Annotated in this window: 43 protein-coding genes; 18 read left to right on the forward strand and 25 right to left on the reverse strand. The window is 70.2% G+C overall.

Annotated features, from left to right (window positions below):
• The 13 genes from HV824_RS12615 to HV824_RS12675 form a co-directional block, all read right to left on the reverse strand.
• Positions 1 to 962: YscQ/HrcQ family type III secretion apparatus protein (locus HV824_RS12615; RefSeq protein ID WP_176423373.1), on the reverse strand; the 962-nt coding region annotated here is incomplete at its 3' end.
• Entirely contained in the window at positions 959 to 1,873 is a 915-nt protein-coding gene (locus HV824_RS12620; protein ID WP_176423374.1) for a flagellar hook-length control protein FliK, read from the reverse strand. The genes HV824_RS12620 and HV824_RS12615, both read right to left, overlap by 4 nt.
• Before the next feature lie 33 nt (positions 1,874 to 1,906).
• The gene (locus HV824_RS12625; protein ID WP_176418349.1) at positions 1,907 to 2,395 is read right to left on the reverse strand and encodes a flagellar assembly protein FliH; all 489 of its coding nucleotides are present in this window, start codon (positions 2,393 to 2,395) and stop codon (positions 1,907 to 1,909) included.
• Between the two features lie 51 nt (positions 2,396 to 2,446).
• A complete protein-coding gene (gene sctN, locus HV824_RS12630) occupies positions 2,447 to 3,760 on the reverse strand; it encodes a type III secretion system ATPase SctN (protein WP_176418348.1) in 1,314 nt (437 codons plus the stop codon).
• 24 nt (positions 3,761 to 3,784) lie between these two features.
• Positions 3,785 to 4,456: a FliH/SctL family protein gene (locus HV824_RS12635; protein ID WP_176423375.1), complete on the reverse strand. Its 672-nt coding sequence runs from the start codon at positions 4,454 to 4,456 to the stop codon at positions 3,785 to 3,787.
• 24 nt (positions 4,457 to 4,480) lie between these two features.
• The gene (locus tag HV824_RS12640; RefSeq protein ID WP_176423376.1) at positions 4,481 to 6,682 is read right to left on the reverse strand and encodes a hypothetical protein; all 2,202 of its coding nucleotides are present in this window, start codon (positions 6,680 to 6,682) and stop codon (positions 4,481 to 4,483) included.
• Between the two features lie 71 nt (positions 6,683 to 6,753).
• Complete coding sequence (locus HV824_RS12645) at positions 6,754 to 7,572, reverse strand: type III secretion protein (RefSeq protein WP_176418346.1); 819 nt, start codon at positions 7,570 to 7,572, stop codon at positions 6,754 to 6,756.
• A gap of 115 nt (positions 7,573 to 7,687) precedes the next feature.
• Complete coding sequence (locus HV824_RS12650; RefSeq protein WP_255207991.1) at positions 7,688 to 8,233, reverse strand: ATP-dependent helicase HrpB; 546 nt, start codon at positions 8,231 to 8,233, stop codon at positions 7,688 to 7,690.
• Positions 8,127 to 8,963 carry a sigma-70 family RNA polymerase sigma factor gene (locus tag HV824_RS12655; protein ID WP_176418345.1) on the reverse strand — a complete coding sequence of 279 codons (837 nt, stop codon included), beginning with the start codon at positions 8,961 to 8,963 and terminating at the stop codon, positions 8,127 to 8,129. The genes HV824_RS12650 and HV824_RS12655 overlap by 107 nt, the downstream gene beginning before the upstream one ends.
• A gap of 7 nt (positions 8,964 to 8,970) precedes the next feature.
• Complete coding sequence (locus HV824_RS12660; RefSeq protein ID WP_176418344.1) at positions 8,971 to 9,366, reverse strand: hypothetical protein; 396 nt, start codon at positions 9,364 to 9,366, stop codon at positions 8,971 to 8,973.
• A gap of 16 nt (positions 9,367 to 9,382) precedes the next feature.
• Positions 9,383 to 9,814 carry a tetratricopeptide repeat protein gene (locus tag HV824_RS12665; RefSeq protein ID WP_013939015.1) on the reverse strand — a complete coding sequence of 144 codons (432 nt, stop codon included), beginning with the start codon at positions 9,812 to 9,814 and terminating at the stop codon, positions 9,383 to 9,385.
• 30 nt (positions 9,815 to 9,844) lie between these two features.
• A complete protein-coding gene (locus HV824_RS12670; protein WP_163779344.1) occupies positions 9,845 to 10,414 on the reverse strand; it encodes a hypothetical protein in 570 nt (189 codons plus the stop codon).
• A 137-nt stretch (positions 10,415 to 10,551) separates the two neighbouring features.
• Positions 10,552 to 10,827, reverse strand: a complete 276-nt coding sequence (locus HV824_RS12675; RefSeq protein ID WP_013939013.1) for a hypothetical protein — start codon at positions 10,825 to 10,827, stop codon at positions 10,552 to 10,554.
• 264 nt (positions 10,828 to 11,091) lie between these two features.
• Here HV824_RS12675 and HV824_RS12680 point away from each other — a divergent pair, with 264 nt between their 5' ends.
• The 8 genes from HV824_RS12680 (at position 11,092) to HV824_RS12715 (ending at position 20,733) form a co-directional block, all read left to right on the forward strand.
• Positions 11,092 to 11,712: an RNA-binding protein gene (locus tag HV824_RS12680; protein WP_176418343.1), complete on the forward strand. Its 621-nt coding sequence runs from the start codon at positions 11,092 to 11,094 to the stop codon at positions 11,710 to 11,712.
• A gap of 246 nt (positions 11,713 to 11,958) precedes the next feature.
• Positions 11,959 to 12,456 carry a GbsR/MarR family transcriptional regulator gene (locus HV824_RS12685; RefSeq protein WP_176418342.1) on the forward strand — a complete coding sequence of 166 codons (498 nt, stop codon included), beginning with the start codon at positions 11,959 to 11,961 and terminating at the stop codon, positions 12,454 to 12,456.
• A complete protein-coding gene (locus tag HV824_RS12690; RefSeq protein WP_176418341.1) occupies positions 12,453 to 13,196 on the forward strand; it encodes an ABC transporter ATP-binding protein in 744 nt (247 codons plus the stop codon). Before HV824_RS12685 ends, HV824_RS12690 begins: the two co-directional genes overlap by 4 nt.
• 2 nt (positions 13,197 to 13,198) lie before the next feature.
• Entirely contained in the window at positions 13,199 to 15,307 is a 2,109-nt protein-coding gene (locus tag HV824_RS12695; RefSeq protein ID WP_176418340.1) for an ABC transporter permease, read from the forward strand.
• 4 nt (positions 15,308 to 15,311) lie between these two features.
• Positions 15,312 to 16,613 carry an ABC transporter permease gene (locus HV824_RS12700; protein WP_176418339.1) on the forward strand — a complete coding sequence of 434 codons (1,302 nt, stop codon included), beginning with the start codon at positions 15,312 to 15,314 and terminating at the stop codon, positions 16,611 to 16,613.
• A gap of 4 nt (positions 16,614 to 16,617) precedes the next feature.
• Entirely contained in the window at positions 16,618 to 17,400 is a 783-nt protein-coding gene (locus HV824_RS12705; RefSeq protein ID WP_176418338.1) for an outer membrane lipoprotein-sorting protein, read from the forward strand.
• Positions 17,397 to 19,001, forward strand: a complete 1,605-nt coding sequence (locus HV824_RS12710) for a hypothetical protein (protein ID WP_176423377.1) — start codon at positions 17,397 to 17,399, stop codon at positions 18,999 to 19,001. Before HV824_RS12705 ends, HV824_RS12710 begins: the two co-directional genes overlap by 4 nt.
• Positions 19,002 to 19,182: 181 nt before the next feature.
• Positions 19,183 to 20,733, forward strand: a complete 1,551-nt coding sequence (locus tag HV824_RS12715; protein WP_176423378.1) for a hypothetical protein — start codon at positions 19,183 to 19,185, stop codon at positions 20,731 to 20,733.
• Here the strand turns inward: HV824_RS12715 and HV824_RS12720 are convergent.
• Both HV824_RS12720 and HV824_RS12725 read right to left on the reverse strand, forming a co-directional pair.
• Entirely contained in the window at positions 20,723 to 21,817 is a 1,095-nt protein-coding gene (locus HV824_RS12720; RefSeq protein ID WP_176423379.1) for an EAL domain-containing protein, read from the reverse strand. The genes HV824_RS12715 and HV824_RS12720 overlap by 11 nt on opposite strands.
• Before the next feature lie 9 nt (positions 21,818 to 21,826).
• On the reverse strand, positions 21,827 to 23,278 hold the full coding sequence (locus tag HV824_RS12725; RefSeq protein WP_255207992.1) for an LVIVD repeat-containing protein: 1,452 nt from the start codon (positions 23,276 to 23,278) through the stop codon (positions 21,827 to 21,829).
• 193 nt (positions 23,279 to 23,471) lie between these two features.
• Here HV824_RS12725 and HV824_RS12730 point away from each other — a divergent pair, with 193 nt between their 5' ends.
• Positions 23,472 to 27,176 carry a tolB protein precursor protein gene (locus HV824_RS12730; protein WP_368738051.1) on the forward strand — a complete coding sequence of 1,235 codons (3,705 nt, stop codon included), beginning with the start codon at positions 23,472 to 23,474 and terminating at the stop codon, positions 27,174 to 27,176.
• Between the two features lie 7 nt (positions 27,177 to 27,183).
• Here HV824_RS12730 and HV824_RS12735 read toward each other — a convergent pair whose 3' ends face one another.
• The gene (locus HV824_RS12735; protein WP_217917345.1) at positions 27,184 to 27,654 is read right to left on the reverse strand and encodes a hypothetical protein; all 471 of its coding nucleotides are present in this window, start codon (positions 27,652 to 27,654) and stop codon (positions 27,184 to 27,186) included.
• A 291-nt stretch (positions 27,655 to 27,945) separates the two neighbouring features.
• On the opposite strand from HV824_RS12735, the gene HV824_RS12740 reads away from it, so the two are divergent.
• Positions 27,946 to 29,751 (forward strand): CotH kinase family protein, encoded by a 1,806-nt coding sequence (locus HV824_RS12740; protein ID WP_217917346.1) that lies wholly within the window; start codon positions 27,946 to 27,948, stop codon positions 29,749 to 29,751.
• Between the two features lie 16 nt (positions 29,752 to 29,767).
• Here HV824_RS12740 and pbpC read toward each other — a convergent pair whose 3' ends face one another.
• Positions 29,768 to 32,137: a penicillin-binding protein 1C gene (pbpC, locus tag HV824_RS12745; protein WP_176423382.1), complete on the reverse strand. Its 2,370-nt coding sequence runs from the start codon at positions 32,135 to 32,137 to the stop codon at positions 29,768 to 29,770.
• A gap of 34 nt (positions 32,138 to 32,171) precedes the next feature.
• On the opposite strand from pbpC, the gene HV824_RS12750 reads away from it, so the two are divergent.
• Positions 32,172 to 32,855, forward strand: a complete 684-nt coding sequence (locus HV824_RS12750) for a phospholipase D-like domain-containing protein (RefSeq protein ID WP_176418330.1) — start codon at positions 32,172 to 32,174, stop codon at positions 32,853 to 32,855.
• A 22-nt stretch (positions 32,856 to 32,877) separates the two neighbouring features.
• Here the strand turns inward: HV824_RS12750 and HV824_RS12755 are convergent, their stop codons facing one another.
• Positions 32,878 to 38,613 (reverse strand): alpha-2-macroglobulin, encoded by a 5,736-nt coding sequence (locus HV824_RS12755; RefSeq protein WP_176423383.1) that lies wholly within the window; start codon positions 38,611 to 38,613, stop codon positions 32,878 to 32,880.
• A gap of 267 nt (positions 38,614 to 38,880) precedes the next feature.
• On the opposite strand from HV824_RS12755, the gene HV824_RS12760 reads away from it, so the two are divergent.
• Positions 38,881 to 39,603 carry an RNA methyltransferase gene (locus tag HV824_RS12760; protein WP_176418328.1) on the forward strand — a complete coding sequence of 241 codons (723 nt, stop codon included), beginning with the start codon at positions 38,881 to 38,883 and terminating at the stop codon, positions 39,601 to 39,603.
• Here the strand turns inward: HV824_RS12760 and HV824_RS12765 are convergent, their stop codons facing one another.
• Entirely contained in the window at positions 39,604 to 39,876 is a 273-nt protein-coding gene (locus HV824_RS12765) for a hypothetical protein (RefSeq protein ID WP_176418327.1), read from the reverse strand.
• A 182-nt stretch (positions 39,877 to 40,058) separates the two neighbouring features.
• Between HV824_RS12765 and HV824_RS12770 the strand changes: the two genes are divergently transcribed.
• Positions 40,059 to 40,868 (forward strand): pseudouridine synthase, encoded by an 810-nt coding sequence (locus HV824_RS12770; protein WP_176423384.1) that lies wholly within the window; start codon positions 40,059 to 40,061, stop codon positions 40,866 to 40,868.
• Positions 40,869 to 40,918: 50 nt separating this feature from the next.
• Positions 40,919 to 42,322, forward strand: coding sequence for a Si-specific NAD(P)(+) transhydrogenase (gene sthA / locus HV824_RS12775; protein WP_176418325.1), 1,404 nt, complete (start codon positions 40,919 to 40,921; stop codon positions 42,320 to 42,322).
• On the opposite strand, the gene HV824_RS12780 is transcribed toward sthA, so the two are convergent.
• On the reverse strand, positions 42,306 to 42,635 hold the full coding sequence (locus tag HV824_RS12780) for a hypothetical protein (protein WP_176418324.1): 330 nt from the start codon (positions 42,633 to 42,635) through the stop codon (positions 42,306 to 42,308). The two genes, sthA and HV824_RS12780, sit on opposite strands and share 17 nt — an antisense overlap.
• Positions 42,636 to 42,675: 40 nt before the next feature.
• Positions 42,676 to 43,038, reverse strand: coding sequence for a nuclear transport factor 2 family protein (locus HV824_RS12785; protein ID WP_176418323.1), 363 nt, complete (start codon positions 43,036 to 43,038; stop codon positions 42,676 to 42,678).
• A gap of 158 nt (positions 43,039 to 43,196) precedes the next feature.
• Between HV824_RS12785 and fusA the strand changes: the two genes are divergently transcribed.
• The 3 genes from fusA (at position 43,197) to HV824_RS12800 (ending at position 48,462) form a co-directional block, all read left to right on the forward strand.
• Positions 43,197 to 45,311 carry an elongation factor G gene (gene fusA, locus HV824_RS12790; protein WP_176418322.1) on the forward strand — a complete coding sequence of 705 codons (2,115 nt, stop codon included), beginning with the start codon at positions 43,197 to 43,199 and terminating at the stop codon, positions 45,309 to 45,311.
• A gap of 85 nt (positions 45,312 to 45,396) precedes the next feature.
• On the forward strand, positions 45,397 to 47,325 hold the full coding sequence (locus HV824_RS12795) for an ABC-F family ATP-binding cassette domain-containing protein (RefSeq protein WP_176423385.1): 1,929 nt from the start codon (positions 45,397 to 45,399) through the stop codon (positions 47,323 to 47,325).
• Between the two features lie 228 nt (positions 47,326 to 47,553).
• Positions 47,554 to 48,462 carry a flagellar motor protein MotB gene (locus tag HV824_RS12800; protein WP_217917347.1) on the forward strand — a complete coding sequence of 303 codons (909 nt, stop codon included), beginning with the start codon at positions 47,554 to 47,556 and terminating at the stop codon, positions 48,460 to 48,462.
• Between the two features lie 24 nt (positions 48,463 to 48,486).
• Here the strand turns inward: HV824_RS12800 and HV824_RS12805 are convergent, their stop codons facing one another.
• The 3 genes from HV824_RS12805 to HV824_RS12815 form a co-directional block, all read right to left on the reverse strand.
• Positions 48,487 to 50,382, reverse strand: a complete 1,896-nt coding sequence (locus HV824_RS12805; protein ID WP_176423386.1) for an OPT family oligopeptide transporter — start codon at positions 50,380 to 50,382, stop codon at positions 48,487 to 48,489.
• A gap of 100 nt (positions 50,383 to 50,482) precedes the next feature.
• On the reverse strand, positions 50,483 to 50,968 hold the full coding sequence (locus tag HV824_RS12810; RefSeq protein WP_176423387.1) for a peptidylprolyl isomerase: 486 nt from the start codon (positions 50,966 to 50,968) through the stop codon (positions 50,483 to 50,485).
• A gap of 72 nt (positions 50,969 to 51,040) precedes the next feature.
• On the reverse strand, positions 51,041 to 52,318 hold the full coding sequence (locus HV824_RS12815) for a dicarboxylate/amino acid:cation symporter (protein ID WP_176423390.1): 1,278 nt from the start codon (positions 52,316 to 52,318) through the stop codon (positions 51,041 to 51,043).
• An 80-nt stretch (positions 52,319 to 52,398) separates the two neighbouring features.
• Between HV824_RS12815 and HV824_RS12820 the strand changes: the two genes are divergently transcribed.
• The gene (locus HV824_RS12820) at positions 52,399 to 53,037 is read left to right on the forward strand and encodes a 2OG-Fe(II) oxygenase (RefSeq protein ID WP_176423388.1); all 639 of its coding nucleotides are present in this window, start codon (positions 52,399 to 52,401) and stop codon (positions 53,035 to 53,037) included.
• Here HV824_RS12820 and HV824_RS12825 read toward each other — a convergent pair.
• Positions 53,016 to 53,781: DNA methyltransferase (locus HV824_RS12825; protein ID WP_176423389.1), on the reverse strand; the 766-nt coding region annotated here is incomplete at its 5' end. The genes HV824_RS12820 and HV824_RS12825 overlap by 22 nt on opposite strands.

The following is a 53,781-nucleotide window of genomic DNA, read 5'->3' on the forward strand; positions in this document are numbered from 1 at the left end:
GTCCCCTTCCCCACCCGCAGCCGCGCGGTGCCCGCCTCGCCCTTGTCCGGGCGCGCCGACAGCGCGTCCAACAGCAGCACGTCCTTCACCCGCAGGCTCGCCAGGTCCTGGCCGGAAATCTCCGCCGAGCCAATCTCCGCGCGCAGCCAGCTGCGCACCGCCGACAGACGGCTCGCGAAGGCCTCCAGGTCCGCCTTCCCCCGGGCCCGCCGCTGCGCGCTCTCCACCGCCGGCTCGGCCGCGTCCAGCACCGCCGCGGGCACCACCAGCCGCACCATGCCGCTGTGCGGCCCCAGCGTCGCGTGCAGGTGGACCGCCAGCATGGGGCCGTCATCCCCCAGCCGCGCGGAGACCTCGTCCACGCCCCGCGCCACGCCGTCCAGCCGGGGGCGCGGCACCGCCGCCTGCAGCCCCGGCACCAGCAGCTTGAGTCCCTCGAGGACGACGTAGGCCATCACGCCCTCTTCGATATCCGTCAGCGGCCTCAGGCCCACCGTCTCCCCGGCGCCGCCCAGCAGCAGGTCCACCGCCACGTGCGCCAGCGCCAGCTCCACCTCCAGCACGGCCCGGCCCTGGAGCGCCCCGGGCGCGAGCACCGCCAGGAAGGTGGGGTCACCCAGGAAGCGCCGCAGCTCCGCCATGGGCCGCACCTGGACGGACTCCACCGTCAGGCGCACCTCCGCGTCGAACACCTCCTTGAGCCGGGCCGCCACGGCCACCGCCGTGCCCTCCGCGGGCGTCAGCCACCGCAAGCGCTCCGCGAGCAGCCCCTGGGCCCGGGAGACCTTCTCCAGGTTCCTGAAGGCGAAGGGCCGCCAGCGCCGCTCCTCGCTGGCGGTGGGCTCCTCGGAGGCAAGGGATTCCCGGGGCGGCTCCTGACGCGAAGGCCGGAGCTGGCGCAGGTCCACCAGCATCGTGCGCTCATGGACGCCCGGTCCTTCGTCCTCGGATTCGAGACTCATGCCTTCGCCTCGAAGCGGACGTCTTCAAGCCGGAGCCCACGGCCACTGAGCGCGGAGCGCAGTCCCTCGCTGGCCCCCTCGAGCTGCTTGAGCACCTCGCGGTTGCTGCCGCTGAAGGTGGCCGAAATCTTCCCGTTCCGGGCGCTGACCTTGATGGACAGGCCGCTGAGCACGTCGCCCCGCAAATCAATCTGGAACTCCGCGTTGCCCGCGGCGTTGGTGCCCACGCGGACGCGGTCGACAATCTTCTGCGCAATCTCGGTGGCCAGGGCCCGCAGGCGCTCCGAGCCCGCGGTGTCCTTGGGCTTGGCCACGGGCACCGGCGCCATCAGCGCGGGGTTGAAGCGGAAGCCGGGGGCCATGGCCTCCGCCCCGCCTTCCTTCTTGTCCTTGCCGCCGCCGCTGCCCTTGCCGCCGCCAGCATCCGCGTTCGCCCGGATGGCGGCGCCGCGCTCGGAGCTGACCTGTCCCAGGGAAGACTCCGCCTTGCCCAGGTCCTTCTCCCGGCTATCGGAGGTCCGCTTTTCGTCAGTGCGCCGGGCATCCCGGGAGTCCGACGCGCGCGAGCCGCCCCGGGCCTCCGCGGCCATTCCCTGGGCCTGGGCCTGGGCCTGTGGCTGGGCCAGCTCCTTAATGCCGGGCTGCTGCTCCTGCTGCACCCGCTCACCAAACGTCTTGCCCTGCTGCGTGGCTCGCGCGAGCACGGCGCGCGCAAGACCGCCCTGCTGCTGCTGGGGCTGCGCGGGCGCCGGGCCCGGCGATGGGGGCGGCTGCTGGGACTGCTGCATCAGCCGCTGGAAGGCGGAGGCCCCCTCCTGGCGCTTCTTGGCCTGACCCTCGGCGAGCTTCTTCTCCTGGAGGAGGCGCTCGGCCATGCGCGCTGCTTCGCGGTCGTCGTCAACTCGGCTCATGACGTCATTCCAGGGGGATGGGGAGGGCGCAGGTTACTTGCGCTGGCGCGCCAGGAACAAGGCGTTGCCAATCTCCTCCTGGTTCAGTTCCTCACGCTGCTGTCGCTCGTACTTCACCTGCTTCTGCCAGTTCTCTCGGTGCTTCTCGATGGCCTTCAGCTCCTTCGCCGCCTCGGCCATCTCCCGCCGGCGCTGCTCCACCAGCCGTTCGGCCACCTTGACGGCCTCCCGCTGGCGCTCCACCTCCAGCGCCACCTGCGCCTCTTCGTCCTTCAGGCGCTCCTCGAAGCGGTTCATCATGTTCATGCCGTTGATGCCGGAACCCTTGAACATGACCTCCTTCAAGTAGGCGGCCACCTTCGCCTTGCGCTCGCGCTTGCGCTGCTCCAGGTCGTCGATGAGACGCTGGAGCTCCGCCTTCTCCTTCTCCAGCGCCTTGATGGCGGAGGAAAAGGCCTGCTCCGCCTCTTCCTTGGCCCGGGCGCGCATGTCCTGCAGGGCCTGCAACCGGTACGGGGGCATGTTGGCCCCATCCTAACCCGGAATCCCCGCCGCGCACCCCTGGCCGGCGCCTTACTCGTCGAACAGGGCGATCAGCTGCTCCACCGTCTCCTCGAACCCGGAGTTGGAGTGGGTGTCCTGCTTGAGGAAGTCGATGATGGCGTCGTACTTGTCGATGGCCTGATCCGTGCGGGGATCCGTCCCGTACTGGTAGGCCCCCAGCAGGATGAGGTCACGCTGCTTCTCATACGTGGAGAGCAATTCGCGCAGCCGTCCCGCCGCCTTCTTGTGGTCCTTGGAGACGATGCCGCTCATCACACGGCTGAGGCTGGCGAGCACGTCCATCGCGGGCCACTGGTTGCGCTCACCCAGGGCGCGGTTGAGGATGAAGTGACCGTCGAGAATACCGCGGACCTCGTCGGCGATGGGCTCTTCCATGTCACCGCCGGCCACGAGGCAGGTGTAGATGGCGGTGCACTTGCCCTTGTCCGAGTTGCCCGTGCGCTCCAGGATGCGCGGCAGCATGGAGAACACGCTCGGCGGGTAACCTTGACGAGCCGGGGGCTCACCCACGGCGAGGCCAATTTCACGCTGGGCACGCGCCAGACGCGTCACCGTGTCCAGCATGAAGAGCACGTTGCCGCCGCGCTCGCGGAAGTATTCGGCGATGGCGGTGGCCACGTAGGCCGCGCGCAGACGCACGAGGCTGGGCTGGTCGGAGGTGGCGCACACCAGCACGGAGCGCTTCATGCCCTCCTCGCCCATGGCGTCTTCGATGAACTCACGGACTTCGCGGCCACGCTCGCCGATGAGCGCCACCACGCAGAGGTCCGCTTTCGTGTTCCGGGCAATCTGCCCCATCAGCGTGGACTTGCCGACGCCGGAGCCGGCGAAGAGGCCCACGCGCTGGCCCTCGCCCACCGTGAGCAGCCCGTCGATGCAGCGCACGCCCAGGGGCAGTGGCCGCTCGATGCGCTGGCGGGTGAAGGGGTCCGGGCAGTCGCGGTCCACGGACCAGTCGATGAGGCCCTCGTCCGGCAACGGGTGGCCGTCCATGGGCTCGCCGATGCCGTTGAGCACGCGGCCCAGCAGGGCCTCTCCGCACTTGATGCTCAGCGGCTTGCCGGTGGGGATGACCTCGCTGTCCGGACCGATGCCGTGCAGCTCGCCCAGGGGCATGAGCATCACCTCATCCCCCTGGAAGCCCACCACCTCCGCCTTCACCGCGCCGCGGTTGCGGCTCTTGATGAGCACCAGCTCGCCCACGCGGACGTTGGGCACGCTGGCCTTGATGATGAGGCCCGTCAGCTCGGTGACGCGGCCGCGCACGCGCACGACCTGGGCTTCCTTGATGAGGTCGAAGTACCGCGAGAGGTCAATGGCCATGGGCGTGTCCCTTGACGCTCCGGCTCACGCCGGCCCTTCCTTGCGCGCGGTGTCCGGCAACAGGATGTTCTGGAGCATCTCCAGCTGCGTGGGCAGCTGGGCGTCCACCGTGCCGAACTCCGTCTGGACGATGCAGCCCACGGGGGCCACCTCGGGGTCCTCCTTGATGGCCAGGTCCACCGCGCGGCCGATGAGCTCCATCAGGACGGGCTTCTTCGCGCGGAGCACGGCCGCCGTCTTCGGGTGGACCCGCAGAATCATGGAGCGGGCGCTGCGCAGGTTTTCGATGGCCACGGCGCACAGCTCCACCATCAGCTCCGGGTCCTTCTCCAGGCTCCGGCCGATGATCTTCTCCGCCATCTTGAGCGACAGCGCGATGACGTCCTGCTCGTGGCCGCTCAGCACCTCCCCCGCCTGCATCTTCGCGCGGAGGATGATTTCGGTGGCCTGCGCCAGGCCCTCCTGACGGCCCTGCTCACGCGTCTTGGCGAGGAGCTCCTCGCGCTCACGCTGCGTCTCCGCGAGGATGCGCTCCTTCTCGCGCTGCGCCTCCTCCAGGATGGCCGACGCGCCCTGACGGGCCTCGAAGACCTCGGCGTTCATCACCCCCGCGCGGGGAGGCCGCAGCACGGGACGCTCGGGCGCGTGCGCCGGCTCCGCCGTCCCATCACCTCGAATCACCTTGCCGATCGCCATGGGCCGCTCCTTGCGGGCCGGATGCTAGCGCGTTCCGCCCTTGGGTCCACGTCCCCCCGCACCAGGAGGCACAGGACGGTCGGTACCCGACGGAGAGCGGGGACGGCGCTGGACGGACGTGCCCTCACTCCGGGGCTTGGGCATGGGCGCCAGGGACGGCGAGGTGATGGCCCGCCCCACCAGCACCCGGGGGGGACGCTCCGGCGCCGGCTCCGCCTCGGGGGGCCGGGCCCGGCCGCCTCCCTGGGCACCGGACGAGCGTGAGCGGAACACCCGGGAGACCTCCGAGTCCTCCCGCTCCGGGTCCGCCGCACGGAGCTTCATCCGAGCGGCCCGGGGCGGCTCCTCCGCCGGGCGCTGCGGCCCCCGGGGCTCGACGCGCGAGCGCTCATCGCCGGGGCGCGCCTGGACGCGCGAGCCCTCGGCCACCCGGGAGCGCTCGTCCGCGGGGCGCGCCTGGACGCGCGAGCCCTCGGCCACCCGGGAGCGCTCGTCCGCGGGGCGGGCGTGGACCCGCGAGCCCTCGGCCACGCGGGAGCGCTCGTCTGGAACACTGGCGTGGACCCGCGAGCCCTCGGCCACGCGGGAGCGCTCGTCCACGGGGCGGGCATGGACCCGCGAGCCCTCGGCCGCCCGGGAACGCTCATCCTGGCCCGCGGCGTGGACCCGCGACCCCTCGGCCACCCGGGAGCGCTCTTCCGGCGGACGCGAATGCACCCGGGAACCCTCGGCGGCGCGCGCGCGCTCACGCTCGGACAGCGCGTCGGGGTCCTGGGGGCGAGGCCGAGCGCCGCGCTGTCCCAGCCGCGAAGGCGGCGGACCGATGCGCGCGCCCTCTGGATCCGCGCGCGGCGGGCGCGTATCAGGCCCCTCACCCTCACGACGAGCCCCCGCGCCGCCCACCTTCGCGGGCTCACGCCGGGCCGGCATCCGCTGCACCGCGGAGCCATCCTGCCGCTTCGCGGGCGTGGCCACGCGGGACGGCTCACGCGAGGACAACACGCCCGCGTTCCGCGCCGCCCGCTCCGCCATGAAGTCCCGCCGGGCCGGTGGTGCTCCCGCCCCCGGGCGAGCCGCCCCCGGGGCCTTTCCCCGAACCGGCGGACGCGTCGGCACATCCCGCCCGGCACCTGGCGCCCCAGCGGGCGCGGACCCAGCAGGCGCGGCCCCACCAGGAGCCGCCGCCTTGGCCGCGGGTGGCGCCGCCGCCGCGGCCGCCTTCCGGGCTCCCGGTGGCGGAGGAAGCACCGCGGATTGACGCGGCGGAGGCGGTGTCGCCAGGCGAACCGGCCGCTCGATGAGGCCACGCGTGGCCAGCCGCTCCAGGTCCATCACGATGTCGGTCCGGCCGCCGTCGCCCCGCGCGGTGGGACGCACGCGCTCCTCGCGCACCCACTTCGCCAGCAGGCTTCCGAACTCACCGCGGTACTTCTCCAGCATGCGCGCGGCGAACTCCGGGGACTGCGCCACGCACGCGCGCGCCAGGCGCTGGGCCCCCGCGCTGCGCAGCGCCACCGCGGGCCGCGTCAGGCCCTCGTGCGGCTCCAACTGCGCCCGGGCGTCCTCCTCCGGCAGCTTGCGCGGAGCGTTGGCCGCCACGGCCTTGGTGGCCAGCAGCTTCAGGTCCGGCGGCAGCTGCTCCAGCATGGCCTCGCGCTCCGCGTCCGGGAGGCCCGCCAGCGCCGGCCCCAGCACACGCGCGCCCAACCGGTCGCACATGGTGAGCAGCTCCCGCTGCTGGAGCTGGAGCACGTCCGCGAACTTGAAGCCCGCGGCCTGCTGGCCCGCGACCTCGCGCGCGAGCAGCTCCTCCAGCTTCCACCGGACGATGTCCAGGACCTGCGGCCGGACCTCACGGGTCAGCTTCACGCGCGAGGGCGGCAGATGCGCGCGCACCGCCTCCGCCAGCGTGCCCGGCAGCGCGCGCAGCACCACTTCCACCAGCGCGCCCCGCTCACGTTGCAGCAGCGCGGCCAGCCGCTCCGGCTCGGCGCTCCAGAGCTGCCCACGGCGGTCCTTCACCAGCCGCTTGATTTCCTGCACCAGCGCGGGGATGCGCTTCTCGCGCGGAATCTGAAGCAGCTCCTGCGCGCGATGACGCAGGAGCGCCCCTTCCTCTTCGGGAAGGTGCTCCAAGGCGCCGAGGCTCTCCTGGCCGCAGAACGTCACGGCCGTCAGGAGCAGCATGCTCTGGCGCTTGTTGAGCGAGGTGAAGAACGAGTCCAAACGTCACCTCTCGGGCCCCACGGACGCCCGCTGGGAGAGGGAGGGAAGCCCCACCGTGAGGGGCGGTGACGTCAGGCCTCGGGAGGACGACCGCGGGCGCGCGCGCCAGTGCGCGTGGCCGGGGCGCTGGTGGAGCCGCCGCGCATGAAGGTCCACATCGTCAGGCCCAGCATCGCCAGCACCAGCACGAAGGCGCCCGCGAACATCACCTTGAACTGGCTGGCGCTGGACGCCGTCATGCGCAGCCCCAGCACGTCCTGCAGGCGGCTCTCCGAGTCCGTCTCCGCCGACGGCGGCAGGGCCTGCGTCATCAGCACCGTCACCGCGCTGGCCTTCAGCTCCGGCACCGCGGTGGCCGCGAACTGCTGCACCACCGCGGTGTCGATGGGCGGCCTGCCTCCCTCGCCCGGGCGGTACTTGATGAACACCGACGCGGAGGGCATCGGCTTGTTCTCCGGCTGCGCCAGGTCGTTGTTCTCCGGAATCATCACGATGGCGCGCGCTTCCAGCACGCCATCAATCTGATTCAGCGCATTGGAGACCTCGCCGCCCATCGCCTTGAGGAGCATGGCGCGCTCCTCCGTCGCGGTGGGCACCATGCTGCCCTTGGAGAAGTGGGCCAGGCCCTTCTCCACCGGCCGCGGCAGCGAGTTGAGCTTGAGCAGCTCCGCCGCCTGCGCGGCATCCGCCTTGGGCACGGTGATCATGAACCGCACCTCGTTGCCGCCTTCTTCCTTTTCCTTCTTGGCGGTGATGCCGTTCTTGCTGAGCAGGACGTAGATTTCGTTGGCGTCCGCTTCGCTCAGCGCGTGCTGGAGTTCGATGTGGCAGCCCGTCAGGAAGAGGAGGGCAAGAAGCGAGGCGGCAAACGCGTGCGGTCGGCGAATCATGGGCGGGTCGGAGCTTACTAGGCCCCCGAAAAACGCGGAAGGGCGCCCCCTCCCGCTCGTAGAGGGAGGGACCGCCCTTCTCAAGGCCGCGTCGCCGGGGAACCGGGGTTGAGGCCTACACCTGGGTCTTGACGACGTCCTTCAGGCCGGTGGTCGCCTTCTCCACGACCTTGCTCGTCAGGTCCAGCTGCTGCGTGTACTGGTACATGGAGGCCTGGAGCGACAGCAGCTCCGCGTTGGAGAACGCCTTGCCGCTGGAGGCCTGCTTGATGATGTGCTCCAGGTTGACCTGGCCCTTCTCCAGGTCACCGACGATCTGCGTCATCATGTCGCCCGCCTTGGACGACTTGGACGCCTCCGCCTTGGCCACCACGGGCTCGGCCGCCTTGGTCGTCACCGACTCCTGGGCACCGTGCACCTTGTTGAGGGCGGCCTTCTCCGTCTTGGTGACGCTCTCCACCTGACGCACGGCATCCGTGCGCTGGGTGGCCTGCGCCGCCTGGGCCTTGTTCACCTGCTGGGCCGCGTCCACCTGACCGGCGCCCTGCGCCTTGTCAGCGAGAACTCCGTCGAACTTCGACGCGCCCTGCTTGTTCGTCTGCTGAGCGCCCTGATCCTGCAGCTTCTGCTGGGCGACCTGCGCCGCGGAGACTCCGGCCATCGGACCCGCCATGTGAGACCCTCCTTGCATCCGTCGGAGAAGGAGGGAGTTCCTCCTCCTCGTTCAAGAGTTCCTTGAGCCGGTCGATTGCTCGCGCATGCAGCCGCGACGCCCAGCTCTTCGACTGTCCTATCTCCGCTCCCGCCTCTTCCAGCGTCCTGCCCTGGAAGTAGTACCCCATCAGGAGCTTGCGCTCCTTCTCCGGGAGCTTCTCGATCGCCGCCCGCACCCGCGTCTTCAGCTGCTCCTGCTCCATCCGGATGTCGACGGGGAGCGACTCGTCGGTGTAACCCGCCGTGTCCGCGCCTTCGATGCTGGTGGCGAAAACCATCGCCAACCCCGTCACCGCATCCGAGATGTCATTCACATCATCGTCGAATGAGCTGCCGCGGTTGCCTGCTCCGGCCTCACGATCCGAAAGATTTCCCAGATACGCCGCCGCCCGCTCTCCCACATAGGCGCTGCGGGCGTCCGAACCGCGCAGCACGCCCATCTTCCGCAGACCGTCGAAGATGGCGCCCTTGATGCGGTAGTGCGCGAAGGTGAGGAAGTTGGCCCCGACCTTCGGATCGAACCGCTCGGCGGCCTCCAGGAGGCCTATCTGACCGTAGGCCAGCAGCTCATCCAGCTCCAGCTGGGCATTGAACTGCTTGCGCACGGTCGCAGCCAGCGACCGGACGTAGGGGCCGTACTTCTCGAGGATGACCTGCCTGTCGTCGCCCAGAGCCAAGCGCCGCTCACTCGGCCTTAGACCACAGCCGCTCGAGGACCTGATTCAGCCGCGGATCATCCTGGAGCGCGTCTGCGATTTTGTTGGTGAGGGAAGAAGACTTCATTCGGAGCTTCTCCTTCAGGACTTCGGCGACCAGGGCCTGCGTCGCCTCTTCCTTGCTCTTGAAGCCCCCATTCTTCAGCTTCCGGGCAATGGCCACCGCCTGGGAGGCCACCGGATCCGCGGCCTGGGGGCCCTGGACATTGCTGGAGCCTACCAGACCCGAGGGCCCGACAAGAGACTCCGTCCGGTCCACCCGGCCACCAAAGCTGGCGCCACCCGCCGGAGCCGCGCCGGCAGGGCCCTTCGCGCCACCCGCACGGCCCTTCCCACCGCCTCGTCCGACACCGCCGACAGCCATCGCCGTGACCTCCGTCCTACGTCTTCGCCGGAGGCAGGACTCCCGCCTCCTTGGCCTGGATGAGGGACTGCGCCAGGCGGGCACCGTCCCCGTCGGGATCCAGGTCCATGGCGGCCTTCAGCTCCTTGAGCGCCTCGGGAACCTTCCCCATGAACAGCAGCGCTTCACCCGCATGCGCCCGCGGGAGCGCGGACTGCGGGGCCAGGCGCTGCGCGACGCGGTAGGCCTGCAGGGCCTTGTCATGACGGCCCTGCGAGAACTCCACCGCGCCCAGCGCCAGCTGGGGCACCTCACTCCGGGGCATCAGCGCGGCCGCCCCGGAGAAGATCTCCTTCGCCTTGTCGAAGTGGCCCATGTCGAGCCACAGGTAACCGGCCTCCAGCAGGACCCTGGCCTGCTGGCGTCCGAGTGGGACGAGGCTGTTCGAAATCTCCGAGGTGTCCGCCATGCACGCTCCCTGGGGCGACGACGCCCGCGGTTAGCGGACGTTGCCGATGGAGTTCTTGATCGTATCGTTGCGCGACTTCATCACGTTCGAGATCGCGGTGAAAGTCTGCGACTCCTGCTGGATGGCGGCCTGCAGGTTCAGGAGCTTGGAGTTCTCCTCGGCCATCTTGTTCAGCGAGAAGTTGCCATTGACGGTGTCCGTGGTGCTGCCGGAGCCCTGCGCACCCAGCCCCAGCGGCGAGCCGGAGCCCGCCACCGCGCCACCCAGGCCGCCGCCCGCGACGACACCGCCGCCGGCCGGCGCCACCGCGCCGCTCAGGTTGCCCGCCACCGCGGTGTTCATCACGCCCGCGTACGGCGCGCCCATGCCCGAGCCACCCGTCGCGGAGAACGTGTGCATCGAGGAGACGGCGGCGGAGACAATCTGCCCGCCGGGAACCATGCCGGCCATCGCGCCCACACCCGTGCCCACGGCGCTGGCGGCGCTGTTGAGACCGTTGTGAAGCCGCGCGCCGAAACCGGTGTCCGGCGTCTGCCGCGCCGTCGTGACGTTGGTCGAGAGACGAACGTTCGGGCCCATCATGTTGTCGATCTTCGCCATTGCTTCCTCCAGGCGCTGCTTCCAGCGGAAAGGTCAGAGATCACCGATGCTCAGGATGCTCTCTCTTGCATTATCGGCGGGGGGGGCCGCCGGTTGCCTGACCCCGGAAAAAAAGCGCCTCCGGGGCAAAACCACCGTCATTTCCGGCCCTTGCCACCCTTGGACTCGGCGATCAGCCGCTCGCGGGTCTCCACCAGCATCTCCAGCAGCTCCTCCGCGCGGCCAATGGCGGCCTGGGCCTTCTTGCCCTGCTCCACCTTGGGGCCCTTGAGCTCGGTGAGGCCCGTCTTCACTCCCTCGAAGAAGCCACGGACCTCTTCCACGGAGGCCGCCTCGAGCAGCGACTCGATGGCGGGAAACGAGGGCGCGGGGAGGTCCTGCGCGGTCTGGGACGGCTTGGCGGTCGGGGGCATCGCGGAGACGGTCTCCTGTCGGGCCACCAGCCAGGCTGGCCAGTGGGCGCTGGGCCCCCGACGGTAAGGGAAAGCCCCGCTGCCGACAAGGCGCTCCGCTCTTCCCACGACGCGCGCGGCCCCCGGACCACCGCCAGGAGAGCGAACGGCCATACCAGCAGGGGGGTGGGCAAGCCCTGTCCGCTTCAACAAGCGCACCTAGGTTTTCTCCAACGGGGGACGTCGCAGCCCCCGCCCACTCACAACAACCACAGGAGCATTTCCATGAAGAAGCTCGTTGGCGTCTTCGCCACCATCGCCATGCTTGGAAGCGGTACCGCCCTGGCCAACAACGACGAGAACAAGCCGAAGGACTCGTCGGCGGCGCAGGGAGGCTCCGGCCAGGTGGGTGAGACCGAAATCCAGAAGGACACCACCACCACCATCGAACGCGAGACGACCGCCACGCCCGCGGAGCCGGGCATGGGCGGCTCCGGCACCATGGGCCAGCAGGCCAACATGGGCCAGAAGGAGCTCAACGGCCGCGTGGTGAAGGCGGAGAGCGACAAGATCTTCGTCGACATGCAAGGCGCGGTGGTCCCCCTGGAAGTCGACCGCAGCACCACCTTCAGCGACCCGACCCTGAAGAAGGCCAAGGACCTGCGCCCTGGCCAGGAGATTCGCGCCAGCTACCAGGTGAAGGAGACCAAGAACGTCGCCAAGAGCATCTCCCTCTCGGGAACGGGCGGCGCCGGTGACCCGGCGCTGACGCCCGACTCGTCCATCAACCAGGACAGCGACATGGGCGGCTCCGGCGTGGAGCAGCACGAAGGCACCGGCGGCGCGGGAGACGACAGCACCCTGAACCCGGACACGGGCTCCAACACCTCGCCCGACACGTACTGATGCCCCACCCACGGGCATGTCAGGACCGCACCCCATGATGGGGAACTCAGGGCCCGCAGCCGCCACCCGGCTGTGGGCCCTGGCGCCATGCCGCGCGCGGACCTCCGGCGCCGTCATACCTGCATCACCGTACAGTCCATTCAGTATTGACTGAACGAAGTCCGCCGCCTAAATGCCTGCCCACCGACCCGGCCGCCACGCGTCCCACCACGGGATGCCCGGCACGGCGAGGCGTGGAGCGCGGGCATGAAGGATCTGGACAGGGCCGAGCACCGCTTCATCGAAGCGATGGGACTGTACTTCGAGCGGCGGGGCGGGACGCGCATTGGCGGGCGCATCTATGCGCTGCTGATGCTCGCGGGCGAGCCCCTGTCGAACAAGCGAATCGCCGAGCTGCTCAAGGTGAGCGCGGCCTCGGTGTCCACCAACCTCCGCGCCTGCGCGGACATGGGCCTGGTGGAACCGGCCAGCGTTCCCGGAGACCGGCAGCACTACTACGTCATCCATTCCCAGGGCTGGGAGGGCAAGCTGCGCGTCGCGGAGGAGTCGCTGAGCGCCTTCGCCCGCATCTGCTCCGAAGCCCTCGCGGTACCGCGCCTCGCTGGAAATCGCAGCTTGCGAGAAGCGTCCGCTTTCTGTGATTTCTACAAGGCCGAGCTGACAGGCATCGCCGAGCGGTGGCGCGCAGCGCATGCCCCCCGTCCGCCACGCCCCGACAAGACTCCGAAAGGACGTACCGCATGAATCCCACCGCTTCGCAGTCCGCCATCGTCTCCATCACGAACGTGACCAAGGACTACACCCTGGGGAAGGTGGTCGTCCCGGCGCTCCGGGGCGTGGATCTGGAAGTCCATGCCGGTGAGTTCATCTCCATCGCCGGGCCCTCCGGCAGCGGCAAGACGACGCTGCTCAACCTCATCGGGTGCGTCGACACCGCCACCGGCGGCGTGGTCCGGGTGGCCGGTCAGGACACCAAGCAGCTCACCGAGCGCCAGCTCACGAACCTGCGCCTCAACACCATTGGCTTCATCTTCCAGAGCTTCAACCTGGTGCAGGTGCTCAGCGTCTTCCAGAACGTGGAGTTCCCCCTGCTGCTCCAGCGCAAGCTGGACAAGGCCCAGCGCCGGGAGCGGGTGATGCAGCTCCTGGAGCAGGTGGGCCTGGCCAGCCACGCCAAACACCGGCCCAACGAGCTGTCCGGTGGCCAGCGCCAGCGCGTGGCCGTGGCGCGCGCGCTCGTCACGCGGCCCCAGCTGGTGCTCGCGGACGAGCCCACGGCCAACCTGGACTCGGTGACGGGCCAGAACATCATCGACCTGATGAAGGAGCTCAACCAGAAGGAGGGCACCACCTTCATCTTCTCCACGCACGACGCGAAGGTGATGAGCCACGCCAACGCCGTGGTGCGGCTGGCGGACGGCAAGTTCCTGGACCGCATCAGCGCCGCCGAGGCCAGCCGCGTCATGGCCGCTGGAGGCCACTGACCATGGGACAGCTCCGTTTGCTGCTGCAGGTGGCCTTCCGCAACCTGTTCTCCAGCAAGATCAACCTGCTCATCGGCGGCATCATCTTCTTCGGCACCCTGCTCGTGGTGGTGGGCGGGGCGCTGATGGACAGCATGGACAGCGCGATGAGCCGCAGCATCATCGGCAGCGTCGCGGGCCACCTCCAGGTCTACTCGGATGACTCCAAGGACCCGCTGGCCCTCTACGGCAGCATGAGCGGCGAGCCGGACCTGGCGGCGCTGGACGACTTCAGCCAGCTGCGGCCCTTCCTGGAGAAGCACCCCAACGTGAAGACGGTGGTGCCCTTGGGCACCAGCGGCGCCATCATCACCTCCGGCAACACGGTGGACCTGACGCTGGCGAACCTGCGCGAGCTCTACAAGAAGCGCGACGAGGCCGGTGAGACGCCCGAGCTGAGGGAGAGCATCGACAGCGTCAAGGGGCACGTCCGGCAGATGGTCGACCTGATGGCCGACCAGACGGCCAGGAGCGAGCAGGAGCTGGGCGGTGCCCAGAAGGACCCCGCGGAGGTGAAGGCGCTCGCCCAGGCGCGCACGGACGCGTTCTGGGACGCCTTCGAGGAGGACCCGTACGCCTCGCTGGAGCTCCTGGAGAACCGCATCGCCCCGCAGATTCCGGACGGGGACATGCTGGAGCTGCGCTACGCCGGCACGGACCTGGACGCGTTCCAGCGCACCTTCGACCGAATGGAGATTGTGGACGGCCAGCCGGTGCCCACCGGCCAGCGCGGCATGCTGCTGTCCAAGTTCTTCTACGAAGAGTTCCTCAAGATGAAGTCGGCGCTCCGGCTGGACCACATCAAGCAGGAGCGGGAGCTCAACCAGAAGCGCATCGCCACCGACCCGGAGCTGCAGCGCTGGGTGAAGGAGAACCAGGTACAGACGCGGGAGATCATCTTCCAGCTGGACCCCGTCAAGACGCGGAAGATGGTGGAGCGGCTGCAGAAGATGCTGGGCAGCCAGGAGCCCGCGCTGGACACGCTGCTGACGCAGTTCTTCACCACCGACGACGCCAACTTCGACACCCGCTACGCCCAGTTCTATTCAGAGCTGGCGCCGCTGCTGGAGCTCTACCGGCTGCGCATGGGGGACGTGCTCACCATCACCGCCTTCACGCGCACCGGCTACATGCAGAGCGTCAACGTGAAGGTCTACGGCACCTATCAGTTCAAGGGCCTGGAGAAGTCCGCCATGGCCGGCGCGCTGAGCCTGATGGACCTGATGTCCTTCCGGGACCTGTACGGCTACCTCACCGCGGACAAGAAGGCGGAGCTGGCGGCGATCCAGGCGCAGAGCGGCCTGGAAGCCCTCAGCCGGGACGAGGCCGAGGAGGCCCTCTTCGGCGAGGCCAGTGACAACGTCCTGGTGGCGGAGGCCACGTCCACCGACGTGGACGACCAGGCCGCCTTCACCGGTGACCAGGGGGCGCTCACGCGTGAGAACCTGCTCCAGCGCGTCTACACCCAGCAGGAAATCGAGCAGGGCGTGGCCCTGAGCGCGGCGGTGATGCTCAAGGATCCGGAGCTGCTGGAGCAGACGATGGTGGAGCTGCGGCAGGCGGCGAAGGACGCGGGCCTGAAGCTGCGCGTGGTGTCGTGGCAGGAGGCGGCGGGCATCATCGGGCAGTTCGTGCTGCTCGGGAAGCTGGTGCTCTACTTCGCCGTCTTCATCATCTTCGTGGTGGCGCTGGTCATCATCAACAACGCCATGATGATGGCCACCATGCAGCGCGTGCGCGAGGTGGGGACCATGCGGGCCATTGGCGCGCAGCGCTCCTTCATCCTGGGCATGGTGCTGGTGGAGACGCTGGTGCTGGGGCTGGTGTTCGGCGCGGCCGGCTCATTGGTGGGCAGCGGCATCATGGCCCTGCTCAACAGCGCCGGCATCCCCGCGGGCAACGAAGCGCTCTACTTCTTCTTCTCCGGCCCTCGGCTGTTCCCCACGCTGAGCGCCAGCAACCTGGTGGCGGCGTTCGTGATCGTCCTGGGCGTCTCCGCCATCTCCACCCTCTATCCCGCGTTCCTCGCGACCCGGGTCTCGCCCCTCCAGGCGATGCAGACGGACGAGTGAGAACATGCTCCAGCTCTTCCTCATCGCATTCCGCAACCTCGGCAACCACCGCAAGCGCACCCTGCTGCTGGGCGGCGCCATCGCCAGCGTCACCGCGCTGCTCGTCATCCTCATGGGCCTGTCCACGGGCATGAAGGAGTCGATGCTCCGCTCCGCCACCACGCTGTCCACCGGCCACGTCAACGTGGCGGGCTTCTACAAGGTGACGGCGGGCCAGGCGGCGCCCGTCGTGACGGGCTACCCGGCCATCCTGGAGCAGATCCGCAAGGACGTGCCGGAGCTGGAGTTCGCCGTCCAGCGCGGCCGGGGCTGGCTCAAGCTCGTGAGCGAGACGTCCTCCATGCAGGTGGGCGTGGGCGGCATCGACATCCAGTCCGAGCCGGGCCTCCGCCAGGTGCTGCAGCTTCGCGCGGGCACGCTGGACGGCCTGACCGAGCCCGACACGGTGCTGCTCTTCGAGAAGCAGGCGAAGAAGCTGAACGTCCAGGTGGGTGAGTCCGTGACGCTGGCCGCCCAGACGCTGCGAGGCGCCAGCAACACGGTGGACGCGCGCGTGGTGGCCATCGCGGCGGACATGGGCATGCTGAGCGACTTCGGCATCTTCGTGCCGTCAGGCACGCTGCGCTCGCTGTACCAGTTCAAGAGCGACACCGCGGGCGCGCTGCTGCTCTACCTGAAGGACATCAAACACGTGCCGGCGGTGCAGGCCCGGCTGCGCCAGACGCTGACGGCCGCGGGGCACACGGTGATGGACCATGACCCGCGCGCGTTCTTCATGAAGTTCGAGACCGTCAACCGCGAGGCCTGGACGGGCCAGCGGCTGGACATCACGAACTGGGAGGACGAAATCTCCTTCATCACCTGGACGCTCACCGCGCTCAACAGCCTCACCGGTGTGCTCATCTTCGTGCTGATGGTCATCATCGGCGTGGGCATCATGAACACGCTGTGGATTGCCATCCGGGAGCGCACCCGGGAGATTGGCACCCTGCGCGCCATTGGCATGCAGCGCACGCGCGTGCTGCTGATGTTCGTCTTCGAGGCCCTCCTGCTGGGCACGCTGGGCACGCTGGCGGGCGCCAGCGCGGGGTTGGTGCTGTGCCTGGCCGTCAACGCCATGGCGGTGCATGTCCCGGAGGTGGTGGCGGTGTTCATCATGTCGGACACGTTGAATCTGGCCGTGCACCCGTCGTCCATCCTGGGTGCCATGGCCTTCATCACCGCGTGCACCACCGCCATTTCGCTCATTCCCTCCTTCCTCGCCGCGCGGCTCAAGCCGGTGACGGCGATGCACCACATCGGGTGAACTCATGAGCCTCAAGAACATGCTGTCCGCCGCGGCGCTGGCCGTGTCGCTGCTGGCCGCGCCGGCCGCCCTGGCCCTGGAGCAGGCCGAGCAGGTGAAGCTGCTGGCCACCATCGACGACCGCCAGCGCAACGGCGGCGACTACAAGGCGATGGTGTACCTGGAGCAGAAGGAGAAGGGGAAGGCGGACCTCGTCTACGAGCTGGTCGTCTACCGCCGCGACGAGGACGACAAGCTGATGATGCTCTTCACCAAGCCCAAGGCGGAGGCGGGCAAGGGCTACCTGCGGCTGGACAAGAACCTCTGGAACTACAACCCCAACGTGGGCCGCTGGGAGCGCCGCACCGAGCGCGAGCGCATCGCCGGCACCGACAGCCGCCGCGCGGACTTCGACGAGTCGCGGCTGGCCGAGGAGTATGACCCGTCCTACGAGGGCGAGGCGAAGCTGGGCAAGTACACGGCCCACCTGCTGTCGCTGAAGGTCAAGCCCGGCGTGGATGTGGCCTACCCCGTCCTCAAGCTCTGGGTGGACAAGGCGTCCGGCAACATCCTCAAGCGGGAGGAGTACGCCCTGTCTGGCCGGAAGATGCGCACGGCGCTCTACCCCCGCTGGAAGAAGATGTTCAGCGAGTCAAAGAAGGACGACGTCTGGATTCCTGAGGAGATGCGCATCTACGACGACATCGAGAAGGGCAACTCCACCACCATCCTCGTCAAGACGGTGGACCTGCGCTCGCTGGAAGCCAACCTCTTCACCAAGGCGTGGCTCGAGAGCAAGAGCCGATGACCCCGCGCACTCTCACCCTGGCCGCGGCGCTGTCCGCGGCCCTCACCGGCGCGCCCGCGTGGGCCCAGTCCGAGGAGCGGCCCGACGAGGACGCGCTCTTCGGAGGCGGACAGGAGGAGACGCCCGCGGGCGAGGACTCGGGCCGGCCCGACGAGGATGCCCTCTTCGGCGGTGACGGCTCGGAGCCGACGGCGGACGTGGACCCCGGCACCACCGGAGGCGCCACGGAGCGGCAGCCGCCGCTGACCGAGCCGGCCGGGGACCGGGACGCGGACGTGCTGAACGGCCCGGCGACCCGGAGCGCCTTCGACACCGAGGACGTGCTGGATGATCCGCTGAAGATTGGCGGTCAGTTCTACCTGCGCGGCTTCATGGCGGGCAGTGAGAACACCTCGCTCCGCCAGACGTCCTTCTCCGCCCCCACGCTGGTGGACGGCTACCTCGACGCGCGCCCGTCGGACCGGATCCGTGGCTTCGTCGTGGGGCGCTTGAACTACGACCCCGCCCTGCCGCCCCGGAGTACGCCGGACGCCCCGGCGAACCCGCGCGTGCTGCTGGACCAGGCGTGGCTGCGCTTCGACTTGGAGCACACGGTGTTCTTCACCGTGGGCAAGCAGCACGTGAAGTGGGGCACCGGGCAGATCTGGAACCCCACCGACTTCCTGTCGCCTCAACGCAGGGATCCGCTGGCCTTCGTGGACCTGCGCACGGGCGTGTCCATGCTGAAGGTGCACGTGCCCTGGGAGTCCAAGGGCTGGAACGTGTACGGCATCCTCGTCATGGATGACCTGGGCACGGACGTGGGCGCCATCACCGACCCGAGCGGAAGCCCCACGTCCCAGGCCGGCGGCGGCGACCCGGTCAACCGGCTGGGCCGCCTGGGCGGCGCGCTGCGCGCGGAGGTCCTGCTGGGACCCGCGGAGCTGGGCGCCAGCGCGGTGGCGCAGAACGGACGCAAGCCCCGCTTCGGGCTCGACGTGTCCTCGCCGCTGGGGCCGCTGGATGTCTACGCCGAAGTGGCGCTGAAGGAAGGCACGGACCGGCCGCTGTACCGCATCCCGGAGGGGACGACGCTCGAGGACATCGCGCAGGACGGGGTCCAGGTGGAGGCGTACATTCCATCCGGGCTCACGCCGCAGATGACGGCGGGCGCGACCTACAGCTTCCCCTACGGGGAGAACGACCTGGCCGTGCTGGGCGTGGAGTACTTCTTCAACTCCACGGGCTACACCGGCTCGTTCGGGTATCCGTACCTGCTGCTGAAGGACGCCTTCAACCCGCTCTACCTGGGACGGCACTACGGCGCCGCGTACGTCTTCCTGGACCGGCCGGGGCCGCTGGAGCGGACGTCCTTCAACCTCTTCACCCTGGGCAACCTGTCGGACCGCTCGTTCACCACGCGGCTCAACGTCATGCACCGGGCGCTCACGTATCTCACGGTGGAGGCGTACGGCTCGGTGAACTACGGACGGCGCGGCGGTGAGTTCCGGCTGGCCATTGACGTGCCGGAGGGGCTCGTCGTCGACGGGCAGCCGATTCCGGCCTTCTCCGTGCCCGCGCCGACGTTCCAGCTAGGCGCGGGGCTCCGCATCAGCCTCTGAGGCCATCCAGGCGTCCTGACGTGCCCGAGGGCCGTGCTCCCCTGCTGCTGGGAGCGCGGCCTTCGGTGTCTTCAGGGATTGAGCAGGCAGGTTCGGAGTGCCCGCCCTGCGAGCGGCCCTGCGAGCGCCGCACAGGCGGTTGGGGTGTCCGAGGCCAGACGGATGGACAGATTTCCCCCCCATGCGCCTCTGGATTGCCATCGCTGCTGGGTTGGGCCTCGGCCAGTCGCCGAGCGCGCCGGTCTTGATTCCCCCCGAGGACCCCTCCATCCGGGACCCGGCCGCCGCGGCGCTCCAGGACGCGAACCAGCAGGCGGCGGAAGAGATTGATGGGCTGCGGCCCCCGGCGGGCTACGTCTACGAGCTGCCGGAGGATGCCTCGCGGCTCGACTTCGTGCTGACGCCCGTCCTGCCTGATGGTGCGCCACCGCCGACGACGGGACAGGTCGCCGCCGAGGAGGCCGCGCAGACCTACGAGCCGCTTCCCTCGCCCCTGGAGGCGCTGCAACAGGAGCAGGCCGCGCTGGGTGGGAGCGGACAGCAGACGGTGGATGACGGCACGGCGACGGGCCAGGACACCCCGGGTGGGACGGCGACGGGTGGCTCCGGTGTGGCCGGGCAGCAGGACGTGAGTGGCACTGGCACCGTCGGCCAGCAGGGCGTTGGGACGAGTGGTTCTGGCTACTCTGGTCAGCAGGACCTGAGCGGCACGGGCACGGGCGGCGCTGGTGACGTCGGTCAGCAGGACCTGAGTGGCACGGGCACGGGCGGCGCTGGTGACGTCGGGCAACAGGACCTCAGTGGCACGGGGTCAGGTGGCTCCGGCACCGTGGGCCAGCAGGACCTCAGTGGCACCGGGACCAGCGCTGACAACATGGGCACTGTCGCGCCTCAGGACCTCAGTGGCACCGGCACGAACACCGGCACCATCGGCCAGCAGGACGTGAGCGGAACCGGCACGAGCATCGGCAGCACCGGCACAGGTGGCGGCGGCGGCACATCCAGCGCTCAGACGGCCCCTCCGCAGGGCACCACCACGGACCTGAGCGGCACAGCGCCCTCCCCCGCCCCCGTGACGCCGGCCTTCATCGGCGGCTCCGAGCCCATTGGCCGCTCCGAGCCCATTGGCCGCTCGGAGCCCATCGGCCGCTCCGAGCCCATTGGCACGCCGCCCACCGTGGCGCCCGTGAACAACCAGCCGGGCACCGGCGGCGCGGGCGCACCGGCCACAAACCCGCCGCCGCCCGCGCAGCAGTTGGAGCAACTGCGCGAGCGAATGAAGCAGCTTGAAGCCCAGCTCAACGAGCGCGACGCCGACCTCACCGTGCGCAACCAGGCCGTGCAACTCCAGGTGGACACCTACGGCGACCGTGCGGTCGACGTGGAGCAGGCGCGACAGGACCGGCTGACCCAGATTCAGACCGCCAGCCAGTGGATGCTCGCGGCGGACACGGCGCTGGAGCAGGGAGAGCTGGACGTCGTCAATGCGCTCGACATCGCCGACAACGCCTTCGCCGACTTGCGTGACAGCGCGGAGGAGGACGGCCAGGGGACCGTCGTCGTCCACGCGGAGCGCCTGCGTGCGGCGCTCAATCTCGCCCGCGGCTTCGTCAACAACCGCGACGGCTACAATGCCCGGCTCGCCCTCCAGGAGGCGGGCGCCCAGTTGAGCCTCCTCCGCGCCGCCAACCTGGAGCGGCAGGCCACGGGCAACGTGCTGCTCAATCCGTGAACGACGGCGTCGCCGCCACGGGGGGACTCTGCGGCCGGGCGATGAGATAGCCCTGCACGAAGTCCACCCCGTGCGCGCGGACCCAGCGCAGCTCCTCGTGCGTCTCGATGCCCTCCGCCACCGTGCGGATGCCCAGCGTCCGCGCAATCTCCAGGAGCTTCTCCACGATGGAGCCCTTGTACGGGTCCAGGTGGACGTCACGCACCAGCTCCATGTCCAGCTTGATGATGTCCGGACGCAGTTGGTGGATGAGGTTCAGCGACGAGAAGCCCGCCCCCAGGTCGTCCAGCGCCACCTGGAACCCCGCCTTGCGGTAGAAGTCCACGATGCCGCGCAGATGCTCCGCGTCCGCCGTCTGGTCCGTCTCGATGATTTCAAACACGACACGCTCCGGCGGAATGCCCGCCGAGTGGATGGCCTCCACCGTGGAGCGAAGACAGAACGTGGCGTCGTAGATGGCCGTGGGCGTGAAGTTGATGAAGAGGTGCGTGTCCAGCCCGTGCTTCACCGCCTGCCGGATGGCCGTGGTGCGCGCCGCCAAATCCAACTGGAACAGCAGGTCCGCCTCGCGCGCCGTCTGCATCATCCGTCCGGGCGACACCAGCGCGCCGTCCGGCTCCAGGCCCCGCATCAACGCCTCGTGCGCGAAGATGCGGCCGGTGTCCCGCGCATGGACGATGGGCTGGAAGTGCGTGGTGAGCCGCTCTTGGGAGAGCAGGTCCACCAGCCACCCCGCCCGCGTCCGCGTGACGAGCCGCAGGAGTGAGTCCACCCGGGGATAGTCCCCCAGCCCAGGCTCCGCCTCCCCCGGCATGAACAGCGCCCGGGTGGCCCGCGTCTCCTCCTGCGGGAGCGCGGCCAACAGGTTCGATGCCAGAGGCGACAACGCCGCCTCCGGCACCCGCACCTCGACGCAATGGGCCTCGGCGCGCACCTGGACCTCGTGCCGCGCCTCCCGGAGGAAGGACAGCAGCCGCCCCTGGCTGTGTCCCACCGGGCTCCACAGGAACAGTCGCCCGGCGCCCTCCGTGGTGGGAGGAAGCGTCTGGCACCTGCCGCAGGACCGCGTCGGGGTGTCGCTCATCCAGACAGCCTACTCCGTCGTCTCGCGGAAGATGAGCAGGCCTCGCGAGGAATCCGTCGCATACACGAAACCGTCGCCCGGCACATGCACCTTGCTCAGGCCTTCCAGGAACGCGACGCCGTGGCCCGCGTCCGTCTCCCGCCAGGTGTTGTAGTACCCCACCTGTTGGGGCGAGCCGGGGACGGACACATCCACGATGCGCAGGCCGTCCTGACCATAGGCCAGGTAGACCTTCGTCCCGGCGAACGCCACCGCGCGGATGGACACCTCCGGGCGCATCCGGAACTCCCCCGTCCGGGCCACCGTGGCCGGCGCGCTCACGTCCAGCACGCTCAGGTGCGCGCCCCAGTCCTCGCCCACGTCGAACGCGTAGGGCCGGTCTCCCACCATGCCGACCGCCGTGGCGCGCGACGGGGTGTTGGCGAAGCGGCCCAGCAGCTTCGGGCGCGACGGGGTGGTGACGTCCGAGACGGACATGCCGAAGGACCAGTTGCTCACGTAGAGCCGGCCGCCCATCGCCGCGACGTGCAAGGGCACCTCACCCGCCAGCGGCTCCGCGCCCTCGACGAAGTACCGTGTGAGCTGCTTCGGCTCCGCGGGCGTGGCGACGTCGTAGACGTACACCTCCGAGTTGGGCGCCGGAGACGCCGCGTACAGGACGTCTCCGTCCAGCGCGAGGGAGTTCACCTCCACCACGGACTCGGGGACGGAGCGCAGGCGGACGGGCACCGCCGGGTTGGAGATGTCGAACACGATGACGCCGCTGCGGCGGCTGCCCACGTAGAGCGTGTTCCCGTTCACCAGCGCGTCCGTGAAGAAGTCGTTGGACGGCTCGGACAGGCGGACCTGGCGCGGCTGCGCGGGGTCGCTCAGGTCGAACACGATGAGGCCCTTGGCCCCCGCCGTCACGTAGGCGTGGCCATGGGCCACCGCGACGTTCGTGGCCGTGGCGTCCGTCAGCTTCACCTCGCCGACCAGCGCCACGCCGGAGCGCTCCTCTTCACCCGCGCGGCGGCCCACCCGGACGGCATCGAAGGTGCCCTTCAGGTCCGCCGTCCCGTTGGCGCAGCGCCGGAAGATGCCCGACATCTGCCCGGGCCCGGTCGAGGAGCACCCGGCGGCGGCGAAGCGGATCGTCAAGCCGTTGGCGTCCTGGAACTCGCTGGCCAGGAAGAACGACTCCGGGGTGCTCTGCCGCTCCGTGGCGGCGACGCCCAGCAGCATCTGGGTGTTGCTGCCCCCTCCCGACAACCGCATGGCGGCCGCGGCACCAGAGCCGTCGTTGAGGTTGATATTGAGGTTCCAGATGCCCTCGGGTTGTACGGCCGCGAGGCTTGAAAGCTGGCAGGCCGACACATCGATGGCCTCGACCTGACACTCCGCCTTGGGAGCGGACGGATTGTCATTGCCGCAAGCGGTGGCGAGCGCCAGGGTGCTGGTGAATGCGAGGAGGCGTTTCATGCCCCCCTGCATATCATCCGGCGCCAGCACCCGACGAAACAGCGCGCTCCTCCGGCCTCCAAGGGAGCGATGCCCACCGCCCGTCAAGTAAACGGAAAGAAATCGTCGGGGCGCTTGTATACCCGGGCCGCTGGGAGGCAGCCTCCCAGGCAGGTGTAGTCTTGCCGGTACCCCACCCACAGAGGTGCCTTCAGTGAACCCCCGTCCCCTCGCCGCAGCCCTGCTCGTCCTGCTCTTCCCGGGGCTCGCGCTTGCCCAGTTCTACGTCGTGCCCCGACGGCCCGGGAAGACGGCGGTGAACAGCTACGTCTTCGAGTGGCGACACACGGACATCCTCGTCGGCCCGGGGGCCACGGGTCTGGCGGAGCCTGCCGAGCGGACGGCGCACGAACAACCACCGAAAAGCCCAGGCGGCGCCAACCCGGGCGCGCCCACCACCTCGCCGGACGTGGGCGACACGAAGGCGCCTCCCGCCGGTCCGCCCTCGGAGGCCACGGAGGGCCCATCCGAGCCCCAGTCCCAGACGGGGCTGCCCGGCAGCACGCCGGTGGTGATCGGGGGCGCGACCGACGCGGGCGTACCGCCCTTGACGACGGGTGAAGACGGGGGCGGCCCGGAGCGGGGCCTGGCGGCCTCGGACGCGGGGACGGAGGACGGCGGCGCCCTGGCCGCGGCCGACGCGGGGACGGCGGATGGCGGCGCCCTGGCCACGGCCGATGCGGGGGCGGCGGATGGCGGCTCGCTGGCGGCCGGTGGCACCGACGGCAGCGAGCAGGACGCGGGCGCCACCTACCTGATGGCCAGCGACCCCGATGACGGCGGGACGGTGCTGGGCGGCGGCCAGTCGGTGTTCGCGGGCGCGGACGGTGGGTTCAACTACACCTACGCGAAGTCGCTGGGGGACAAGTCGGGCGGTGTGCGCTTCTACTTCTATGAGCGTGAGCGCATGGTGGCCGAGCGCGCGGCGCCGCTCATCGAGGAGGCCTACCGGTACCTGGTGGACCAGTTCAAGTACGTGCCCACCAAGACCTTCCCCTACATCCTCTACAGCAGCTACCAGGAGTTCCTGCAGACCAACCTCTTCGCCGTGTCCGAGGGCACGCTGGGGCTCACCAGCACCGGCGAGGACCTGAAGCTGACGCTGCCGTACCTGGGTGACCACCGCCTCTTCGAGGAGGTCAGCACGCACGAGCTGGCGCACCAGTTCACCATCCAGAAGGTCCGCACCGTGGCCGAGCAGGCCAAGATGTTCGGCGACCCGCTGCAGGCCATCCCGCTGTGGTTCATTGAAGGCCTCGCCGAGTTCTACGCCAAGCGCGGCATGGACCCGGAAGCGGAGATGCTGGTGCGGGACCTGCTGGTGAACCCGGACCTCTTCAAGGGCTACGCCTTCCTCGACTTCTTCTCCCCCGGGCCCTACGGCTACCTGTGGATCTACAAGGTGGGCCAGGTCCGCGTGTCCTTCCTCGAGGAGGAGTACGGCGCCGGCTTCATCCAGCGCGTGCTGGAGGAGTCGCCGCGGCTGGCGGGTGGCTCGCGCGACTCACCGTCGCTCAAGTTCGAGGAGCTGCTGGAGCGGCTCACCGGTGACAACCCCAAGCGCATCTCCGCGCGGTTCGAGAACTGGCTGAAGCGCCGGGCCTTCAAGACGTACCTGGCATCCGAGCAGTCCGCGCCGTCGCTGGACCTGCTCGACAAGGCGCCTGGCTACACCACCGCCATGGCGTCCTCCCCTTCGGGCAACGTGCTGGGGCTGCGCACCATCGTCCCGGAGACGGGTGAGAGCCGGCTGTACATCATGGACCCGCGCGTGCCGGACAAGACGGTGAAGGTGGTGGGTGACGGCGTGCCGGGCGTGGAGTCGCTGCACCCCATCTCCGGGCGCAGCTTCGCGCTGACCAACGACAAGCTGGCCTTCATCGCCGAAATCACCGGGCGCGACGTCATCTACGTGCAGGACTACACGCACAAGTCGGAGCAGCGCGGCTCGGACGTGCTGGTGCGCCGCAACGCCATCCGGACCGGCATCGACCGGGAGGTGGGCCTGGTGGTCGACCTGAGCCTGGGTGGCCGGACCGCGTACCGCATCGACAGGCACGGGCTGCTCGCGGCGTACTCGCCGGCCTTCTCGCCCGACGGCCGGTGGGTGGCGTTCATCGGCATCAACGACGCGGGTCTGCGGGACATCTACGCCATCGACCTGCAGGCGGGCCCGGACGCCCCGCCGCTGCAGCTCACCGACGACGTGTTCTCCGAGCGCGAGGTGACGTGGGGGCCCTCCGGCGTCATCTTCACGTCGGACGCGACGTCCCACCGCCAGTTCAACCTCTTCCGCGTGCGCCCGGACGCGCCCCGGCAGGTGGAGCGCCTCACCAGCGAAGAGCGGGACCACACGGCCCCGGTGGCCCTGGCGGACGGACGCCTCTTCTTCACCGCCTTCAACAACAGCAGCTCCGATTTGCACGAGCTGACGAAGGACGGCCGCATCGTGCGGCGCACGGACCTGACGACGGGCGTCTTCGAGCCCGGCCCTGGCCCGGACGGCGGCCTGTGGATGCTGTTCCACGTCTCCGGTGAGCGCCGGCCCGCGGTGCTGCGCCCGCCGCGCATGCTGGCGCTGGACGTGCCCGCCGAGCCGCCGCCGGAGCCGCCCAACCCGCTGGCGGTGCGGCCCCTCACGGACGCGCAGAACTACGAGCCCTTCACCCGGCAGAACCTGGAGTTCGGGCCCTTCTTCGGCTTCGCGGGCGCGGGCGGCGGCGGCTTCGTGGGTCAGCTGTTCGCGGCGGCCAGTGACCGCATGAAGGACCACCAGTTCCTGCTCACCCTGGCGGTGTACGGCAGCTTCGACCTGACGGACGGCTACCTGCTCTACGTCAATGACAAGTCGCGCATGACGTGGGGCGGCGGCCTCTTCCAGTCCCTGCGCTTCCGCGTGGACCGCACCTTCGAGGGCGAGGAGGGCTCGCAGAACGCCTTCTTCACGTCGGGTGAGCGCTTCTTCGGCGCGCTCGGCAGCGTGCGCTACCCGCTGAGCACCTTCCTGTTCGTGCAGGGCGACCTGGCCATCGGCGGCACCCGGTACTTCCTGGACGACTACACGGAGTTCGAGCTGTTCTTCCCCGAGCGCAACGCGGCCAACCGGGAGCTGCTGACGGAGTGGAACGCGCGCAACCGCTCCATCCGCTTCCAGACGGAGCTGAGCGGGCAGTTTGGCTATGACAGCCTGAAGTACCACTACGCCACCGGCCCGCTGTCCGGCAGCGCGGCCATGCTGGAGACCACGGTGGGCGTGCAGCCCTTCGACAACCAGGCCTACGGCAACGTGCGCGTGGACGCGGAGCGCTACTTCCCCATCTACGGCCGCGCGAACATCTTCATCCGCGGCGGCCTGGGCACCACGCTGGGAGGCCAGTACGCGCGCTCCTACTTCCTGTCCTCGTTCGACACGCTGCGCGGCGTGAACTTCGGCGACATCCAGTGGCTGCTCGGCCGACACTACGTCTACTCCACTCTGGAGGCGCAGCTGCCGCTCAACGACATCATCCGGGTGGCCTTCCTCAGCGACCTGGAGGCGATTGCCGCCATTGACGCGGGCGGCGTCGGCGAGGGCCGGGATGACCTGTGGAACCACCGCGTGGTGAACGGCGTCGTCGGCTTCAACCTCGCGCTGGGGCCGCTGCTGCTGCGGCTGCACTTCGCCCGGCCGTTCGACGTCGGCGCCGCGGCGGGCCAGCCGGACCCGGGCTGGGTGACGAACTTCTCGCTGGGCATCGCGGGCCTCAACGGCTTCTTCGACCAGGCGAACACCGGGAAGAGCGTCGGCCCGGCGCCGACGCCCATGTCACCGGCCCTGATGCCCTCCCTGGGAGGCGGCTACACCGCGCCGCGCCGCTGAGGCGGCGTCAGGACTGCGCGGCGACGAGGGCGGCGTTGGCTCGGGCCATGGGCCCTCCCTCCATGGGGATGCGCTCGAAGTCGCCGCGCAGCGCCTTGATGGCGAACTTCTCCAGGTCGATTTCCCGGCGGGTGCGCACGCCCAGCACGCGCAGCAGCTCCGACAGCGGGCTGAAGCCGGACAGGCTGTGCTGGAGCAGCATGCCCCCCGCCACCGCGGTGAGCCGCCGCCAGCGGCCGCCGTCCCGCCGGCCCAGCAGCAGGCCCAGCAGGCCCAGGGCGGACGTACCCACGGCGAGGGCGCGGTTGATGTCCCACTCGCGCTCCAGCCGGGCGAGGTAGCGCGTCATCTCCGCGCGGTCCCCCTTCTCCGCCATGTACCGGACGCAGCGCTCCACGTGCTCGTCGATGCGCCGGTTCACCACCAGCGGCGTGTGGACACGGACGGTGTCGGACGACGTCTGGTTCCACGATTCCATATGAGGCCCTCTCTCCCTGAAGCGGCGCGCCCCCTCTTCTCTAGAAGCTAGGACCGCCGCCCCACGCCGTGCACAGCCCACCCGAGGAAAGAGGCCCCGTTCAGCCCGGCCGCCTGCCCCGCCAGGGACCCCTTCGCGTCCCATTCCCTCCAGGGAGGGACAAGCAGCCAGGTTGGGTAATCCGTTTCCCTTGCACGCGACGGCGAGTGCCTGCGCGCCGCCTCGAGCGTTCACTCGCCACCAAAGGGTTGCCCAGGAGGCGGGCACAACCGTTGCTTTGGGCCAGGGGTGATGACTTCTTCTCGATTGCTGCTGTGCCTGCCGCTGCTGAGCCTGTGGGCTTGTGATGGAACCCAGGCGGAGCGGCCCCCGTCCCTCCAGGACCCTCCGGGCGTGGAGAATCCGCGCCTTCCGCCTGGCGAGGAGGAGCCGCCGCCGACGCAGCCACCGCCTCCTGTCGACCCGCCTCCTGTCGACCCGCCGCCGGTGGAGCCGCCCCCCGAGCCGCCGCCGCCCGTGCCGGAGACGGAGCGGCCCTTCGCGATGCCGCCCGCGCAGACGTCGGTGCCGCGGTACGAGCTCATCATCCCCGAAGAGACGATGCGGATGTTCGAGGCGGACCCTTGGACGCCGGAGCAGGACGGCCTCTTCAAGGCGAACGGGACGACGTACCGCGTGCAGGTGCGTCTGCGGGGCGCCTCCGCGCGCTTCTTCCCGAAGAAGAGCTGGAACGTGAGCTTCGAGGACGGCGTGCGCTTCGAGGGGCGGACGTCACTCAACCTCGTGGCCGAGTACGCGGACGCGACGCTGCTGGCGGAGAAGCTGGCCTTCGACCTGCTGGAGGCCATGCGCGTCCCCGCGTCGAAGGGCACGCTGGTGCGGCTCGACGTCAACGGCGTGTACCAGGGCGTGTTCCTGGAAATCGAGCAGGTGAACAAGGCCTTCCTGCGAGCGCACTCCTACGCTGACACGGATGCAACCATCTACCGGTGCGGCTGGAAGGACTGCGAATTCAAGATGGTGAAGGTGCCGTACCAGGGTGACTGGGCGAAGAAGACGAACGAGTCCCAGCCGGACGACAAGCTCTGGGAGATGGTGGGCGCCATCAACCACACGCCCGAGCCCCAGCTCGTCAGCGAACTGGAGAAGCGCTTCGAGCTGGAGCACTACCTGCGCGCCATGGTGATGGACGCGCTGATGTCCAACAACTTCGTGGAGGACTCGGAGAGCTACTTCATCTACGACCGCGCGGTGGCCAGGTGGTCCTACGTCCCGTGGGACCTCAACAACGTGGACTCGCGCTGGTGGTACCCCATCAGCGTGGAGGACATGAGCCAGAGCACCAGCAACATGCGCCACCCGCTGTTCAGCTTCACCCTCACCGACGCCTGGGTGGCGAAGATGTACGAGCAGCGCAAGCTGGAGACGGCCTCGTACCCCGGCTACCTGCCGGTGTTCTCCAACCTGGCCACCCGCGTGGTGATGAACCCCGTGCTGCGCGAGCGGCTGGAGGCGCGGCTGGACAAGGCGATGGAGGAGCTCTTCACCAGCGAAGTCATGGACGCGCACATCGACACGCTGCACGCGCTCATCGACCCGTACATGCGTGACGACCCCTTCATGGACTACGGCCGCTTCTCCGCGGGCCGCGCCTACCTGAAGCGCTACGTGCGCGAGCGCCGCGGCTTCATCTTCAAGGAGCTGGAGCGGCTCGCGGAGCAGCGGCCCACGCTGGTGCTGGAGGCCGTCCACCCGCGCGAGGGCTGGGTGGAGGTGGGCAACCGCACCTCGGCGCCCATCTCCCTGGCGGGCATGGTGCTGACGACGCAGCTGCGCATCAGCCTGGCGCAGAGCCCCAGCCACCTGCCCACCCAGGTGCGCGCGCCCATCGGCGCGGTGCTGCCGGCGCTGACGGTGGCCCCGGGGCAGCGCGTCCGCCTCGACACCGCGCAGCTGGGCATCCAGATGCCCGCCAACGGAGAGATTGGCCTCTTCGACGGGCGCTCCGTGGTGGGCGTGAAGGACCTGCTCTTCTACGGCGACCTGGGCGCGGGCAAGCGCTACGAGCGCGGCGCGAAGGGCTGGGAGGTGCGCTGAGCGCCGCGCGGGTGGTTCAGGGCCGCATGCGGACCTCCAACGTCCGCTTCGCGCTCAGTCCCCGGTCATCGGTGACGAGAATCTCGTGGGAGCCCACGGACGGCGTCCACCACACGCGCTCATCGGCGCGCGCCGTCCCCAGCAGGGCCCCGTCCACGAACCACGTCAGCGCCCGCTCGTGTGAGGCCTCCGCCTCCAGCGGCACCTCCTGTTGCGAGGCCGGGACGCCGGGAATCAGCACGGCCACCTGTCCCGGCGCGGGGGAGACGATGGACGGGGCCGCGCGCGCGCCACCAGGTTCGCAGCCAGGCGCGGCGGCGGGCGGCTCCGGCAGGCGCCGGTGCTGCTCCTCCAGCCAGCGGCGGATGGTGGCCGGCCACGTCACGTACACCCGCGTCTGCGTCTTCCGCCCCGTCCGGCACATGGGGCCCACCGACAGCCCCGTGGCCACGTCCACCTCCACGTGCTGGTGGTACGGGCAGCGCGCCGTGGGCACCGCCGAGCGCCGCGCGTAGACGTGCTTGCGCTGCACGCAGGCGTCCGTCGGCAGGTGCCCCGAATAGGCGCAGACCTCCACCACGGCCAGGTCCTCGGGTGCATTCATGCTCTCGTCCGGCAGGTTGAGGCCGCGCGGGCCCACGCCCTCCAGGATGTCGAACAGCACCGGCCCCGCCGCATCCGCGCCCACCAGGTGCACGCTGGGCGTGTGGTCGAAGTTCCCCAGCCAGACGACCGCCGTGTGCCGGGGCCCCGAGCCCGCCGCCCACGCGTCGCGGTGGCCAAAGCTGGTGCCCGTCTTCCAGTGCACGCGCGCCGGCATGCCCGTCAGCCGCCGGCGCGCCGGGAAGTCTGGCCGGTCCTTCAGCGACAGCGCCCGGCGTGTCAGCCACGCCGCGCCGGGGGACAGCACCTCCACCGGAGCGCCCGCCTTCTCGTCCAAGAGGAGCCGCAGCGGCGGCGCGCGCCCGTCCTCCGCGAGCGCGACGTAGATGCCCGCGAGCTCCAGCGGCGTCAACTCGATGCCGCCCACCGCCGCGGACAGGCCGTAGTAACCGGGCTCCTGTACCAGGCTGGTGACTCCCGCCGCTTGCAGCGCGCCCAGGAAGCGCTCCACGCCCACGCGCTCCAAGAGCCGCACGAAGGGCATGTTGAGCGACTGGGACAGCGCGTACTCCAGGCGCACCAGCCCCTGGAAGCGACCGTCGAAGTTGCGCGGCGCATAGCCGCCGTAGGCCGTGGGCACGTCCGCCACCAGCTGCTCTGGCCCCACCATCCCCAGGTCGATGCCCATGGCATACAGCAGGGGCTTGAGCGCCGAGCCCGGTGAGCGCGGCGTGGCGAAGCCGATAATCTGTCCGCCGTGCTTCGGGTCGAAGAAGTCGAAGTTGCCCACCAGCGCGAGCACCTCCGCCTGCTGCCGGTCCACCACCACCGCCGTCCCGTTGTGGATGCCCCGCGGCGCCAATCCCAGCGCCGCGTCCCGCATCAACCGCTCCACCATCCGCTGCGTGCCGGCCTCCAGCGTGGTGCGCAGCCGGGCCTGCTCCGGGTGCTGCGTGCGCAGCCACACCGCCACGTGCGGCGCCTCGCGGGGGAAGGGCGTCAGGTCCGTGGGCACCGGCGTGTCGCGCACCTCGCGCAGCACCGTCTCCGCTGACACGCGGGCCGCCTCGGGCCCTCGGGGAAGCGCCTCCACGTCCAGCAGCCTGCGCGCCACGCCGTCCCGCGCCGACTTCAGCCGGGACGTGTTCCGCGCCGAGGGGAAGCGCCGGTTCGGGTTCTGCGGCACCGCCAGCAGCGTGGAAATCTCCGCGGGGCTCAGGTTCGCCGCGGTGTGGCCGAAGTACGCCAGCGCGGCGGCCTCCACGCCCTCCACGTTGCGCCCATACGGGACGAACTGGAGATAGGCCGCGAGCACCTCCTGCTTGGACAACCGCACCTCCAGCTGCATCGCCCGGAAGGCCTCGATGACCTTCGACGTGAAGGTGCGGGGCCGCGGCTCCAGCACGCGGACCAGCTGCATCGTCAAGGTCGAGGCGCCCGACACCCGCCGCCCCGTGGACAGGTTGCGCGCCGCCGCGCGCAGCACCGCCAGCGGGTCCACGCCCGGGTGGTGGAAGAAGCGCTTGTCCTCCAGGGCCAGCAGGGCCTGGACATAGTCCGGGTCCACGCGCTCCACCTGCGTGGGGATGCGCCAGCGCTCATCCGGGGCCAGGAAGACATGGGCCGGCGTGCCGTCCCGGTACTCCATCACCACCGACGCGGGCGCGAAGAGACGGGCCGGCAGGGGCACGCGCCAGGCCGCCGCCCACGCGGCCACGGTGAGGCCCAACAGCCCCAGGCCCGCGGGCAACAGCTTCCGGATGATTCGACGGGCACGGCTCATGAGGCGATGAATCCCTGGCATATGCTACGCGCCGATGAATGCCTTTGAAATCGACGCCATCCTGACGTCCATCCTCGACGACCGGCGGCTCACACCCACCGAGCGGCAGGCATTGCAGGCCGTCCTGGCGGAGCGGCGGGCAGGCGAGGCCCTGCTCACCCTCTTCCGCTCCCGGGCCTTCGCCCTGGCGCGCGCGTCGATGAAGGACGCGCGCTCCCGGGAGGTCATCTCCTGGCTGGAGGAGACGGTGCAGGCGCTGCACGCGCCCACGCCCAAGGAGACCTCGCGCATGGAGGCGCACTTCTCTCCGGGCGAGGGCCCGCTCAACGCCATCGTCCAGCAACTCCAGTCGGCGCGCGGCTCCATCGACGTCTGCGTCTTCACTGTGACGGATGACCGCATCACCCGCGCGCTGCTGGAGGCCCACCGTCGCGGCGTGCGGGTACGAATCGTGAGTGACGATGACAAGGCCATGGACCCGGGCTCCGACATGGAGCGGCTGGGGGACGCCGGCATCCCCGTCCGCCTGGACAGGACATCCGCACACATGCACCACAAGTTCGCCGTGTTCGACCGGCTGCGGCTGGTGACGGGCAGCTACAACTGGACGCGCTCGGCCGCCGAGCACAACCACGAGAACGTCCTGGTGTCCGATGACGCGCGGCTGGTGCAGCCCTTCAGCCGCGCGTTCGACGCGCTGTGGGAGACGCTCGGCTAGGAGCGTCTCCCCACGCCGCGCGCTACAGCAGGTTGTCCTTCCACGGCCCGGACACCTGAATCGTCCGCCCCGGCTCACGCGCCCACAGGCGCGGGTCATACATGGCCTCCGCCTCCGCCGACGGCAGCGTGAAGGCGCCCGCCGTCACCGCGCGCACCGCGTAGACGACCTTCTTCGACTCGCGAGGCCCCAGGCTGCCGAACACCTCCATCCGGTCATCGCGGATGTTCACGTAGTCCGCGGACCACAGAGACGCCGGGTCCACCCAGTCGGTGGCGCCCCCCCGGCCCAGGCGCGCGTTCTCGATTTCCCAGCCCGCCGGCAGCCGGTCCACCAGGGCGATGTTCTGCACGCGCTCGGCCGTAGTGTTGCGGAGTTCCAGCTCCACGTAGACGAGGTCCGCCAGCGCCACCGGGGCCTGCCCCATGGCCAGCACCGTGCCGTCCAGCTTGCGCCAGGTGCGGGTGAGCGCCAGGCCGTCGCCGCCCGTGCGGGGCTTGCTGTCCGAGCGCACGCCCTCGCTGCTGAGCACGAGGTACAGCCGCCCCTCGTCCTTGGACGTCACCTCCAACTGGAGCCCCTGCCGCTCGCTGGCGCGGGCCAGCGCCCACGTCCGGTCCGACGCGCGCACCGTCTTGTCCTGCACCGGCGTCAGCACCTTGCCGTCCGCCTTGAGCACCGGCGCGGAGAACTGGGTGGACGTGCCCTGCAGCCGCTTGCCCAGGCCGGTGATGCCCCACACCAGCTCCTGCGTCGTGTACCAGCTGCTGTGGTGCGCCTGGAGGGACTCGGCCACCATGCGCGCCAGCGGCTCGCCCGCCGCGTCCTTGCCGAACAGGTCCTGGAAGGTGCTCAGCATGAAGCCGCGGCGGCGCCGGTCCGAATAGAAGGACCAGTTGTTCTTCCGCTCGTCGGTGACAGGCGACAGGTCGGGGCTGCGCAGCTCCTTCTCGTAGCGCCGGTCGCCCGCCAGCCACAGCGAGGCCTTGAGCATGTAGTCCCGCTCCTGCTCCTCGCCCGTGAGCGCCTTCTGCTGCGCCTGCTTCGCCAGCGCGTCCACCATCTTCTGCACGCGCGCCTTGCGGCCCTTGCCGGCCACGGAGAGGACGTAGTGCATGTAGGCCTCAGCGCTGTCCGTGTACATGGCGTCGCGGCCCTGGCGACCCTCGAGCTTGTTCAGCTCTGTGGACATCCACGTCAGGGCGTCATCCAGCCGGTCCTGCGGCACGGGGTACTTCAGCTTCTGCGCGTCCAGCAGCATGTGCGTGGCGTACGCCGAGCCCCAGCCCACCGGCTCCGTGGCGCCCGGCCAGTAGCCGAAGCCGCCCGACGGCGTCTGCATGGACAGGACGCGGTTGATGCCCGCCAGCACCATGTCTCCCACGGACGCGCCCTGGGTCAGCGTGGGGTCCACGTCATTGACCAGCTCGGACACGTACAGCAGCGGCCGAGTGGAGGACGTCGTCTGCTCCACGCAGCCGTAGGGGTATTGCACCAGGTACGAGAGGTGCTGCAGTGAGCGCGCATACGGGTTGGCCGTCACCCACAGGGTGGAGCGCTCCGTCGTGGGCACCCAGCCCTGGAGGTACTGAGAGACGTCCGTCGTCCCCTGCGCCAGCTCAAGCTGCTGCACCTGGCGCTCGCGCGGGCCCGCCGGAGACAGCGGCACGTCCAGCGACTCCCGCGAGGTGTGGCCGCCGCCCTCCACCGTCACCGACAGCCGCGCCGCGCCCACCGCCTGCACCGCGCGGGCCTGGAAGACGAAGGTGTGGGACTTGCCGTCCGCTACCCGCGCCGTGCCCTCGCTCTTGCCCAGGAGCTGAAGCGGTGACGTGGCCACCGCGGGCATCACCAGCCCCGGCACCGGCAGCGACTCCGCGTGGAGCGTCACCTTCACGTCCTGCGCCTTGCCGGACAGGTTGGTGACGAAGACGGGCACCTGGATTTCGTCGTGCTGCGTGAGGAAGCGCGGCAGCGTCGTCTGGAGCACCAGCGGATCGCGCACCAGCACCTGGGCGCTGGCGCGGCCGATGCGCTGTGGGCCCGCCGTCACCGCCATCACCCGCACCGCGCCGCGGTACTGGGGCAGCTTGAAGGGCACGCGCAGCTTGCCGTTGGCCGGCACCGGCAGCAGGCCGCTCCACAGCGCCACCGGCTTGACGGGTTGCACGCGGCCGTCCGCGCCGCCCTCGCCGTCACCGCCCGTGGAGCGGGACGCGCCCCCCGGCGGCACCAGCAGCGTCCAGCCCAGCGTCTCGTAGGTCTCCACGCCCAGCGCCCGCCGGGAGAAGAGCTGCTTGAGCGGGTCCGGGCTCTGGAAGCGCGTGAGGGAGAGGATGCCCTCGTCCACCACCGCGATGGTGGCGAAGGTGGGGCCTTCCTGCGGGCCCAGCTCCAGGTCCACCGTGAAGGTGTCGTTGGAGCGCACCTCCTTGGGCACGTTCATCGTCACCGCCTGCGTGTACGCCACCGGCTCCAGCGTGACGCTGCCCACGCCGAAGGCGCGGTCCGGCATGAAGGCCTCGGCGGACTCCAGGTGCGGGTCCTTCACCAGGAAGGCGCTCACGTACACGTTGGGCGCGAAGGCGGACGGCGTGAAGCTCCACGACACCTCGCCGGGCTCCACCGCCACCCATTGGGAGGCGAGCACGCGGTCCGTCTCCGCGGTGAAGAGCACGCGGCCCTTGTAGGGCGACTTCAGCTTCACGGTGATGGCCTGCCCCACGCGCCCCTTCGCCGGCAGCGCCAGGTCCAGCGAGGTGGGCTTGAGCGGGCGCGGCGTCTGGTCCACGCGCGAGCCCTCGCCCCACCAGTAGTACCGGCCCTCCCCCTCCAGCTCCAGGTCCGTCTGGGCCCCGCCCGAGCGCACGCGCACGATGTAGCCCGCGGCGTTCGCGCCCGGCGTCACGTCCAGCGAGAAGCGGCCGTCCTTCACCGTCACCGTGGAGCGGCCCTCGCGCACCGGGCGCAGGTAGCGCTGGTAGCGCTCGTAGCCCTCGTCCTCGTCGTAGAAGGAGCCGTACTCCTCCTCCAGGCGCAGGAACTCCACGTCCACCGACTTGGGCGCCTTGTCCGCGGCGGCCAGCAGCTTGCCGTCCCAGTCCACCACCACGCCCTTCACCGTGAAGGGCTTGCCGGCCTTGACCTTGTCCGTGCTGCCCTGGAGGCCCACGTAGTACGCCTCCGGGTGCACGGGCACCGTCACGCTGCCCAGGGTGGAGCGGCCGCTGCCCGACTCGAAGACGCTGGCCAGCGCGCTCAGCGCCCCGGCGCCCCGCAGGGCCCCCATGGCGCCCTGCGCCGGGCAACGAAGGACGGCCTGTCCCTTCGCGTCCAGCGTGCCCTGCACCTGTCCCAGCGTGACGGGGCGGGGCTCGCTGCCGTCCTGGCGCCACAGCCCGTAGGCGTACTGCGCGTTCTCCTTCGGCTTGAAGGCGGACGGAATCAGCCGGCACGTCAGCTCCACCGGGCTGCCCTCCGCCGAGCCACCGAAGAGGTACGCGGCCTCCACGCCCACCGGGACTTCCTCGCCCTGGAGGTAGCCGGCCTGCGAGGTGCGCGCCTCCACCTTCATGCGCTCCGGGACGAACTCCTCCACGCTGATGCTGTAGATGGCCACGTCGCGGTCCGCCACCTTCAACACCACGCGGTAGCTGCCCGTGTCCTGGAACGCCTCGAAGGGCAGGTCCAGCGTCACCAGGCCCGCCTCGTTCGTCTTCAGCGACACCTTCTTCAGCTCGCGCTCGCGCGGGTCCACGACCACCAGCTCCACCGGCATGCCCGTCGGCGGCGCCTTGTCGTCCTGCCCCCGCAGCACCGCGGCGAGGTGCGCCGTGTCGCCCGGGCGGTATACGCCCCGGTCCGACCACACCGACGCGCGGTAGGCCTTCTCGGAACGGTAGGGCTCGCCATGCACGTCCGCGTTGGCGATCTCCGTCTTCAGCTCGCTGTACTTGAGGTACGTCAGCTCCTCGCCGTCACGGGCGATGAGCGCGAAGGGCGCGCTGTCGTCGATGCCGGGCGCGGGCACCTGCAGCCGGCAGCCATCCGCCGCCACCGTGGTGCAGCGGGCCACCGACTCGCCGCTCTTCTTCACCAGGGAGACCTCCACGCCCGACAGCGGCTCGGTGCTCTCGATGCCCAGCGCCCACACCCAGACCTCGCCGGCGCCGTTGGAGCCCGGCTCGGACGCACCGCGCTTGGCCACCAGGCTCAGGTTGGTGAGGAGGATGCGGCTGGCCGCCGCGTGGTGGCTCTGCCTCGCGGTGATTTCCACCAGGCCCTTCGTGTTCGCCGGCACCAGGCTGGCTACGTCCACGTAGGTGGTCGTCAGCGTGTCCGGGGCCGACTTGAGCGCCAGCGTGCGCTTCGCCACCACGTTGGAGGTGCGCTCGTCCGCGCGCTCGCGGTGGTCGTCGCTCATCCAGAAGACGAGGTTCTCCGGCGGCACGTTGCGGACGGTGAGCTCCACCGAGTCCAGGTTGAGGTGCTGCAGCGGCAGGTTGCGCCACGCGCCTCGCGGCAGGTAACGGCCGGTGGTGGCGAAGGACAGCTGCGGCGAGCGCGCGGGGACGGCGAAGGCGTCCTCGTAGGTGGCCAGCAACATGCCGCCGCCCATCGAGCTCGTGCCCGCGTCGATGCGCAGCGCGTAGGAGCCGCGCTTGAAGTCACCGAAGACGCGGAAGCCTCGGCGCGACGGCGCGACCGAGACCTTGACGGCGGGCGTCAGGTGGATGGCCTCCGCGGCGACGCCGTCATCCAGCGTGCAGCCCTTGTTGCGGTGGTCCCAGTAGTACGGGTCATACCCATCCGTCTCGCGCGGAGAGGGCGGCGCGGCGCCGTCCACGTCCCGGCAGCTCACCTCGAGGTAGAACCCGGTGCTGCCCTGCTCCACGGAGACGCGGGTGATGTCCATGCGCTTGCCGGCGCGCAGCTCGAACGCGCCGCGCGCGGCGGGGGCCGTGGCCTTCGCCTGCGACGCGGCGGGCAGCCCCGCCTGGAGGCTGAAGTCCACCGTGCGGCCCTGCTTGAGCAGCCCGCCGGAGAGCTGCGCGCTGACGACGTTGCGCGTGGTCGGCAGGGTGCGCCACTTCACGTCGCCCACCACCTGCCCGCCCACCCGGAAGCTCGCCCGCGAGCGCAGGGCGGCGACGTCCACGGGGCCGGAGAAGACGGCCTCCACCTCCACGCGGCCCTTCACCGTGTCGAGCTGGCGCGGCACCATCCGGACGAACTGGAAGGGCGGCGTGGTGAACGCATGGGACCAGTCCCCTGCCGCGGGCGGCTTCACCACGCCCGAGTCCAACCCCACCGACGACACCGAGACGACGTACTTCGTGTCGAAGGCGAAGCCCGCGCCCGACGGCTTGAACGTCAGCGTGGACAGGGAGGACCAGGAGAGGTTGCCCGGTACGTCCGGGGTGATGGTGACGACGGTGTCCTTCGTCACCGAGCCGTCGTTGGGGCGCACCTCCCGCGGGAACTCAATGACGAGCTCCTCCGGCAGCACGTCACCGGTGGAGACCGCGCGGATGACGGGCGTCAGCGCCTCCGGCGAGGGGGGCGCCAGCGCCACGGCCGTCCCCGAGTCCGCGGGCTGCGCGGCGATGGGCGCCTGGGGCGGCGTCGCGGGCGTCTCCGTGGACTCCTGTTCCTTCTTGCAGCCTGCGAGCGTGGCGCTCACCAACATGGCCGCGAGGAGCCAGCGCGAGCGCTTCGCCCACGGTGGCTGCTGCGTGACGACGGACTGCGAACCCATGATTCCTCCAGAAGATGACGCGTGTTCTTCACGCGGCGTGCCGGAACCGGGCGCGCCAGGGAAGAGAGGGCTGTGGTCAGGCGCCCGCGGTTCTGACGCGTCCCCCGCGCGTCAGCGGACCCGCAGGGTGTCCAGGGTGCCACACCGGCCGTGGCCCCTGGGCGCCTGCGAAGGCTTTCAAGGCCCCCAGGCTATCGGAGTCCGCGGCGCAGCGGGACCTCCATCCGCGGTCATCGCGACGCGAGAAGGCGCTAAGGTGCCCCGCGCATGGTGCTGCCCGTCCGATTCGTCCTCATGCGCCCCCGCAACGCGGAGAACCTGGGCGCCGCCGCCCGGGCCCTGAAGAACTGCGGCCTGTCCGACTGGGTCTGGGTCCGCCCGGAGGTGGAGGACCTGGAGCCGGCGCGGAGGCTCGCCGTCCACGCCGGGGACGTGCTGGACGCGGCGCGGCGCGCGGACACGCTGGAAGCGGCCGTGGCGGACTGTGTCTGGGTGGTGGGGACCAGTTCGCGCAAGGTCGAAGGCAAGCGCCGGCTTCCTCCACGCGCGGTGGGCGAGGAGCTGGTGGCCCGGGCGCCCCAGGGGCCCGTGGCGCTCGTCTTCGGGGATGAGCGCAGCGGGCTCACCAACGCGGAGGTGGAGCGCGTGCATGACTTGTCCGCCGTGCCGACCGCGCCCGAGCAGCCCTCCATCAACCTGGCGCAGGCCGTGCTGCTGTACGCCTACGAGGTCCGCGTGGCGATGCTGGAGGCCGCCGCCACGCCGCCCGGCCCGCTGCCCGCGGCGGCCACGGACGTGGAGCTCGCGCAGGTGGAGTCCACGCTGGAGTCCGTCCTCACGACGGGAGGCTTCCTGGTGGACGCCCAGCCGGGCCGCACGGCGGTGCGGGACTTGTTCGCGCCGCTGCGGCGCTCACGGCTGACGCGGAAGGAGGCCCGCTTGTGGCTTGCCGCGCTGCACAGCCTGCGCAAGCGGCAGCCCGCGCGCTGACTAGACAGAGCGTGGCTTCTGGGGAATTCCCGTCCCCTTCCCCACGCCAATCCCGCCGGGCCCGGAGGTCGGCGGCCCCTTGCGCCCCGCCATGCGCATGGCGCTCCAGGCGAAGGCCGCGGCGACCACCACCAGCAGCAGGACCCACAGCCAGGTGGACGAGGAAGGGCCCGTCGTGGGCTCCCGGCCGATGGGCAGGGGCGCCTGCGCCTGTGACTGGGCGAGCGCGAGAACGGGGACCAGGAGCGTCAGGTATGGAATCCGGGTGCGCATGACGGGAAGGTGTCCACCGACGCACGTCCCCGCCCGTACTCCCAGAGGGCCACGCCGGCCGCGCGGGCACTGACTGGCCGGCCGGGCGCCCCCCCACAAGCCGGCTCCAGCGCGCCGGGGTTCCATGGGCCTCCACAACTCCCGCTCCCGCCCCAGGCCGGGCCGGGTACAGTGCCGCGCCCATGCCTCGCAAGCCCGACAAGCCGAAGCCGCCGCCACAGCAACACAAACGCTGGGAGGGCAAGGAGAAGCCGGACTGGCTGTCGCGCGCGCTGGCCCGCGCGGGCGTCTTTCCCCAGAAGGAAGCGGAGGACGCCATCCGCGCGGGCCGCGTCAGCATCAACGGCCGCGTGGCGAAGATGGCCCTGGCGCCCGTGCCGCCGGGCGCCACCGTGAAGGTGGACGGCCACGTCGTGCCCCTAGAGGCCCCGTCCACGCGGGTGCTGGCCTTCCACAAGCCCGCGGGGCTGCTGTCCTCCACGGAGCGGCAGCACCGCACCGGCACCGTCTTCGAGGCGCTGCTGCCCCAGCTCCCGCCGGAGCTGGCCGGCTACACGTGGCACGCCGTGGGCCGCCTGGACGTGGACTCCACGGGCCTGCTGCTCTTCACCAACGACGACAAGCTGGTGGCCCACGCCACGTCCCCGGACACGCGCCTGCCCAAGCGCTACGTGGCCACCGTCTTCAGCACCGCGGATGACGACAAGGTGGAGCCCCTGCGCCGGGGCATGACGTTGGATGACGGCCTCGCCCGCCCCGCGAAGGTGAGCGTGCGGGACGAGCACACGGTGGAGGTGACGCTCACGGAGGGCCGGCACCACCAGGTGAAGCGGATGCTCGGCGCCGTGGGCCTGCCCGTGCGCGCGCTGCACCGCGAGGCCGTGGGCGGCGTGGACCTGGAGGGCATCCCCGAAGGCACCTTCCGGCTGCTGACGGACGACGAGGTCCGCGAGGGGCTCCGCTACGAAGGGCGCGCGCCCTCGGTCCCCTAGCCGCTTGCATTGGCTTCAAACGACCGGCCCGGTCGCGTACCGTCGCCCCCATGGCGGACTTCGACCTGGTGGTGATTGGCTCCGGCCCGGCGGGTGAGTGGGGCGCGGTACAGGCGGCGCTGGCGGGCAAGCGCGTGGCGGTGGTGGAGCGGGAGCCCGTGCTGGGCGGCACCGCGGCGAACACGGGCACCCTCCCCTCCAAGACGCTGCGCGAGACGGCGCTGCACCTGTCCGGCTTCCGGGCGCGAGGCCTCTACAGCGTGGAGACGACGCCGCGGCACGAAGCCACGGTGTCCGACTTCCTCTTCCGCGAACGGCGGGTGAAGGACATCGAGCGCGAGCGCATCGCCCGCAACCTCCAGCGCCACAAGGTGGAGATCATCCAGGGCACCGGCGCGCTCATGGACGCGCACACCGTCGTCGTCCAGCGCCAGGACTCCCCGGAGCGGCGCCTCACCGGCGGCACCCTCCTGGTGGCCACCGGCTCGTCACCGTACCGGCCGCCGCTGTACCCCTTCGAGGACCCGCGCATCCACGACTCGGACGAGGTGCTGGAGCTCGAAAGGCTGCCGCGCTCGCTGGTGGTGGTGGGCGCCGGCGTCATCGGCTGTGAGTACGCCTGCATGTTCGCCGCCATGGGCATCCCCGTGACGCTGGTGGAGTCGCGCGCGGAGCTGCTGCCCTTCCTGGACGACGAGTTCTCCGCGCTGCTCGGCCAGCGCATGGAGGCGCTCGGCATCCAGCTGCGCTTCGGGCAGACGGTGGAGAAGGTGGACGTGCCACGGGACGCGGACACCCCCATCCGGCTGCTGCTCTCCTCCGGCGCCGCGCTGGAGACGGACCAGGTGCTGGTCGCCTCCGGCCGCACCGCCAACACCGCGGGCCTGGGGCTGGAGGCCCTGGGAGTGAAGGTGGGCCCGCGCGGCCAGGTGGAGGTGGGCCCCACGTACCAGACGGCCCTGCCCCACCTCTATGCCGTGGGGGACGTCATCGGCTTCCCGGCGCTGGCCTCCACGTCCATGGACCAGGCGCGCATCGCCGTGGAGCACGCGTTCGGCCTGGGCGGCGTGCGCACCATGGCGCCGGTGCTGCCCTACGGCATCTACACCATCCCCGAGGTGTCGATGGCCGGCGAGACGGAAGGCGCCCTGCGCAAGCTGAACGTGCCCTACGTGGCCGGCCGCGCCGCCTTCGCCACCAACCCGCGCGGCCAGATTCTGGGGGACACGCACGGGCTGCTGAAGCTGCTCTTCCACCGGGAGAGCCTCAAGCTGCTGGGCGTGCACGTCATGGGGCCCCAGGCCTCCGAGCTGGTGCACGTGGGCCTCACGGCCCTGATGACCGGCTCCGGAGCCCGGCTCTTCGTGGAGACCTGCTTCAACTACCCGACGCTATCGGAGGCCTACAAGGCGGCCACCTTCGACGCGTTGGACCAGCTCAGCGGTTGCTCCTGAGGCTCCCCACCGTGAGGCCCGTGGCGAAAGGGGCCGCTTCGTGCAGGTCGTCCGCCGAGCCCCGCGCCAGCCGGGGCGCCTCGGCGGGCGCCTCCCGGGCCGGCGTCGGCGCCGCGGCGCCGCGGCCCCCTGCCCCTCCGAGCAGCTCCTGGATGCGCTGCCAGCGCGCCTTCTCCTCCACCATCAGCCGGGTGAGCTCCGCGCGAGCGGAGCCATCCTCCAGGTCGGAGGCGGCCGCCGCCACGCGGTCCAGGAACGGCATCAGGTAACCGAAGTCCCTGTCGAAGGCGCTGGAGTCTGGGTTCTTCGCCATTGCCGGGCACGCTAGCCCACTTCCCGGCAAGTGGGTGACTTCAGCCGTGGTACACGCGCGAGGCGACAATCTGGCCGTCGCGCACCTCGAAGACCTCCGCCACCGGCATGGGGGCCTCCCCTGGCGCATGGCGCAGGTACTCCATGAACACCCGGTCCTCGTCCGCGGTGAGGGCCACCAGCTCATACCGCAGCCCCGGCAGCCGGGCGTTGGCCGCCTTCCACCAGGCGGACAGCGCCTGCCGCCCCACCAGCCGTCCGCCCGTCTCCGGGTGCAGCACCCGGATTTTGGGTGACGTATGGGTGGCATCCTCGGCATAGAGCGCCACCAGCGCGTCCACGTCGTAGGCGTTGAAGGCGTCCAGCCAGGCTCGGGCCAGGGAGAAGTTTTTCGTCGCGCTCATCGTTAGAAACCCCAACTGAAAACGGCGCTGAGTAGGCGGAGGTAGGCTCAGGTGAGTCAACCTCCATGCGGATTTGGCTGGAAACTACGTCCTGTGGGAAGTAGAGGCCCCGCCTGCTCTGTTCCGTCAGGCACTTTCAAGAAAAGAAGGACCGGATCGTGGCCGCCAACGCACCCATCGAGAAGATTCGAAACATCGGTATCTCCGCCCACATCGACTCGGGCAAGACGACGCTCTCTGAGCGCATCCTGTTCTATACGGGTCGGATTCACGAGATCCACGAGGTCCGCGGCAAGGACGGCGTGGGCGCGATCATGGATTCGATGGACCTGGAGCGTGAGAAGGGCATCACCATCCAGTCCGCCGCCACGTTCGCGATGTGGGGCGAGTACAACATCAACCTCATCGACACCCCGGGACACGTGGACTTCACCATCGAGGTGGAGCGCTCGCTCCGCGTCCTCGACGGCGCCATCCTGGTCCTCTGCTCGGTGTCCGGCGTGCAGTCACAGTCCATCACCGTGGACCGCCAGATGAAGCGCTACCGCGTTCCGCGCATCGCGTTCGTCAACAAGATGGACCGCGCCGGCGCGAACTATGACCGCGTGGCCGCGCAGCTGAAGGAGAAGCTGAACCACCACCCGGTGAAGCTCCAGATGCCCATCGGCGCCGAGGACCGCTTCAAGGGCCTGGTCGACCTCATCACCATGAAGGCGTTCTACTTCGATGGTGAGAACGGCGAGAACATCCGCGAAGAGGAGATTCCCGCGGAGATGCTCGAGGAGGCCAAGGAGCGCCGCCAGCAGATGATTGAAGGCGTGGCCGAGGTCGACGACCAGCTCGGCGAGCTGTTCCTGTCGGACGTGGCCATCCCGCACGACGTGTTGGTCGCCGCCATCCGCCGGGCCACCATTGGCCTGAAGATGACGCCGGTCATGTGCGGCTCCGCCTACAAGAACAAGGGCGTGCAGCTGGCCCTGAACGCCGTTTGCGCGTACCTCCCGAACCCCAAGGAGGCGACGAACGAGGCGCTGGACCAGAAGAACAACGAGGCGAAGGTCATCCTCGAGTCCGACCCGGAGAAGCCCTTCGTCGGTCTGGCGTTCAAGCTGGAAGACGGCCGCTACGGGCAGCTGACGTACATGCGCATCTACCAGGGCCGGGTTTCGAAGGGTGACTTCATCATCAACCAGTCGAACCAGAAGAAGGTCAAGGTTCCGCGCATCGTCCGCATGCACTCCAGCCAGATGAACGACATCAACGACGCCACCGCCGGTGACATCGTTGCGCTGTTCGGCATTGAGTGCGCGTCCGGCGACACGTTCACCGACGGCGCCGTGAGCTACACGATGACGTCCATGCACGTGCCGGACGCCGTGATTTCGCTCGCCGTGGCCCCCAAGGACCGCTCCGCGCTGGCCAACTTCTCCAAGGCGCTCAACCGGTTCACCAAGGAGGACCCCACCTTCCGCGTGCACCGCGATGAGGAGTCCGGGCAGACCATCATCCGCGGCATGGGTGAGCTCCACCTGGAGATCTACATCGAGCGCATGAAGCGCGAGTACAACTGCGAGGTCCAGGCCGGCAAGCCGCAGGTGGCTTACCGCGAGACCATCAGCCAGAAGGGCGAGTTCGCGTACACGCACAAGAAGCAGACGGGTGGCTCCGGCCAGTTCGCCCGCGTGTGCGGTTACCTGGAGCCGCTGCCCTCGGACGCGGTGCAGCAGTACGAGTTCGTGGACGACATCGTGGGCGGCTCCATCCCCCGCGAGTTCATCCCGGCCTGCGACAAGGGCTTCACCGAGGCCGTCAAGAAGGGCAGCCTCATCGGCTTCCCCGTGGTGGGTGTGCGCGTGGTCATCAACGACGGCGCCTTCCACGCGGTGGACTCGTCCGAAATGGCGTTCAAGACGGCCGCCATCATGGGCTTCCGTGAGGGCTACGCCGCCGCCAAGCCCATCATCCTCGAGCCGATGATGAAGGTGGAGGTCCAGGCCCCCGAGGACTTCCAGGGCTCCGTCGTGGGTCAGCTGAACCAGCGCCGTGGCACCATCCTCTCCACCGAGACGGCCGAGGGCTACGTCACGGCGGTGGCCGAGGTGCCGCTGAACACCATGTTCGGCTACTCCACGGACCTGCGCTCCGCCACCCAGGGCAAGGGCGAGTACACGATGGAGTTCTCCCGCTACACGCCGGTGCCCCGGAACGAGTCCGAGGCCCTGATGGCGGCGTACAAGGAGCGGCTGGCCGCCGAGCAGGCCGCGCGCAAGTAGTCCGCGCATCCGCCGCACTCTGGCGGTAAGGAAGGCGTCCCTCTTCAATGAGGGGCGCCTTTCGCCTTTCCAGGAGTCCGATACCGTGACGCTGCTCCGCGCCGCCAACGTTCAGCTCAGCTTCGGAAGCCGCACCGTCTTCCAGGACCTCACCTTCACGATTGAAGAGGGAGAGCGGGTGGGCCTGGTGGGCGTCAACGGCTCCGGCAAGTCGTCGCTGATGAAGATCCTGGCCGGGGCCTCCCGCGCCGACACGGGCGAGCTCCAGCTGCGCCGCGGCGCCCGCGTCACCTACCTGCCCCAGGAGCCGGAGTTCCCCGAAGGCGCCACGGTGGCCTCCGAGCTGTCCGTGTCCCAAGGGCCGCTGAAGGAGACGCTGGCCGCCCACGCGGAGCTGGCGCAGCGGATGGAGTCCGCCCCCGCGCAAGAGCAGGACAAGCTGATGGCGCAGTTCTCCGCGCTCAGCGACCGCATCGAGCAGATGGGCGGCTGGGACACCGAGCACCACGCCAAGACGCTGCTGGACAGGCTGGGCGTGAAGGACTGGGACCGGCCCGTGGCGCAGCTGTCCGGCGGCCTGCGCAAGCGCGTGTCCATTGCCCGGGCGCTGCTGACGCGGCCGGACCTGCTGCTGCTGGACGAGCCCACCAACCACCTGGACGCGGACACCGTGGACTGGCTGGAGGAGGAGCTGGACAAGCTGCCCGGGGCGCTGCTGCTCGTCACGCACGACCGGTACTTCCTGGACGGGCTGGTGGACCGCATCGTCGAAATCCAGCCCGGCGCGGGCGTGACGTCGTATCCCGGCAACTACCAGGCCTACGTGGAGCAGAAGCTGGTGGCGCAGGAGAACGCCGCGCTGGCGCAGCACAAGCGCGAGCGCTGGATTGCGCAAGAAGTGGCGTGGCTGCGCAAGGGCCCGGAGGCCCGCCGCACCAAGAGCAAGTCGCGCATCGACCGGGCGCAGAAGCTGATGGCGGAGAAGGGCTTCGAGCGCCCCAAGGTCGCGGACCTGCGCGTGGCGGCGGCGCCCCGGCTGGGCCACACCGTCATCGAGGCCGAGGGCGTGAAGAAGGCCTTTGGCGACCGGAAGGTGCTGGACGGCGTGGACTTCCGCCTCCAGCGCGGCGAGCGCGTGGGCCTGGTGGGCCCCAACGGCGTGGGCAAGACGACCTTCCTGCGCGTGCTGCTGGGCGAGGTGGAGCCCGACGGCGGCAAGCTCGTCATCGGGAAGAACACGAAGGTGGCGTACTACGACCAGAGCCGGGCGCAGCTCGACCTGGAGGCCACCGTGTACGAGTCAGCCTCGCAGGGCGAGGACTGGGTGGAGCTGGGCGACCAGAAGGTGGCCCTGCGCGACTACCTGGACGACCTGCTCTTCCCCGTGCCCATGCAGCGCATGAAGGTGAAGGCGCTGTCGGGCGGCGAGCGCAACCGGCTGCTGCTGGCGCGCCTGTTCCTGGAGGGCGCCAACGTGCTGGTGCTGGACGAGCCCACCAATGATTTGGACATCGTCACCCTCAACATCCTGGAGCGGCTGCTCCTGGACTTCGGGGGCAGCACCCTGCTCGTCACGCATGACCGGTACTTCCTGGACAAGGTGGCCACCAGCATCCTCACCTTCGACGGTGAAGGCCGCGTCACCCGCTACGAAGGCAACTACGCCATGTACCGGCGGCTGAAGGAGCAGTCGGACGCGAAGGCCGCCGCCCCCACCGCCCCGAAGCCGGCCGCCAGGCAGGACGAACCCGCGCCCGCGCCCGCCAAGGCCGCGCGCAAGCCCGGGAAGCTCTCCTACAAGGACCAGCGCGAGCTGGACGGCATGGAGACCGCCATTGAGGCCGTCGAGTCGCGCAAGGCCATCCTGGAGGCCCAGCTCGCCGACCCCACCGTGTACAGCAACGGCCCCAAGGTGGCGGAGGTGCAGAAGGCGCTGGATGCCACCGTCGCCGAGGTGGACCGGCTCTATACGCGCTGGCAGGAGTTGCAGGACCTGGCCGCCGCCAGCGCGTAGGCCGGCGCGCGTCTGTCCATTCCCAGCCATGTCTGGGAATGGGACTTCACGGAAACCCAGGGAGAATCCGGACGGCTGGCACGTCAAGCCAGTGCGTTGTTTGGAACCTCAATACTTGCTGGACGCAAGGGACGGCGGGCGGCCCTTGCATGGGACTGGCGCGTCGTGCGACTCGTGCGGGACTTCGGGGCCGTCGCACTCACGTCGTGATTCATTGGAGGCGTCGTCTTGCCGTCCCGGCTTGTGCTTGTCTCTGCGTTGTCCTCATTGGCCCTGCTCCTCGGCCCCGCTGAAACGCGGGCCCAGGGCCGTTCGCTCCCCTCCTTCAACCTCCAGCGTCTGGAATTGGACCCGGCGGCGCTAGGCTCGCTGATGGTGGGCACGGGCCGCACGCTGCCCCAGGGCGCGCTGCGCATGTCCGTCCAGGGGCACTACGAGCAGCTCCCCTTCCACTTCCAGCGGCGTTGGGAGCCGGGCGGCGGCAGCGGCCTGGTGGAGGACCGCTTCACCATGGACCTGACGGCCGCCTACGGCGTGCTGCCGTGGCTCCAGGTCGCCGCGGAGGTGCCCTTCATCGTCAGCCAGGGCGGCTCGCGCTTCCGGGACTTCAACGCCCCGGAAGGCTCGGGGATGGGCACGCCGTGGCTGGGCCTGCGCGCGGCGCTGCTGCGTCAGGACTTCGGCTTCCAGTTGGCGGCGGACGTGTCGGCCGCGCTCCCGGTGGGCAGCGCGGCGCTGCTGGCCCGGGACGACTACGCGGTGCACCCCCGCCTGCAGGTCGGCTTCCTGGCGGAGACGTGGCAGGTGGGCGGTGAGGCCGGCGTGCTGGTGCGCAAGAAGCACGAGCTCGTCAGCGTGTCCGGCTTCTCCCAGGACGTCATCGGCAGCGAGCTGCGGCTGGGCGCCACGGTGACGTCGCGAGCCGGAGAGAGCACGCGCGGCGAGGTGAGCGTCGTGGCGGGGCTGCCGCTGCAAGGCGGCCGCCCGGGCGGCGAGCTGCTGCTGGCCATCCGCAAGCACGCGCTGTCCTGGATGGACCTCTACGTCATGGGCGGGCCCGGCGTGGGCGCTGGCATGGACACGCCCACCTTCCGCTTCATGGCGGGCGCCTCGTTCTCCACCTTCAAGGTGGACTGAAGCGCCCCGCCCCGCCGCGGCGTCCTATTTGGGCATCACTCCGAAGGCCTTCGCCATCGCGATACCGATGCCCAGCAGGCTCTCTCCGGCGATGAAGCCGGAGGACACCGGCAGCACCATGTCGTCCGCCAGCTTCGGCTTCGTGCGGCGCAGCAGCGCGGCGATGGCCGAACCCAGGAAGAAGGCGATGGAGCTGGAGCCCGGAATCACGATGGCCAGCCCGAAGCCCGCGGGGGACGGCACGTAGCCCTTCGCCTTCGCCGGGGCCCAGCGCTCCAGCAGCACCAGGAAGATGCCCAGCGTGGCGCCGCACAGCGCGCCCACGCGCGCCGAGCCCGGCAGCGCGGCCACGCCCGTGGCGAGCAGCTTCGACACGCCGGCCCACACCATGGAGGCGGGCGCGGGGAACTCCTCGGAGCCCAGCATGCTGGCGTCCGGCACCAGAATCTTGAACACGGGCACCACCACCGCCGCGCCGGCCACCACGCCGAAGAGCTGCGCGACGAACTGCTGGCGCGGGTTGGCGCCCAGCAGCCACCCGGACTTGAGGTCCGTCAGCAGGTCCGCCGAGTGGAGCCCCACGCCGCCCGTCGCGTTGGCGCTCATGACGTTGGCGGGGATGTTGCCCGGCGCCAGGCCGCCGAAGATGAGCTGCGTGACGGGGCCCAGCGCCTTGGTGGGCGTGGTGTCCGTCTCACCCGTCACCCGGCTGGCGATGACGCCCATGACGACGGCCAGCGGCATGGCCAGCACGCCCGCCCACCACGGAATCTGGAACAGGTAGGCCATGAGGAACACGGCCACCGGGCCCAGAATCGCGAAGCCCAGGGGGAACCACGAGGGCGGGCATTCAATGCCGGCCAGCGGGTCCGCCTCCTCCGCCTTCGCGTCCTTCCCCTTGAACAGGCCGGACAGCGACTTGAAGGAGCGCGCCACGCTGCGCCACTGGAAGGCGAAGGAGAGCAGGCCCGAGGACACCAGCACCGCGGAGCCCGTCCACACCATCCAGCTGTTGATGGAGCGGTAGCTGACCTCGGCGATGGCGCCCTGGCTCACCATGGCCGGGGCCAGGAAGCCGTAGGTGAGCACCGCGCCCAGCAGCATGGACCAGCCCGTGCGGAAGCTCACCAGCGCGCCCGCGCCCACCAGCAGCAGGCTGAACTCGAAGGACAGCGACCACGCCGACGCCTTCTTCCCCAGCATCGTGAAGGGCAGGCTCACCTTCTCCGGGATGTTGGCCAGCCACGTGAAGCGCGCGTCGCGCAGGGCCACGACGAACGCGCCAATGGCGCCGGAGATGCCCAGCAGCCGCGACTTGCGCCGGGCCACCTCGCCGTGGCCGTGCAGCGCGCGGATGGTCTCCGCGGTGGCCGTGCCGGTGGGGAACGGCAGCGCCTCGATGTTGATGAGCTGGCGCTTGATGGGGATGGCCGCGAAGACGCCCAGCGCGGAGATGACGGCGAACCAGACCATCAGCCAGCCCGAGGACGGCAGCGTCCCCGTCAGCATCAGCAGCGCGGGCACCGCGGCCATGTTGCCGCCGCCCGTCATGTAGCCCGCGGCCGACGCCACCGAGCCCATGGCGTTGTTCTCCAGGTCGGTGAACTCCGTCTTCAGCACCCGAATCGAGCGCAGCGTGCCGAACACCGCGAAGGCCAGGATGCAGGCGGTGATGGTGACGCCCAGGCTCCAGCCCGTCTTGAGGATGACGTACAGGTTGGACAGGCACATCACCGCGCCAATCGCCATGCCGGCGATGACGGCGCGCACCGTGAGCTGGCGCGCCCCGCCCTGGTAGACGTGCTCCAGCCAGTAACGCTCCGGGTCCTGGGCCGCGGAGGCGCCCGCGTCCCCCGGTGCGTCGGACGGTTGGATGCGGAGGTCGCTGGGGCTGGGCGTCTGCGAGGGGGACTGGCTCATGGGGGCCGCGACAATAATCCACGCCCCTTCCCCTCGCGAGCGCGACGTGTGACGGGCGGGCCAACCTCCTGGGCTGGCCGCGCCGCGTCAGGGCGGCACGTCAGCCGTGCTCATGCCCGCCCGGCCCGTGGACGTGGCCGTGGGTGAGCTCCTCCTGCGTGGCGGTCCGCACGTCCTTCACGGTGACGTCGAAGTGCAGCGTCTTGCCGGCCAGCGGGTGGTTGAGGTCCACCACGACGCCGTCCTCGCGCACCTCCTGGATGCGCAGCTGGATGTCGCCCTGGTCCGTCTGCGCCATCAGCGTCTGGCCGGCCTGCGGCGAGAAGCCGGGCGGCAGCATGTCGCGCGGCACGGTGCGCACGCCCGCCGGGTCGTGCTCGCCGTAGCCCTGGCCGGGCGCCACCACCACCTGCTTGCGCTCCCCCAGGCTCATGCCCTCCAGGGCGCCTTCGAGCCCCGGGACAATCTGCCGGTGCCCGTGCAGGTAGGAGAGCGGCTGCTCGGGGGCGCTCTGGTCGATGACCTGACCGTCTCCCAGGTGCAGCCGGTATTCGAGCGAGACGACGGAGTTCTTGGCGACCCTCATGCGGGGCTCCTTGCCGATGACTGCGTTGGGACTGCGTTTGCCTTGGGAAGGTGCGGCGGGAAATGCCCGGCGTCAGGAGGCGGAGGGGTCCACGGCTCCCTCTGCGGCCGGGCTGTCGGCCGGCTCCCCGCGCGCCACGTAGACGGCGGCGGCCAGGTCCCCGGTGACGTTGAGCGTGGTGCGGCACATGTCCAGGAAGCGGTCCACGCCCAGGATGAGGCCCAGGCCCTCCACTGGAATCTTGAACATGCCCAGAATCATCGCGATGACGGGGATGGAGCCCGCCGGCACCCCCGCGGTGCCGATGCCCGCCAGGATGCAGATGAACATGATGAGCGCCTGGTCGGACAGGCTGAGCGGCACGCCGTAGACCTGGGCGAGGAAGAGCACCGTGACGCCTTCGAAGAGCGCGGTGCCGTTCTGGTTCATGGCCGAGCCGGCGGTGAGCACGAAGCGCGACACGTTGCGCGGCAGCTTGAGGTTCTCCTCCGCCACCTTGAGCGCGGTGGGCAGCGTGGCGCTGGAAGAGGACGTGGAGAAGGCGGTGACGATGGCCAGCCGGCTGCCGCGGAAGAACTCGATGGGGTTGCGCCCGCCCAGGAAGCGCACCGACAGCGAGTAGACGATGAACATGTGCAGGCCCAGCGCCAGCAGCACCGTGCCCAGGTACAAGCCGAGCTGCACGAAGATGCCGAAGCCCAGCCGCGCCGTCATGGAGAACAGCAGCGCGGCCACGCCGAAGGGCGCCAGGCTCAGCACGCCGTCGATGAGCTTCATCATCACGTCGTAGAGGCCCTGGATGGTTTCCCGCAGGCGCAGCACGGGCTCCGTCGGCGTGAGCGCCACGCCCAGGCCGAAGATGAGCGAGAAGACGATGAGGCCGATGAAGTCCCCATCCGCCGCGGCCTTGATGGGGTTGGTGGGCACCATGGAGATGAGCACCGCGCCGAACGAGGACGCCCCTGGCGCGGCGGCCGCCTGGATGGTCATCCCGCCCTGGGCCAGCGCGCGGGCCTCGTCGCTGAGGCCCGCGCCGGGCTGCAGCGTGTTGACCAGCACCAGGCCGATGAGGACGGAGATGGAGGACAGGACGACGGTGTAGCCCAGCGTGCGAGCCCCCAGCCGCCCCACCTGCTTGAGGTCCAGCTCCGCCACCGCCGCGACGATGGCGGAGAACAGCAGCGGCACCACGAGCATCAGCAGCAGGCGGATGAAGATCTGCCCCACCGGCGAGGCGACGTTGTCCACGAGGAAGGTCAGCCAGGGCGCGCCGCCCGCGACGACGTTGGCGACAAGTCCCGCCACCGCGCCGGAGGCAATACCGACGAGCATCTTCTGGTGCGCCTTCATCAAGTCTCCGAGCCCTCCTCGCCGGAGGAGAATGGTCCACGCCACCGGGCGGTAGGCGAAGATGGCATGCTGTCCTCCTCGTGGAAACCCTCGTTCGACTCACCGAGAACGCCGTGCCCCCCCTGCTCTTCCGCCGCCTGCTGCGGCGCTTGGGCGCCGTGGGCACGGAGCGCCTGCGCCAGACCTACCAGACGACCTTCTGGTACGACTTCGGCCCCGCGGCCAACGTGGTGGAGGACATCATCCTCACGCTGCGTCCGCGCATCGCCGCCAGCCGCCGCGTGGCCGGCGTGGAGTGGTGGCTGTCGCGCATGTACCCGACGGACGTGCGCGTGGACTTCCACCAGGACCGCGACGAGAAGCTGGCGCTGCGCACCGGGGAGCTGGTGCACCCGCGCATCTCCTCGGTGTTGTTCCTCAACCGGGTGCGCGGCGGCGCGCTGGTGGTGACGCGCGAGCCGCCAGACGCGGCCAACCCGTCCCTGGCGCCCGCGAACCTGGACACCGCCGACCTGGTGACGCCGCGGCCCAACCGGCTGGTGACGTTCGACGGCACGCTCACCCACGGCGTGCTGGACGCGGACAACCAGATTCCCGACGGGAAGCTGCCCGGAACGTCCCGCCAGCGCCGCACGCTGGTGATGAACTGGTGGGGACACCGTCCCACCGACATCCCCGAGTGGGCGGACACGCGCCTCTACCGGGCGCTGGCGCGCTGAGCCTCCTCGCGGGCCGTCTCGCGCAGGCGGTGGGTGACGCGCTCGGCCCACTCCGGCTCGATTTCCAGGCACGCGGGCCGCCGGCCCAGCCGCAGCGCCGCCGACGGCATGGAGCCGCTGCCCGCGAAGGGGTCCAGCACCGTGTCCCCCGGGCGGCTGTACGTGCGCAGCAGCGGCTCCAGGACGGAGAAGGGCTTGTGGTGCGGGTGGCCGCCCCAGCGCTTCGCCTCGCCTTCATCGTCGTAGCCGCCGACGACGGCCCAGACGGTGGGCAAGTCACCCGGCGCCAGCGGCGGCGCGGGCGTGCGGGCAATCACGAGCGCGACTTCATAGACGCGCAGCGTCTGCTCGTTGGCGTTCTTGTCGGTGGTGCGCTTGCCCCAGACGTACTCGCCGCGCAGGTGCGGGTAGCCCAGCCCGCGCGCGGCGGTGAGGAGAGGCTCCTTGCCCAGCAGGTTCGTCCAGATGATGAGGGGCGCGTCCGGCGTCAGGTGCGCGGTGGCGCGCGACAGCCAGGCCTCGGAGAAGGCGCGGTAGTCGCGCACCGTCTCGAAGCGGACGATGGGGTTCTGGTCAATCTTCTTGTGCGCGCGCGTGTCCCGCAGGTCCCCGCCCTTGCGCCGCCGGGTGAGCAGGCAGTACGGCGGGTCCGTGTGGAGCAACGCGGCGCGGGTGTCGCCCAGCGCGGCGGGGTAGCCCGCCGGCTCGCGGGAATCGGCGTTGATGCAGCGGAGGGACTCGGGC

Origin of the sequence: Myxococcus sp. AM009, from assembly GCF_013372605.1 — a bacterium.
GTDB classification, from domain to species: Bacteria; Myxococcota; Myxococcia; order Myxococcales; family Myxococcaceae; genus Myxococcus; species Myxococcus vastator.

Excerpts from the sequence above, each read along its gene's own strand:
- HV824_RS12815 (WP_176423390.1), bottom strand. The coding sequence starts at position 52,318 with ATGAAGGCGCACCAGAAGATGCTCGTCGGTATTGCCTCCGGCGCGGTG.
- pbpC (WP_176423382.1), bottom strand. The coding sequence starts at position 32,137 with ATGAGCCGTGCCCGTCGAATCATCCGGAAGCTGTTGCCCGCGGGCCTG.
- HV824_RS12675 (WP_013939013.1), bottom strand. The coding sequence starts at position 10,827 with ATGCCCCCGACCGCCAAGCCGTCCCAGACCGCGCAGGACCTCCCCGCG.
- HV824_RS12645 (WP_176418346.1), bottom strand. The coding sequence starts at position 7,572 with ATGATTCGCCGACCGCACGCGTTTGCCGCCTCGCTTCTTGCCCTCCTC.
- HV824_RS12670 (WP_163779344.1), bottom strand. The coding sequence starts at position 10,414 with ATGGCGAAGATCGACAACATGATGGGCCCGAACGTTCGTCTCTCGACC.
- sctN (WP_176418348.1), bottom strand. The coding sequence starts at position 3,760 with ATGGCCATTGACCTCTCGCGGTACTTCGACCTCATCAAGGAAGCCCAG.
- HV824_RS12635 (WP_176423375.1), bottom strand. The coding sequence starts at position 4,456 with ATGGCGATCGGCAAGGTGATTCGAGGTGATGGGACGGCGGAGCCGGCG.
- HV824_RS12660 (WP_176418344.1), bottom strand. The coding sequence starts at position 9,366 with ATGGCTGTCGGCGGTGTCGGACGAGGCGGTGGGAAGGGCCGTGCGGGT.
- HV824_RS12715 (WP_176423378.1), top strand. The coding sequence starts at position 19,183 with ATGCGCCTCTGGATTGCCATCGCTGCTGGGTTGGGCCTCGGCCAGTCG.
- HV824_RS12625 (WP_176418349.1), bottom strand. The coding sequence starts at position 2,395 with ATGCCCCCGTACCGGTTGCAGGCCCTGCAGGACATGCGCGCCCGGGCC.
- HV824_RS12785 (WP_176418323.1), bottom strand. The coding sequence starts at position 43,038 with ATGAGCGCGACGAAAAACTTCTCCCTGGCCCGAGCCTGGCTGGACGCC.
- HV824_RS12760 (WP_176418328.1), top strand. The coding sequence starts at position 38,881 with ATGGTGCTGCCCGTCCGATTCGTCCTCATGCGCCCCCGCAACGCGGAG.
- HV824_RS12680 (WP_176418343.1), top strand. The coding sequence starts at position 11,092 with ATGAAGAAGCTCGTTGGCGTCTTCGCCACCATCGCCATGCTTGGAAGC.
- HV824_RS12770 (WP_176423384.1), top strand. The coding sequence starts at position 40,059 with ATGCCTCGCAAGCCCGACAAGCCGAAGCCGCCGCCACAGCAACACAAA.
- HV824_RS12725 (WP_255207992.1), bottom strand. The coding sequence starts at position 23,278 with ATGAAACGCCTCCTCGCATTCACCAGCACCCTGGCGCTCGCCACCGCT.
- HV824_RS12805 (WP_176423386.1), bottom strand. The coding sequence starts at position 50,382 with ATGAGCCAGTCCCCCTCGCAGACGCCCAGCCCCAGCGACCTCCGCATC.
- HV824_RS12735 (WP_217917345.1), bottom strand. The coding sequence starts at position 27,654 with ATGGAATCGTGGAACCAGACGTCGTCCGACACCGTCCGTGTCCACACG.
- HV824_RS12690 (WP_176418341.1), top strand. The coding sequence starts at position 12,453 with ATGAATCCCACCGCTTCGCAGTCCGCCATCGTCTCCATCACGAACGTG.
- HV824_RS12695 (WP_176418340.1), top strand. The coding sequence starts at position 13,199 with ATGGGACAGCTCCGTTTGCTGCTGCAGGTGGCCTTCCGCAACCTGTTC.
- HV824_RS12620 (WP_176423374.1), bottom strand. The coding sequence starts at position 1,873 with ATGAGCCGAGTTGACGACGACCGCGAAGCAGCGCGCATGGCCGAGCGC.
- HV824_RS12780 (WP_176418324.1), bottom strand. The coding sequence starts at position 42,635 with ATGGCGAAGAACCCAGACTCCAGCGCCTTCGACAGGGACTTCGGTTAC.
- HV824_RS12705 (WP_176418338.1), top strand. The coding sequence starts at position 16,618 with ATGAGCCTCAAGAACATGCTGTCCGCCGCGGCGCTGGCCGTGTCGCTG.
- HV824_RS12755 (WP_176423383.1), bottom strand. The coding sequence starts at position 38,613 with ATGGGTTCGCAGTCCGTCGTCACGCAGCAGCCACCGTGGGCGAAGCGC.
- HV824_RS12710 (WP_176423377.1), top strand. The coding sequence starts at position 17,397 with ATGACCCCGCGCACTCTCACCCTGGCCGCGGCGCTGTCCGCGGCCCTC.
- HV824_RS12665 (WP_013939015.1), bottom strand. The coding sequence starts at position 9,814 with ATGGCGGACACCTCGGAGATTTCGAACAGCCTCGTCCCACTCGGACGC.
- HV824_RS12685 (WP_176418342.1), top strand. The coding sequence starts at position 11,959 with ATGAAGGATCTGGACAGGGCCGAGCACCGCTTCATCGAAGCGATGGGA.
- HV824_RS12750 (WP_176418330.1), top strand. The coding sequence starts at position 32,172 with ATGAATGCCTTTGAAATCGACGCCATCCTGACGTCCATCCTCGACGAC.
- HV824_RS12650 (WP_255207991.1), bottom strand. The coding sequence starts at position 8,233 with ATGGCCGGAGTCTCCGCGGCGCAGGTCGCCCAGCAGAAGCTGCAGGAT.
- HV824_RS12765 (WP_176418327.1), bottom strand. The coding sequence starts at position 39,876 with ATGCGCACCCGGATTCCATACCTGACGCTCCTGGTCCCCGTTCTCGCG.
- HV824_RS12740 (WP_217917346.1), top strand. The coding sequence starts at position 27,946 with ATGACTTCTTCTCGATTGCTGCTGTGCCTGCCGCTGCTGAGCCTGTGG.
- HV824_RS12810 (WP_176423387.1), bottom strand. The coding sequence starts at position 50,968 with ATGAGGGTCGCCAAGAACTCCGTCGTCTCGCTCGAATACCGGCTGCAC.
- sthA (WP_176418325.1), top strand. The coding sequence starts at position 40,919 with ATGGCGGACTTCGACCTGGTGGTGATTGGCTCCGGCCCGGCGGGTGAG.
- HV824_RS12720 (WP_176423379.1), bottom strand. The coding sequence starts at position 21,817 with ATGAGCGACACCCCGACGCGGTCCTGCGGCAGGTGCCAGACGCTTCCT.
- HV824_RS12700 (WP_176418339.1), top strand. The coding sequence starts at position 15,312 with ATGCTCCAGCTCTTCCTCATCGCATTCCGCAACCTCGGCAACCACCGC.